Source organism: Bradyrhizobium sp. ORS 375 (genome assembly GCF_000239775.1).
Lineage (GTDB): Bacteria > Pseudomonadota > Alphaproteobacteria > Rhizobiales > Xanthobacteraceae > Bradyrhizobium.
Genome location: NZ_CAFI01000439.1, coordinates 1 through 56,087, shown reverse-complemented (window position 1 = coordinate 56,087; position 56,087 = coordinate 1). Strand labels below are relative to the sequence as shown.

Annotated in this window: 56 protein-coding genes and 1 pseudogene (1 of these 57 running past the window's edge); 36 read left to right on the top strand and 21 right to left on the bottom strand. The window is 63.8% G+C overall.

The window, feature by feature from the left end:
- The 8 genes in view from BRAO375_RS29115 to BRAO375_RS29080 are tightly spaced (at most 51 nt apart) and all read right to left on the bottom strand, a layout consistent with a single transcriptional unit that may run on beyond the window.
- A protein-coding gene (locus BRAO375_RS29115) for an amino acid ABC transporter permease (RefSeq protein ID WP_009031017.1) crosses the window boundary here: on the bottom strand, positions 1–440 show its 5' portion. It extends 217 nt beyond the left edge of the window; the window shows 440 of its 657 coding nt (coding positions 1–440); its start codon is at positions 438–440; the stop codon falls past the left edge of the window.
- A 10-nt stretch (positions 441–450) separates the two neighbouring features.
- Positions 451–1,119, bottom strand: a complete 669-nt coding sequence (locus tag BRAO375_RS29110) for an amino acid ABC transporter permease (RefSeq protein ID WP_009031016.1) — start codon at positions 1,117–1,119, stop codon at positions 451–453.
- A 51-nt stretch (positions 1,120–1,170) separates the two neighbouring features.
- A complete protein-coding gene (locus tag BRAO375_RS29105) occupies positions 1,171–2,034 on the bottom strand; it encodes a shikimate dehydrogenase (RefSeq protein WP_009031015.1) in 864 nt (287 codons plus the stop codon).
- A gap of 13 nt (positions 2,035–2,047) precedes the next feature.
- Positions 2,048–2,875 (bottom strand): shikimate dehydrogenase, encoded by an 828-nt coding sequence (aroE, locus tag BRAO375_RS29100; protein ID WP_009031014.1) that lies wholly within the window; start codon positions 2,873–2,875, stop codon positions 2,048–2,050.
- 3 nt (positions 2,876–2,878) lie between these two features.
- A complete protein-coding gene (locus BRAO375_RS29095) occupies positions 2,879–4,105 on the bottom strand; it encodes a CaiB/BaiF CoA transferase family protein (protein ID WP_009031013.1) in 1,227 nt (408 codons plus the stop codon).
- On the bottom strand, positions 4,102–4,572 hold the full coding sequence (locus tag BRAO375_RS29090) for a MaoC family dehydratase (RefSeq protein WP_009031012.1): 471 nt from the start codon (positions 4,570–4,572) through the stop codon (positions 4,102–4,104). Before BRAO375_RS29090 ends, BRAO375_RS29095 begins: the two co-directional genes overlap by 4 nt.
- Positions 4,573–4,591: 19 nt before the next feature.
- Entirely contained in the window at positions 4,592–4,978 is a 387-nt protein-coding gene (locus BRAO375_RS29085; protein WP_009031011.1) for a VOC family protein, read from the bottom strand.
- A 4-nt stretch (positions 4,979–4,982) separates the two neighbouring features.
- On the bottom strand, positions 4,983–5,927 hold the full coding sequence (locus BRAO375_RS29080; RefSeq protein ID WP_035642874.1) for a ketopantoate reductase family protein: 945 nt from the start codon (positions 5,925–5,927) through the stop codon (positions 4,983–4,985).
- A gap of 103 nt (positions 5,928–6,030) precedes the next feature.
- On the opposite strand from BRAO375_RS29080, the gene BRAO375_RS29075 reads away from it, so the two are divergent.
- The 18 genes from BRAO375_RS29075 (at position 6,031) to BRAO375_RS28990 (ending at position 23,712) form a co-directional block, all read left to right on the top strand.
- Complete coding sequence (locus BRAO375_RS29075; protein ID WP_009031009.1) at positions 6,031–7,002, top strand: LysR family transcriptional regulator; 972 nt, start codon at positions 6,031–6,033, stop codon at positions 7,000–7,002.
- 883 nt (positions 7,003–7,885) lie between these two features.
- A complete protein-coding gene (locus tag BRAO375_RS29070) occupies positions 7,886–9,385 on the top strand; it encodes an AfsR/SARP family transcriptional regulator (protein ID WP_009031007.1) in 1,500 nt (499 codons plus the stop codon).
- Positions 9,386–9,578: 193 nt separating this feature from the next.
- On the top strand, positions 9,579–10,835 hold the full coding sequence (locus BRAO375_RS29065; protein ID WP_009031006.1) for a cytochrome P450: 1,257 nt from the start codon (positions 9,579–9,581) through the stop codon (positions 10,833–10,835).
- Between the two features lie 84 nt (positions 10,836–10,919).
- Entirely contained in the window at positions 10,920–11,999 is a 1,080-nt protein-coding gene (locus BRAO375_RS29060) for a PEP/pyruvate-binding domain-containing protein (protein ID WP_009031005.1), read from the top strand.
- 43 nt (positions 12,000–12,042) lie between these two features.
- Positions 12,043–13,851, top strand: coding sequence for a PEP-utilizing enzyme (locus tag BRAO375_RS29055; RefSeq protein ID WP_009031004.1), 1,809 nt, complete (start codon positions 12,043–12,045; stop codon positions 13,849–13,851).
- A gap of 56 nt (positions 13,852–13,907) precedes the next feature.
- Positions 13,908–14,510 carry an HD domain-containing protein gene (locus BRAO375_RS29050; protein ID WP_009031003.1) on the top strand — a complete coding sequence of 201 codons (603 nt, stop codon included), beginning with the start codon at positions 13,908–13,910 and terminating at the stop codon, positions 14,508–14,510.
- Between the two features lie 17 nt (positions 14,511–14,527).
- Positions 14,528–15,973 (top strand): aldehyde dehydrogenase family protein, encoded by a 1,446-nt coding sequence (locus BRAO375_RS29045; protein ID WP_009031002.1) that lies wholly within the window; start codon positions 14,528–14,530, stop codon positions 15,971–15,973.
- Positions 15,970–16,587, top strand: coding sequence for an HD domain-containing protein (locus BRAO375_RS29040; protein WP_009031001.1), 618 nt, complete (start codon positions 15,970–15,972; stop codon positions 16,585–16,587). Before BRAO375_RS29045 ends, BRAO375_RS29040 begins: the two co-directional genes overlap by 4 nt.
- Entirely contained in the window at positions 16,584–17,345 is a 762-nt protein-coding gene (locus BRAO375_RS29035) for an SDR family NAD(P)-dependent oxidoreductase (protein WP_009031000.1), read from the top strand. Before BRAO375_RS29040 ends, BRAO375_RS29035 begins: the two co-directional genes overlap by 4 nt.
- Before the next feature lie 14 nt (positions 17,346–17,359).
- Positions 17,360–17,683: a 2Fe-2S iron-sulfur cluster-binding protein gene (locus BRAO375_RS29030; protein WP_009030999.1), complete on the top strand. Its 324-nt coding sequence runs from the start codon at positions 17,360–17,362 to the stop codon at positions 17,681–17,683.
- 415 nt (positions 17,684–18,098) lie between these two features.
- Entirely contained in the window at positions 18,099–19,583 is a 1,485-nt protein-coding gene (locus BRAO375_RS29025; RefSeq protein ID WP_009030998.1) for an aromatic/alkene/methane monooxygenase hydroxylase/oxygenase subunit alpha, read from the top strand.
- Positions 19,584–19,700: 117 nt separating this feature from the next.
- Positions 19,701–19,946 carry a toluene-4-monooxygenase system B family protein gene (locus tag BRAO375_RS29020; RefSeq protein WP_009030997.1) on the top strand — a complete coding sequence of 82 codons (246 nt, stop codon included), beginning with the start codon at positions 19,701–19,703 and terminating at the stop codon, positions 19,944–19,946.
- Positions 19,939–20,319: a monooxygenase system ferredoxin subunit gene (locus tag BRAO375_RS29015; RefSeq protein ID WP_035642870.1), complete on the top strand. Its 381-nt coding sequence runs from the start codon at positions 19,939–19,941 to the stop codon at positions 20,317–20,319. The genes BRAO375_RS29020 and BRAO375_RS29015 overlap by 8 nt, the downstream gene beginning before the upstream one ends.
- 10 nt (positions 20,320–20,329) lie before the next feature.
- Positions 20,330–20,632, top strand: a complete 303-nt coding sequence (locus BRAO375_RS29010; protein WP_009030995.1) for an MmoB/DmpM family protein — start codon at positions 20,330–20,332, stop codon at positions 20,630–20,632.
- 18 nt (positions 20,633–20,650) lie between these two features.
- On the top strand, positions 20,651–21,676 hold the full coding sequence (locus BRAO375_RS29005) for a ferritin family protein (RefSeq protein ID WP_009030994.1): 1,026 nt from the start codon (positions 20,651–20,653) through the stop codon (positions 21,674–21,676).
- Positions 21,677–21,731: 55 nt separating this feature from the next.
- Positions 21,732–22,721: a 2Fe-2S iron-sulfur cluster-binding protein gene (locus BRAO375_RS29000; protein WP_009030993.1), complete on the top strand. Its 990-nt coding sequence runs from the start codon at positions 21,732–21,734 to the stop codon at positions 22,719–22,721.
- 34 nt (positions 22,722–22,755) lie between these two features.
- Positions 22,756–23,259, top strand: a complete 504-nt coding sequence (locus tag BRAO375_RS28995; RefSeq protein WP_009030992.1) for a luciferase domain-containing protein — start codon at positions 22,756–22,758, stop codon at positions 23,257–23,259.
- 3 nt (positions 23,260–23,262) lie between these two features.
- Positions 23,263–23,712: a 2Fe-2S iron-sulfur cluster binding domain-containing protein gene (locus BRAO375_RS28990; RefSeq protein ID WP_009030991.1), complete on the top strand. Its 450-nt coding sequence runs from the start codon at positions 23,263–23,265 to the stop codon at positions 23,710–23,712.
- 127 nt (positions 23,713–23,839) lie between these two features.
- Here the strand turns inward: BRAO375_RS28990 and BRAO375_RS28985 are convergent, their stop codons facing one another.
- From BRAO375_RS28985 to BRAO375_RS28960, 6 genes are all read right to left on the bottom strand, one after another.
- Positions 23,840–25,030, bottom strand: a complete 1,191-nt coding sequence (locus BRAO375_RS28985) for a M24 family metallopeptidase (protein ID WP_009030990.1) — start codon at positions 25,028–25,030, stop codon at positions 23,840–23,842.
- Positions 25,027–25,998: a D-2-hydroxyacid dehydrogenase gene (locus tag BRAO375_RS28980; protein WP_009030989.1), complete on the bottom strand. Its 972-nt coding sequence runs from the start codon at positions 25,996–25,998 to the stop codon at positions 25,027–25,029. The genes BRAO375_RS28985 and BRAO375_RS28980 overlap by 4 nt, the downstream gene beginning before the upstream one ends.
- Positions 25,991–27,295, bottom strand: coding sequence for a TRAP transporter large permease (locus tag BRAO375_RS28975; protein WP_035642865.1), 1,305 nt, complete (start codon positions 27,293–27,295; stop codon positions 25,991–25,993). Before BRAO375_RS28975 ends, BRAO375_RS28980 begins: the two co-directional genes overlap by 8 nt.
- Entirely contained in the window at positions 27,292–27,813 is a 522-nt protein-coding gene (locus BRAO375_RS28970) for a TRAP transporter small permease (protein ID WP_009030987.1), read from the bottom strand. The genes BRAO375_RS28975 and BRAO375_RS28970 overlap by 4 nt, the downstream gene beginning before the upstream one ends.
- Before the next feature lie 59 nt (positions 27,814–27,872).
- Positions 27,873–28,832, bottom strand: coding sequence for a TRAP transporter substrate-binding protein (locus tag BRAO375_RS28965; protein ID WP_035642862.1), 960 nt, complete (start codon positions 28,830–28,832; stop codon positions 27,873–27,875).
- Between the two features lie 205 nt (positions 28,833–29,037).
- A complete protein-coding gene (locus BRAO375_RS28960) occupies positions 29,038–29,871 on the bottom strand; it encodes an IclR family transcriptional regulator (RefSeq protein WP_083842567.1) in 834 nt (277 codons plus the stop codon).
- Positions 29,872–30,103: 232 nt separating this feature from the next.
- Here BRAO375_RS28960 and BRAO375_RS28955 point away from each other — a divergent pair, with 232 nt between their 5' ends.
- The 12 genes from BRAO375_RS28955 (at position 30,104) to BRAO375_RS28900 (ending at position 41,510) form a co-directional block, all read left to right on the top strand.
- Complete coding sequence (locus BRAO375_RS28955; protein ID WP_009030984.1) at positions 30,104–30,943, top strand: cyclase family protein; 840 nt, start codon at positions 30,104–30,106, stop codon at positions 30,941–30,943.
- Complete coding sequence (locus BRAO375_RS28950; protein WP_009030983.1) at positions 30,943–31,293, top strand: cupin domain-containing protein; 351 nt, start codon at positions 30,943–30,945, stop codon at positions 31,291–31,293. The genes BRAO375_RS28955 and BRAO375_RS28950 overlap by 1 nt, the downstream gene beginning before the upstream one ends.
- On the top strand, positions 31,290–32,099 hold the full coding sequence (locus BRAO375_RS28945; protein ID WP_009030982.1) for an SDR family NAD(P)-dependent oxidoreductase: 810 nt from the start codon (positions 31,290–31,292) through the stop codon (positions 32,097–32,099). The genes BRAO375_RS28950 and BRAO375_RS28945 overlap by 4 nt, the downstream gene beginning before the upstream one ends.
- A gap of 35 nt (positions 32,100–32,134) precedes the next feature.
- Positions 32,135–33,079 (top strand): 3-hydroxyacyl-CoA dehydrogenase family protein, encoded by a 945-nt coding sequence (locus BRAO375_RS28940; RefSeq protein ID WP_009030981.1) that lies wholly within the window; start codon positions 32,135–32,137, stop codon positions 33,077–33,079.
- A 55-nt stretch (positions 33,080–33,134) separates the two neighbouring features.
- Positions 33,135–33,974 (top strand): beta-keto acid cleavage family enzyme, encoded by an 840-nt coding sequence (locus BRAO375_RS28935; protein ID WP_009030980.1) that lies wholly within the window; start codon positions 33,135–33,137, stop codon positions 33,972–33,974.
- Positions 33,975–34,044: 70 nt separating this feature from the next.
- The gene (locus tag BRAO375_RS28930) at positions 34,045–34,707 is read left to right on the top strand and encodes a DAPG hydrolase family protein (protein WP_009030979.1); all 663 of its coding nucleotides are present in this window, start codon (positions 34,045–34,047) and stop codon (positions 34,705–34,707) included.
- An 83-nt stretch (positions 34,708–34,790) separates the two neighbouring features.
- Entirely contained in the window at positions 34,791–36,020 is a 1,230-nt protein-coding gene (locus BRAO375_RS28925; protein ID WP_009030978.1) for an amino acid ABC transporter substrate-binding protein, read from the top strand.
- A 64-nt stretch (positions 36,021–36,084) separates the two neighbouring features.
- Positions 36,085–36,957 carry a branched-chain amino acid ABC transporter permease gene (locus tag BRAO375_RS28920; RefSeq protein ID WP_009030977.1) on the top strand — a complete coding sequence of 291 codons (873 nt, stop codon included), beginning with the start codon at positions 36,085–36,087 and terminating at the stop codon, positions 36,955–36,957.
- On the top strand, positions 36,954–37,934 hold the full coding sequence (locus tag BRAO375_RS28915) for a branched-chain amino acid ABC transporter permease (RefSeq protein WP_009030976.1): 981 nt from the start codon (positions 36,954–36,956) through the stop codon (positions 37,932–37,934). The genes BRAO375_RS28920 and BRAO375_RS28915 overlap by 4 nt, the downstream gene beginning before the upstream one ends.
- The gene (locus tag BRAO375_RS28910) at positions 37,931–39,451 is read left to right on the top strand and encodes an ATP-binding cassette domain-containing protein (protein ID WP_009030975.1); all 1,521 of its coding nucleotides are present in this window, start codon (positions 37,931–37,933) and stop codon (positions 39,449–39,451) included. The genes BRAO375_RS28915 and BRAO375_RS28910 overlap by 4 nt, the downstream gene beginning before the upstream one ends.
- 28 nt (positions 39,452–39,479) lie before the next feature.
- Positions 39,480–40,484, top strand: coding sequence for an amidohydrolase family protein (locus BRAO375_RS28905; RefSeq protein WP_009030974.1), 1,005 nt, complete (start codon positions 39,480–39,482; stop codon positions 40,482–40,484).
- Positions 40,485–40,562: 78 nt separating this feature from the next.
- Entirely contained in the window at positions 40,563–41,510 is a 948-nt protein-coding gene (locus tag BRAO375_RS28900) for a LysR family transcriptional regulator (RefSeq protein ID WP_009030973.1), read from the top strand.
- A gap of 55 nt (positions 41,511–41,565) precedes the next feature.
- On the opposite strand, the gene BRAO375_RS28895 is transcribed toward BRAO375_RS28900, so the two are convergent.
- The 5 genes from BRAO375_RS28895 to BRAO375_RS28875 form a co-directional block, all read right to left on the bottom strand.
- Complete coding sequence (locus BRAO375_RS28895) at positions 41,566–42,663, bottom strand: hypothetical protein (protein WP_009030972.1); 1,098 nt, start codon at positions 42,661–42,663, stop codon at positions 41,566–41,568.
- A 287-nt stretch (positions 42,664–42,950) separates the two neighbouring features.
- The gene (locus BRAO375_RS28890; RefSeq protein ID WP_009030971.1) at positions 42,951–43,376 is read right to left on the bottom strand and encodes a GlcG/HbpS family heme-binding protein; all 426 of its coding nucleotides are present in this window, start codon (positions 43,374–43,376) and stop codon (positions 42,951–42,953) included.
- Positions 43,377–43,441: 65 nt separating this feature from the next.
- Positions 43,442–44,623 (bottom strand): MFS transporter, encoded by a 1,182-nt coding sequence (locus BRAO375_RS28885; protein WP_009030970.1) that lies wholly within the window; start codon positions 44,621–44,623, stop codon positions 43,442–43,444.
- A gap of 158 nt (positions 44,624–44,781) precedes the next feature.
- Complete coding sequence (locus tag BRAO375_RS28880) at positions 44,782–45,444, bottom strand: glutathione S-transferase family protein (RefSeq protein ID WP_009030969.1); 663 nt, start codon at positions 45,442–45,444, stop codon at positions 44,782–44,784.
- A 40-nt stretch (positions 45,445–45,484) separates the two neighbouring features.
- Positions 45,485–46,966 carry a carotenoid oxygenase family protein gene (locus tag BRAO375_RS28875; RefSeq protein WP_009030968.1) on the bottom strand — a complete coding sequence of 494 codons (1,482 nt, stop codon included), beginning with the start codon at positions 46,964–46,966 and terminating at the stop codon, positions 45,485–45,487.
- A gap of 542 nt (positions 46,967–47,508) precedes the next feature.
- Between BRAO375_RS28875 and BRAO375_RS28870 the strand changes: the two genes are divergently transcribed.
- From BRAO375_RS28870 to BRAO375_RS28850, 5 genes are all read left to right on the top strand, one after another.
- Positions 47,509–48,954 carry an aldehyde dehydrogenase gene (locus tag BRAO375_RS28870; protein ID WP_201767547.1) on the top strand — a complete coding sequence of 482 codons (1,446 nt, stop codon included), beginning with the start codon at positions 47,509–47,511 and terminating at the stop codon, positions 48,952–48,954.
- Positions 48,955–48,984: 30 nt separating this feature from the next.
- Complete coding sequence (locus BRAO375_RS28865) at positions 48,985–50,568, top strand: phytoene desaturase family protein (RefSeq protein WP_009030966.1); 1,584 nt, start codon at positions 48,985–48,987, stop codon at positions 50,566–50,568.
- A gap of 37 nt (positions 50,569–50,605) precedes the next feature.
- On the top strand, positions 50,606–50,779 hold the full coding sequence (locus BRAO375_RS38240) for a hypothetical protein (RefSeq protein WP_175345388.1): 174 nt from the start codon (positions 50,606–50,608) through the stop codon (positions 50,777–50,779).
- Between the two features lie 14 nt (positions 50,780–50,793).
- Entirely contained in the window at positions 50,794–51,936 is a 1,143-nt protein-coding gene (locus tag BRAO375_RS28855; protein ID WP_201767545.1) for an iron-containing alcohol dehydrogenase, read from the top strand.
- A gap of 105 nt (positions 51,937–52,041) precedes the next feature.
- Complete coding sequence (locus BRAO375_RS28850; RefSeq protein ID WP_175345387.1) at positions 52,042–52,644, top strand: TetR/AcrR family transcriptional regulator; 603 nt, start codon at positions 52,042–52,044, stop codon at positions 52,642–52,644.
- A gap of 156 nt (positions 52,645–52,800) precedes the next feature.
- Here the strand turns inward: BRAO375_RS28850 and BRAO375_RS28845 are convergent, their stop codons facing one another.
- Both BRAO375_RS28845 and BRAO375_RS28840 read right to left on the bottom strand, forming a co-directional pair.
- Positions 52,801–54,237, bottom strand: coding sequence for an NAD-dependent succinate-semialdehyde dehydrogenase (locus tag BRAO375_RS28845; protein ID WP_009030962.1), 1,437 nt, complete (start codon positions 54,235–54,237; stop codon positions 52,801–52,803).
- 104 nt (positions 54,238–54,341) lie between these two features.
- A pseudogene (locus tag BRAO375_RS28840) lies at positions 54,342–54,896 on the bottom strand (branched-chain amino acid ABC transporter permease); the annotation flags it as partial.
- Between BRAO375_RS28840 and BRAO375_RS28835 the strand changes: the two are divergent.
- Positions 54,829–55,518, top strand: coding sequence for an SDR family NAD(P)-dependent oxidoreductase (locus tag BRAO375_RS28835; RefSeq protein ID WP_244423359.1), 690 nt, complete (start codon positions 54,829–54,831; stop codon positions 55,516–55,518). The pseudogene BRAO375_RS28840 and the gene BRAO375_RS28835 sit on opposite strands and share 68 nt — an antisense overlap.
- Positions 55,519–56,087: the final 569 nt, after the last annotated feature.

Below are 56,087 nucleotides of genomic sequence, written 5' to 3'. Positions count from 1 at the left end.
GTGGCCGGCAGCGAGATTCGGATCGCCTGCGGCAGCACGATGTCACGCATGCGGGATGAATAGTGCAGCCCGAGCGCCATCGCTGCCTCGGTCTGGCCGAGCGGCACCGCCTGGATCGCGCCGCGCCAGATCTCGCCAAGAAAGGCCGAGGCATTCACGGTGAAACCGATCGCCACCGCGACGAAAGCGTCGAGCTTCAGCCCGGTCAGCGCCAAGCCGTAATATACAACGAACAGCTGCAGCAGCAGCGGCGTACCCTGGAAGATCCCGATGTAGACGCGGACGATCCATTCCACGCCCTTATGACCACAGGTACGCAGCAATGCGACAGCCAGCCCCGCGGTGCAGCCGCCCACGAACGCAACCAGCGTCAGCAGCATCGTCCATTGCAGCCCGCGCAGCAGGAAGCCGAACTCAGCAAGGCCAAAATGCGGTGCCATGATCTCCTCCTCAGCGTGTCGGATGTGAGAAGAAGCGGTAAGAGATGGCGGCGAAGCCCAGCATCAACAGCCAGGAGATCGCGAGATAGAGAAAGGTCACGGAGAAGTAGACTTCGAAGCTGCGGAACGTGTCGCTTTCGATCCGCTGCGCAACCGAGGTCAATTCGTAGGCCGAAACCGCCGAACAGATCGACGATGTCAGCGTCAGCATGATGAACTGCCCCGTGAGCGAGGGATAGATTGCGCGGAGCGCGGGCTTGAGCACAATGAACCGGAAGACCTGCCCTTTGTGCAGTCCGAGCGCGTAACCAGCCTCCAACTGTCCTCTATGGATGGACTGAACCCCACCGCGGATGATCTCGATGGCGTAGGCGCCACCGTTGACACCGAGTGCGATGATTGCGGTCGCTGTCGGATTGAGCTTCAGTCCGATGAGCGGCAGGGCAAAGAACAGGAAGAAGATCTGCACCAGGAAAGGTGTATTGCGCACGATCTCGACGAAGCCGATCACAACAGCACGCAGCCACGCCGCCTTCGAATCGCGCGCCGCAACGCCGGCGACGCCGATCACCATTGCCAACGTCATTCCGGCCAGCGCCAGGCCCAATGTGCCGACGCATCCCCACAGCAGCGTGGGCATGGCATGCCAGACCACCGAGAAATCGAGCGTGTAGCCCATCGTGCGTTTCCTCTCGGGCGTTGTGCGTACCGCTCGCCCATCGGCCGGGTGTCACCCTCCCAGGGATGCGAAAGTCGTGAAGAAGACGTCTGGATCCGGTGAGATGCCCGTGAACAGGCGGAATGCTTCGGTGCCTTGGAAGATCGCCATGCCGCCGCCGCCGACCGTGCTGCAGCCGAGGCCACGCGCTGCGCGCAGCAATGCGGTCTCCAGCGGGAAGTAGATGATCTCGGCCACCCAGAGACTCGGACGCAGCAAGGCTGTCGGCAACGGTGTCCCTGGATATTTGTCCATGCCGATCGGCGTCGCATTGACAATCCCGTCTGCGGCAGCCACGGCGGCCGCGACATCCTGGCCGACCTTCAGGAGCCCCTTTTCGAATCGCGCTGACAATCCGTCAACGACGCTCCGCGCCTTCGCCAAGTCGACGTCTATGATCGTCAGATCCTGTACGCCGAGCTTCATGAGCGCGAACGCGACTGCTGCGCCCGCGCCGCCGGCGCCGAACTGGACGACGCGGCCAAGCGGAGCACCTTGCATGTTGCGGCGGAAATTCTCGGCGAAGCCGAACCAGTCCGTGTTGTGGCCGGTCGTTCGGCCATTCCTGATGACCACGGTGTTCACCGCGCCAAGGGCTTCTGCATCCGGCGAGAGCTCGTCGAGCAGCGGAAGGATCGCTTGCTTGCAGGGATGGGTCACGTTCAGCCCGTCAAATCCCATTCGCCTTGCTGCCGTGACCAAATCAGGCAAGGCTTCGACACCGAGCTTCAACTCCGCCAGATCGATCTTCTTGTAGATATAGCGGAGACCGGCCGCATCAGCGGCGGCTTCGTGCATCGGCGGGGTGCGCGACGCCGCGATGCCGCTGCCGATCAGACCGACGAGAAAACTGGGTTTGAAATGGACCGCCGACATATCTCGCTGCCCGTCAGGCCAAGGGAACGGTTAGCTTGGTAATCACCTCGGCCGTGCTCGGCCTGACGCCGCGCCACCAGACAAAGGCTTCAGCAGCCTGCTCGACCAGCATGCCGACGCCGTCCGCGAGCTTGGCAACGCCTGCTGCGCGCCCGGCCTTCAGGAAGGGCGTCAATCCCTTGCCGTAGGCGAGGTCGTACGCCAGTTCCGCGCCCCGCAAGACATTGCCTGGAGGTGGCGGCATCTCGCCTCGCAGGCTGGCCGAGGTCGCGTTGACAACGATGTCATAGGCTTCGGCGAGGTCGGCCAGTTCGGCATAGCCGCTGACGATCAAGGGACCACAACCGGCAAACTCTTCAGCCAGCGCCACCGCCTTCGACAGCGTTCGATTGACAAGAACCAGCTCAGCCGGCTCCTGGCGCAGGAACGGCAGCAGTGCACCGCGGGCTGCTCCTCCGGCGCCGAGCATCAGGACACGCCGACCGCTCATTCTCACCCCAAGGTTCACGGTGATGTCGCGCACAAGGCCGACACCATCGAAATTCTCGGCAATGATCCGGTCGCCCTCGAACTTCAGACAGTTCACCGCGCCGGCCCGCTTTGCGCTGTCCGAAAGCTCAGTCGCATAGGCGAAGGCATCGAGCTTGAACGGGGCGGTGATGTTCAGCCCCTTGGCACCCTCGGCGCGAAATTGATCGACCCGTCCGGCAAAGCCTCCAACCGGACCCTCGATCGCTTCGTAGGAGAGGTCCTGTCCAGTTGCCTCGGCGAACGTGCCGTGAATGAAGGGCGACTTGGTGAACCCGATCGGATTGCCGATGACGGCATAGCGGTCAGTCATCGCTCACTCCTTCACTGCGTCTTCGTTGTAGAGAACGCCGTCGCGCACCATCGCATCGACGGTCTCGGCCGAGAATCCGAGCGATGCGGCGATCCGGCGGTTGTCCTGTCCAAGCAGGGGGGCCGGCGTGCGGACCGTGGTGTCACAGTCGGAGAAGCGGAAAGGCAGGTTCGGCAGCGTCACCTTGCCGAGCACCGGATGCTCCTGCACCACCAGCATGCCGCGGGCATGGATCTGCGGATCCATCACGACCTCCTCGATCGTCTGCACCGGAGCCGACGGCACTCCCGCCTGGTCGAGTGCGGCGAGACAGGCGTCTCGAGACGGCTGCGACAGCGTCCAGTTGCGCACGATCTGCATCGCTTCGGCATAATGGGCGTTCCGCGCCGCAGGCCGGGCAAAGCGCTCGTCGGACGCCAACGCCTCCCCGCCGATCAGCGCCGCCAAGCGTCGCCACGCGTCATCGACTTGCGCTGCGATGACCAGGTTGCCGTCCTTGGCCGGAAAGACCCCGTAGACGGTCGAGTCCGGCTGTCCGCTGCCGGTCTGCTTGGGCAGGTCAGTGCCACCGGAGAGGAAGTAGCGCTGAACCGCATAGTCGTGCATCGAGACCATGCAGTCGTACAGCGCCAGATCGATATGCTGGCCGCGTCCGGACGACGCGCGGCCGACCAGCGCGGCGTTGATTGCTGCGACACCATGAATGCCGGTGTACATGTCGGCCAGCGGCATCCGCAGCAGCGGCGGCGCTTCGCCGGGCGTGCCCAACTGCGCCAGGGCGCCGGACATCGCCTCTGCGATCAGGCCAAAACCCGGCCGGTCGGCATAGGGGCCGGTATGGCCATAGGCGGAGACCGAGCAGTAGATCAGCCTCGTATTCCGCGCCGACAGCGCCTTGTAGCCGAGTCCGAGCCGCTCAAGAGCGCCGGGACGGTAGTTCTCGATGAAGACATCGGCCGTGTCGACCAGCTTCATCATCAGGTCCAGACCGCGCTTGTCGCGCAGATCGATGCACAATCCCTGCTTGCCCATGTTCTGCTGCAGGAAGTAGCCGGACTGTCCGTCCTTGAAATAGCCATGGGCGCGGCCCGCATCGCCATCCCTGGGACGCTCGACCTTGACGACCTCCGCGCCCATGGCGGCGAGGCAACGGCCCATGAACGGGCCTGCAAGGAAATGGCTGTAGTCGATGACGCGAACGCCCTTGAGCGGCCGATCTTGTGTGGTCATGCCGGCTCTCCTGCGGCGCTGATCTTCGGGCGCATCGGAATCATCAGCCGGTGCTCGCCCAGTTGCACCACTTCGCCGCGCTGATTGATCAGCTCCGAGGGCAGCACCACGATGCCCCACCCTTCCCGCCTCGTGGCGCGCATCGAACCGACGCGGAACTTCACATGTACGGTGTCGCCGAGCTTGATGGGCAGCTTGAAATCCCACGTCCAGCCCAGTGACATCCCCGGAAGGAACCGGTAGTCGGCGCGGGTCTTCAAGCCGTCGGCGAGCGACAGACCAAATAGCCCGTGCGCGACGCGCGTTCCAAATGGCGTGGTCTTGGCATAGTCCTCGTCGACGTGGACAGGCGTGAAATCACCCGTCAGTTCAGCATAGGCATTCACCATCGCTTCGGTGACCGTCACTGAGGGAGTGATGCATTCGTCACCGACGTTGGCGTCGTCCCAATAGCGCTCCTCGGTCATATCGTATCTCTCTCTGGAGCTAAGCGCGGGGATTGATCGCCAGGGCGGCTTCCACCGCGCCCGCGCTCGCTTGCAGGATTTCGACGTTGAGCCCGCCTGGCAGCTCCAGCCAGTTCGGCCCGGCCGGCAGCGCCGTGGCGCCCCAGGCTGCGGCACGGGCGAGCACGCCGTCGTAGTCGTCGACCATGATGCCGAGATGGGCGAGACGCCCCTCTGGTCCGACAAAATCCGGATCTTCGATCAGTTGCACGCTGCCGAGCACCCACACCTGGCGCGGACGAGCGCCATCGGCGGGTTGCTCATCGCGAATGGCGAGACCCAGCACGTCGCGAAAGAAGCCGACGTGTCGGTCGACGTCCGGCACGCGAATGGCGACGTGCTCGACATAAGCGCGCGGCAGCGACATCGTCTCAGGCCTTTCCGGGATAATCGCTGCGGGCGTACTCGATGCCCTTGATCAGTGCGACGAGAGTGGAGTTGACCGGCGTCGGCACGTGGAGCTTGGCACCCCACCGCACGACGGAACCGTGGATGTAATCGACCTCGGTCAGATTGCCCGACTGCAAGCTCTGCAACATCGACGTCTTGAACTCGGGCGGCAGTCCAGCAGACGCCATCGTCCAGGCACGCCGCGGGTCGGTGATCGAGATCCTCACGCCGGCAGCCTGAGCCACCGCGATGCCCTCCGAAATTGCGGCCAGCGCGCACTCTTCCAGAATCGGGAGCGAATAGAGGCCGCCGTAGGTCAGACCGGTAATGGCAGTCACCCCGCCGCCGGCGACGTTGATAAAGAGCTTGTCCCACATCGTGCCCAGGATGTTGTCGCTGAGCAGCGTGAGAAGGCCGGCATGATTGAAGGTCTCGGAAATTCGCAATGCGCGTTCCGTCACACGTCCGTCGAGTTCGCCGATGATGGTTTCCTTGCCGACCACCCCCGAGCAAACATGACCCGGGCCCAACAGCACGCCGCCGACGTAGGTCTTGCCGGCCATCACCCGGTCACGACCGACCTCCTCCGACAGAATGTCCTCGTGGCCAAGTCCGTTTTGAAGCGACATCACCACCGTCCGCGGCCCGATGATCGGCGCTGCCGCCCGGATGGCATCCCGCGTATGGTAGGATTTGACCAGGACGATGAGGAGGTCCGCCACCGCGCCGACCTCGGCCGCGGAGGTGCAGGCAGTGACCTTCACAACGCTCTCGGCGTCACCTTCGAGCATCCTCAGGCCCGCCGCATTGATCGCGTCGACATGGGCCTCGAACGGATCGATCAGCCAGACCTCGGCCCCGCCCCGCGCCAGCGTGCCGCCGATGGTCGAGCCCAAGGCTCCTGCTCCGATAAAGCAGATCCTCATCCGAACGCTTCTCCCTGGCCGGTCTCGGCGCTGGGTGCGTTGGTATCAGGGCGGCCGACATTACGATATACTATGATCTTTATATCCATTATTGTGAATCGCAATGACGCACCCGGATCGCGCCGACACCAACCTGCTGGACCCGCGCCTGCTCAGGCTGTTCGACGCATTGTTCACCACGGGCAGCGTCACCAAGGCGGCCGAGAAGCTCGGTCAAAGTCAGCCGACGATCTCGATCTGGCTGGCGCGCCTACGAAGGGAATTGGACGATCCGCTCTTCATCCGCTCAGCGGAGGGGATGCTGCCGACCCCGCGCGCCGAGGCGCTCATCGGCACGGCGAGGCAGGCCTTGGAGATGCTGCGTCGTCTCTCAGAGCTTCGCACCGATTTTGATCCGACCACTGCAAAGCGCCGCTTCGCGATCTGTATGACGGATGCAAGCCACGTCACGCTGCTCCCGTCCATTCTCGCTCATGTGCGCCGCGTCGCCCCTGGCGTTCGTATCGAGGCGACGCAGATCGGTCCCGATACCCCCCGGATGCTGCAATCCGGCGAGGCCGATCTTGCACTCGGCTACATCTCGGATCTCGACGCCGGGCACTTCCAGCAGGCGCTCTTTCCGCAGGACTGGGTCTGTTTGGCCAACGCCAAACACGCTCGGATCCGTGATCGCATGACGATAAGGGATTTCAGGCGCGAGGCGCATGTCTTCATTCGGTCAGGCACGGGACATCAGTTGCTCGGGAGCGCGCTGCAGGAGCAGCAGATCGTGCTCGAGGTTGCGCTCGAGCTACCCGGCTTCTTGGGACTGCCGGCAATTGTCGGAACGACCGACCTGATCGCCACCCTTCCAAGGCACATCGGCGAAACGCTGGCGCACTACTACGGTCTGCGCGTGCTCGACTGCCCGCTGGCGATCGCCGGCTTCACGGTCAAGCAATATTGGCACGCCCGCTTCCATCACGACCCGGCAAGCCAATGGTTGCGTGGCCTCTGCGCGGAACTCTTTCAACAGCAGGACGTGCGAGGTCTCCATCGCTCCGCTCTGCCAAAACGAAGGCGACGCAACACCTAAGGACACCCGATGGCAGGCCTACACTTTGCAATCGTGAGCGCCGAGGTGTTTGAGGCGGTCGAGAGGCGACACCCGCCTGGCGGCGTCTGTGTTGAAATTGCAAGCCGTCTCAACTCGCTGATTGGCGCCGAGGCATACCCGAGCAGCGTGAAGAGAGTGTGGGGAAAGCTGGTAGCGGGGGGATGCTACCGCCTTTCCCCACACCAGCCGAACATACGATACTTCATCCAGTCCTTCGCTTGGTTCATTCGGTCACAGCCAGCCTCCGGCTTGGCCGTGCGTCGAGCGACGCCGCGGGCTTGCACGACGATGTTGTCGAGCTTTCGGATGTCCTGCTCGGTCTGCCCCCTGCAGGAAAGTTGATGGGGCGAAGGTGAGATCCGCAACGGCCGTCCGCGAAGCACCAGTGGCGCCCCGCCCAAAGGGTATCGATTGTACCAGTTGGAAGATAGCTGACTTGGTGCGCTTCATGTCCGGATGCGGACAGCGGGCTAGCAAAGACGTTTCGCACACTATCGTGAGACGAGCCCGATATTGCTGTCGCAAGACGGGGATCGGCTGACCTCCAACGGCCTCGGGGGAGTCGTAGCCCTGCCATCGTGAACTATTAGGACTGCAGTTCGCGTCGCCGCCTAAACTGGCTGGCGGCCGGTGCAGGATGGAAACAGAGTCTGTTTGACTTATTCGCTGTCGAACGTGCGGTGTGCATTGACGCGACGAGCAAAAAATCGTTCCGCGCCACAATGCGCTCGAAATCCACGGAGAGAAGCACTTCAGGCTCGTCACGAGCGCTTGCGAACAGGGCCTTGCATGTTTCCAACGGCCACTCTTAGACTGGCTCCAGTCTGCCGCCTCCGATAGGGGTTGTTGCGGGTGGGTACCGATGGCTGAGAACAGTTGTGTCAACCTCGCCCATTTTGCGACGCAACAAAGACTGCTTTTTGCGGACTTCTTCAAGCACTCCCTCGCCGTTGCACGCCCCTCGCGGATCTTCGTGATTGCGGCGGACGCAAAAGCGATCACGATCGCCGAAAGGCTTGCGAGGCGCGTCAACAAGATCCGATGCGTCGAGGGAAAAACCTTCGTCGACATGGCGCTGCTGCGGGTACCGATCTCGTTCCGTGATGTCGCAGCCCAGATCGAGAACTGGGTCTCGTCAACCCGTGATCACGGCCCTGCCATGCTCGTCGTTGACATGAGCTGGGGCCTCGAAACCAACTCCGCGACTGCCAACTTCGAGGGCTGGCCGGCGCTTGCCGAGGCGCTCACCCGGCAGTCCGTGCTCTCGATCGCCTCGCTTTACAACCGCCGGCTGCTGATCGATGAGCAACTGCTCGTCGCTCTCCGCGGCCATCCGCAGATTCTCACCAGCGCCGGACTGGTCAGCAACCCACATTGGCTCCCGTCGCGGCTGCAGACTCGCGGTGCGCTCCGCGAGCAGGTCGATTTCTGGCTTGGCGCGATCGCGCCGGAGCTGCGGATCGGAACGTCGGCGGCCGCGTTGCACGCCGCGGAGGGAGCCGACCCGATGTGGCTGTTGCGCCGATCGGCAGAGGAGCCTGGCGCGGTTCATCTCGACAGCCGCGACCGCTGGAAGATCCGTTGCTTCGGCCGTCTGCGCGTCTATCGCAACGACGGCAGCCAGGTGAACTGGGACCCGCCAGGCGGCGCGACCCGCAAGACCAAGACGCTGTTCGCCTATCTGCTGCAGAAGGGCGGCCATGGCGCCAGCACCGACGAGCTCGCGGACCTGCTCTGGCCCAAAGCCGACGACATCGAGGCGGCGCGCAATCGCCTGTATCACACCGTGCGCTATCTTCGGCTGGCGCTCGGCCAGTCGGAGGGGCGCGACGGCAGCCGCAACTACGTGCGGCGCGAGGGCTCGCGCTACGTGCTGGTGCCGCCGGAGCGCAGCTGGCTCGACATATCGACCTTCGAGCAGCTGTGCCGGCAGTCACAAGGACACATCAAGGCCGGCGCCAGCGACGAGGCGCTGATCTGCCTGCAGGCGGCAGACCGTCTCTACACAGGCGACCTGTTCGAGGACATTCCGGTCGAATATGCCGACGATGGCGAGCGCGACTGGTGCTGGAGCAAGCGCTATTGGCTGCGCGACATGTTCTTCAAGGTGCAGCGCGACGCGGCTCGGATCTATCTCGAACGCAGCGACTACTCGGCCGCCCTGGCGCATTGCCAGAAGGCGCTCGCGATCGACCCGTTGTGCGAGATGGCGCATGCCGAGGCGATGCAGGTTTTCAAGGCGCAAGGACGACGCGAGGCGATCGACCGCCAGTTTAAGCTCTACCTCGACTCGCTCAAGCATTTCGACAATCGGCCGAAAAGCGCCTCGCTCCAGGAGCTGCATCGCCGGCTGACGGCTTGAGCCCCGCACGCTGGCGACGGATCGATTTGCGGCCCTTGCCGGTCAGCCCTCCGCAGGACAGCAACAGCCCGCCAAATTGACATTTTACGTCAATTTTTCATAGAGTTAACGACTAAAGAAAACCCAAAGGCTGCCGCTTAGAGTGAGCCCATAACAAACGGTCGCCGTCAATGGCGACGAATGGGAGGACCACATGCCAGGTTCGGCTGCCCAGCGGGCGCGTTGCCCATATCACGACGCCGCGAAGGATTTCGACCCGTTCGAGATGCGCGATCCGTTCCCATTCTACGAATGGGCACGCGCCGAGGCGCCGGTGTTCTTCTCCGACGAGCTGAAATACTTCGTCGTCGCGCGCCACGCCGACATCAAGGCGGTGTTCGAGGACTGGCGCACCTTCTCCTCGGAGAACGCCCAGGCGCCGCTGCGCCCGATGTGCGACGAGGGCAAACGCATCATGCGCGAGGGCGGCTTCACCGCCTATTCCGGCCTATCGGCCCGCGTGCCGCCCGATCACACCCGTATCCGCAAGCTGGTCCAGGGCTGCTTCGGACCACGCCGATTCAGGGCGATCGAGCCGGAGATCAAGGCCATCGTCAACCAGGCGATCGACGCCTTCGCTGCGCGCGGCCATGCCGACTTCTTCCGGGAGTTCGCCTATGACGTGCCGGCGCTGGTGCTGTTCAAGCTGGTCGGCATTCCCAACATGGACGTGCCGCGCGTGAAATCCTGGGCGGTGAGCCGCGCGCTCCTGACCTGGGGCGATCTCAGCGACGACGAGCAGGTCGTGCACGCCCGCAACATGGTGGACTACTGGAACTACTGCCGCGACCTGGTGCGCCAGCGCCACGACGATCCGACCGACGATCTGCCGGGCGACCTGGTGCGGCTGCAGAAGGAAGGCGCCGAGATCAGCGACGAGGAGATCGCCGGCGTGCTCTACAGCGCGCTGTTCGCCGGCCACGAGACCACGACGACCCTGATGGCCAACGGCATGCGCGAGCTGCTGCAGCGGCGCGAGAACTGGGAAGCGATCCTCGCCGAACCGCAGCTGATTCCGAACGCCGTCGAGGAATCGCTGCGCTTCAGCCCGTCGATCGTAGCGTGGCGAAGGCGCGCGCTGAAGGACGCGGAGATCGGCGGCGTGCCGGTGCCGAAGGGCTCCAACATCCTGCTGCTGATCGGCTCCGCCAACCGCGACGAAAGCGTGTTCTCGGCCCCGACCAGCTTCGACGTCCGGCGCACCGACGCGCGAAGCCATCTGGCGTTCGGCTACGGCATCCACACCTGCGTAGGCCAGCAACTCGCCCGCATCGAGTTCGCCATTGCCTTGGGCGAGCTGACACGTCGACTTCCGAGCCTGCGATTGGCCGCGGACCAGACCATCGACTTCGTTCACAACATCTCGTTTCGCGTGCCGACGGCGCTTCGGATCGAATGGGACGTCGCCTGATACGGCGCGTCCGTCGCTCGAACGCGTGTCACAAGCAATAACAAGTCCGGAGCAGATCCGGACCAAAAGGTGGGGAACAGACGCATGGGCGCCAACGCAGCCGCATCCTTCATCGTGCCGTTCGAAGCCGCGCGCGAGGCCGACTTCCCGCGCATCGGCGGCAAATGCGCCAGCCTCGCCCGTATGATCGCGCAGGGCGTGCGCGTGCCCGCAGGCTTTGCGGTCGCCACCGACGCCTACGCCCTGCATCTGCGCAGCAACGGGCTCGAGGCGACGATCAGCGAGCGGCTGTCGCGGATCGTGCTCGATGATGTCGACGACGAGGAGAAGCTGTCGCACGAGATCCGCGACGCGATCGTCGCCCAGCCGATGCCTGGCCTCGTCGAGCAGTCGATCCGCGAGGCCTATCGCCGGATGTCACCCGACGGCCAGCTGCCGGTCGCGGTGCGCTCCTCCGCGACGGCCGAGGATCTGCCCGATGCCAGCTTCGCCGGCCAGCAGGACACCTATCTCTGGGTGGTCGGCGAGGATGCCGTGGTCGAGAAGGTGAAGGCCTGCTGGGCCAGCCTGTTCAACGCCCGCGCGATCTCCTATCGCGCCGAGAACGGGCTCGGCCAGATCGACGTGCTGATGTCGGTCGGCGTCCAGAAGATGGTCAATGCGTCAGCCGCCGGCGTGGCGATGACGCTCGACCCGATCAACGGCGATCGCACCAAGATCGTGATCGATGCCGCGTTCGGGCTCGGCGAGCCGGTGGTCTCCGGCGAGATCACGCCGGACAATTTCGTGGTCGAGAAGGTGCTGCTGCAGGTGATCAAGCAGCGCATCTCGGAAAAGGATTTCGAGCTGGTCGCCGATCGCGCGGCGCGGCGCACCGTCGAGCGCGTCATCGCGCCGGAGCGGCGTACGCTGCCGTCCCTGACCAACGCCCAGGTCCTTGCCGTCGCCCGGCTCGCCAAGTCGCTCGAGCGCAGCATGGGCTGCCCGCAGGACGTCGAATGGGCGATCGATGCCGATCTGCCGGACGACGAGAATCTGGTCGCGCTGCAGAGCCGGCCCGAGACGGTGTGGAGCCAGAAGAAGAAGCAGACGACGGCCGTCTACGAAACCGGCATTGCCGGCGTGCTGGGGACGCTACTCGCCCCGGTCCAAGCCAAGCGCTGAGCATCACGATAACGAACAACAGAAAGAGCGAGGGGAAACGACCATGACGGCGCACGCGAAATTTCCGAGTCCCTATGACCTGAAGACGCCTGCGGGCGCCGAGGGCTGGGAGAAGCTCTATCCCTACTATCTGCAGTTCCAGAACAGCCTGCGCGACAAGGAGGACGGCAAGTTCTGGTTCTGCGATTCGCAGCACTGGCCTTCCCCGTTCAAGCCGTTCGACGCGGTCACGGTCGAATTCGCCGTCAAATGCCTCGGCCAGTACAACACCCGGCACTATCTGATCCCGCCGGCGAACGGCGTCGAGTACCGCATCCACAACGGTTACTGCTACATGAGCCCGGTCGCGGTGGCGCCCGAGCTGATCGGCGGCCGCGTGCCGCATTTCATGGAGCGCGCCGGCTACTACTTCCAGAACTGGGATCGCCTGCTGGCCAACTGGGACAAGAAGGTCCGCGCCAACATCGCCGATCTCGAGGCCCTCAACTTCGAGCCGCTGCCCGACGCCGTGCCGCTCGACTGGGTCACCGGCGGCGTCGGCCTCGACAACACCTACGCGCTGACCGAGACCTATGACCGGGCGATCCAGCTGCTCTACAAGACCTGGCAGTATCATTTCGAGTTCCTGAATCTCGGCTACGCCGCCTATCTCGACTTCTTCAGCTTCATGAAGGGGCAATTCCCCACCATTCCCGACCAGGCCATCGCCAAGATGGTCCAGGGCGTGGAGGTCGATCTGTTCCGCCCCGACGACGAGCTGAAGAAGCTCGCGAAGCTCGCGGTGAAGCTGGGCGTCACCGATGCGCTGAAGAGCGGACCGGTCGACGAGGCGCTCGCCGCGGTCGGCCGTACGCCGAACGGCGCCGAATGGCTCAAGGCCTGGAAGGATGCGCAGGACCCCTGGTTCAACTTCACCTCGGGCAACGGCTTCTATTCGACCGACAAATACTGGATCGAGCATCTCGACATTCCGCTCGGCTATATCAGGGACTACGTCGTCCGCGTCCAGCGCGGCGAGGAAATCGACCGGCCGACCGAGGCCATCGCCAAGGAGCGCGACCGCATCACCTCTGAATATGCCGAGATGCTCGACGCCGACGCCCGCGCCGCCTTCGAAGGCAAGCTCGGGCTCGCCCGCACCGTGTTCCCCTATGTCGAGAACCACAATTTCTACATCGAGCATTGGTCGATGAGCGTGTTCTGGCGCAAGATGCGCGAGCTCGGCGCGATCTTCCGCGATGCCGGCTTCTGGAAGGACGCCGACGACCTGTTCTATCTCAACCGGCAGGAAGTCCGCGACGCCTTGTTCGACTACGGCAACGGCTGGGCGGTCGGCGCGCCGGCGATCGGCCCGACCTACTGGCCGCCGGAGATCCAGCGGCGCAAGAAGATCCTCGCGGCGCTCGCGACGACTCCGCCACAGCCCGCGCTCAACAATCCGCCAGACGTCATCACCGAGCCGTTCACGATCATGCTCTGGGGCATCACCACCGAAAGCATCGGTCGCTGGCTCGACGGCGCGGCGAATACGACCAAGCTGTCCGGCATGGCCGCCTCGCCAGGCATCGTCGAGGGTCGCGCCCGCGTGGTGCGCTCGGCCGACGAGCTCGGCCAGATCGAGCAGGGCGAGATCCTGGTCGCGCCGGTGACCGCGCCAAGCTGGGCGCCGATCTTCGGCAAGATCAACGCGATCGTCACCGACATCGGCGGCATGATGTCCCACGCCGCGATCGTGTGCCGCGAATATGGCCTGCCCGCCGTCACCGGCACGGGACGCGCCAGCTCCTCGATCAAGAACGGTCAGATGCTGCGCGTCAACGGCTCGACCGGCGAAGTCACCGTTCTGTCCTGACCCCGAACCACGGAAGGCCGGCTATGCCGGCCTTCCCCGCAAGATTGGACATTGCAATGCTCGACAGGCCCGAGATCGGCAGCCGGTATGATCAAGTATGGCGCATCAGCGAGCCGTATATGCGCGCGCGCAAGAACGACGTCCACATTCCGCTGTCCTATGCCTATGCCCGCGAGCTGCTGGCGCATTATCCGGACGCGGACGAGGACATCGTCTCGCTCGCGATCATCCTGCACGATATCGGCTGGTACTCGATCGACATGACCGACATCATCGAGAAAGGCTTCGGCCCCAACATGATGCAGTCCGACGTGCGCTTTCTGCACGAGAGCGAGGGTGTGCGCATGTCGCGCGAGGTACTGGAGCAGGCCGACTGGCCGGAGCCGGTCATCGTCGCGGTCGGCGAGATCATCGACGGCCACGACACCCGCCCCTACCCGCGCTCGCTGAACGACCGGATCGTGCGCGACGCCGACAAGCTGTGGCGCTTCACCACCACCGGCGTCGCGGTCGCCTGCGACTGGTTCAAGATGACGCCGCATCAATATGCCGCCCGCCTGACGACGCAATTCGCTCTGCTCGAGACCGAGGTCGGACGACAGATGGCCGAGGAGGCGCTGGCCAAGACCCGGGCCGCGCTGATGCTCGACCTGATCTGACCGGAGGGCCCGCGGACATGGACATGTTCATCGATGGCCGCTGGGTTGCAGCCCGGAGCGGCGCGACCTTCGACGTGCTCGATCCCGCCACTGGCGAGACGATCGACAGCGTTCCCGATGCCAGTCGGGCCGACGCGGATGCCGCGATCCGATCGGCCGAGAGGGCATTCCAGGCCTGGAAGGCAACGCCGGTCGCGGAGCGCGCACGCCTGCAAAAGGCCGCCGCGCGGCTGATGCGCGAGAACGCCGAGCAGCTCGGCCGCCTGCTGACCCGCGAGCTCGGCCGTCCGCTGGCGGGCACCATCACCGAAATCCAACGCTCGGCCGAATTGCTCGACGTCTATGCCGAGGAAGGCCTGCGCCTGCACGCCGAGATGCCGCTGACCGGCGTTGCCGGCGAGAAGATCATCATCACCCGCGAGCCGGTCGGCGTCGTCATCGCGATCACGCCGTTCAACTATCCAGTCACCCTGCTCTGCTTCAAGCTGGGCGCAGCGCTGATGGCCGGCTGCACGGTCGTCGCCAAACCCGCCGAGGACACGCCGCTGTCGACCCTGCGGCTCGCCGAACTGTTCAAGACGGCAGGTTATCCCGATGGCTGCTTCAACGTCGTGACCGGCCGCGGCCCCGACATCGGCATGCAGCTGATCGAGCATCCGACGCCGCGCAAGATCGCCTTCACCGGCGGCACGCGGGCTGGCAAAGCGATTGCCGCGGCGGCCGCAGGCACGATGAAGCGTATCACACTCGAGCTTGGCGGTCAGTGTCCGGCCATCGTCTGCGCCGACGCGGATGTCGGCGCGGCGGCGGCCGCGATCGCGCGTCACGCCTTCGCCAATTCCGGGCAGTTCTGCTACCGCGTCAATCGCGTCTATGTCGAGCGGGCCGCCTATGCGAGATTCCTCGATGCGCTTACCGACAAGGTCCTGCAGCTCGACGTCGGCAACGGCCTGACCTCGACCTGCGCGCTAGGGCCCCTCGTCAACGAGAAGATCTATCGCAACAGCGAGAGGCAGATTGCCGATGCGCGCTCTCGGGGCGCAAGGCTGCTGACTGGCGGCACCATGCTCACGGGCGGGACCTACGACAAGGGCTGGTTCCTGCCGCCGACGGTTATCGCCGATGCCGATCCTGCCTCTCTCGTGATGACCGAGGAAACCTTCGGGCCGGTGCTTGGTATCGCTCCTTTCGACGACCGCCGGGAGGCGCTGCGGCTGGCGAATGCCACGGTCTATGGCCTCGCCGCCTTCGTGTTCTCCCGCGATCTCGCCACCGGACTCACATTGGCCGAACGCCTCGAAGCCGGCTCGGTCTGGGTCAACGACATTCAGCGCTCCAGCCAGCGCGCGCCGTTCGGCGGCCTCAAGCAAAGCGGCATCGGCCGCGAGAAGGGTCGCTACGGCGTCGAGGACTATCTCGAATACAAGACGATCTATCTCACCTACGACGCGGAGCTGCGATGACGCATTTTCTGCGCGACCAGGATCTGCCGATCTGGCTGGCGGCGCGGCCGTGGCTCGACGTGCGCTCGAACGACGAGCACACCCTGATTTCCTATCGGCTGGGCCAGGCGCTACTGCGGAGCCATCCCGAAGCGAACGCCTCGGTGGTGCTGCCCGCGATCCTGATGCACGACGTCGGCTGGAAGAAATTCCCGCCGGAGCAGCTCGCCGCCGCCGTCGGTCCCAATCCGAAATATCCCGAATTGCAGCGCGCCCACGAGATCGAGGGCGTGAAGATTGCGGCGGAGGCGTTCCAGCGGCTCGCCATTCCCGGACTGCAGATCGAGACCATCCTGGCGATCATCGACGGCCATGACACGCGCAAGGCCGCGATCTCGCTGGAGGACGCGCTGATGAAGGATGCCGACAAGCTGTGGCGCTTCACCGGGCACGGCGTCGCCACGATCGGCGGCTGGTTCGATACGCCGCCGAAGGAGACGCTCGCGATGCTCGAGAGCTTCGTGCTGCCGTCAATGCTGACCGATGCCGGCACCGCCATGGCCCAGGCGCTGCTCGCCGAGGGCATGGCCTTTGCCTACGTGACCGACTTGCTGCATATCGAGGTGTCCGCATGAGCACGATCCAGCTGCACGGCAAGCGCGTCATCGTCACTGGCGCCGCTGGCGGGCTCGGCCGCGGCTTCGCGCTGGCGTTCGCGGCCGCGGGCGCGGAGATCGTGGCCGCCGACATCCGGCTCCGCGGGGTCGAGGAGACCGCACGGCTGATCCGCGACGCCGGCGGCAAGGCGCATGCCGCCGAGGTCGACGTCGCGAGCGAGCCATCCACCGCAGCGCTGGCACAGTTCGCCGCCGCACGCATGGGCGGCGTCGACGTTCTCGTCAACAATGCCGCGATCTATGCCGGGCTGGAGCGCCGCGGCTTCGAGGAGATCCCCGAGGCCGAATGGGACCGCGTCATGCGCGTCAACATCAAGGGCGTGTGGATGATGAGCAAGGCGGCCGCGCCACTGATGCGGCGCGCCGGCGGCGGCGCAATCGTCAACGTCTCGTCGGCGACGGTCATGAGCGGCTCGCCGATGTGGCTGCACTACGTGTCGTCGAAAGGCGCTGTGATCGCGATGACCCGCGCGCTGGCGCGCGAGCTCGGCGACGACAGGATCACCGTCAACGTCATCGCGCCCGGCTTCACGCTCACCGAGGCCAGCCTCGGCCTGATGGAGAATGCCGCCGAATACGGCGTCGCGCGCGGAGCGCTGAAACGCGCAGCCGATGTCGACGACATGGTCGGCGGCGCGCTGTTCTTCGCTTCGCACGCCGCCTCGTTCATCACCGGCCAGACCCTGATCGTCGACGGCGGCCGGCAATTCAATTAGGGACGTGAACACTCATGCCCAGGATCACCTTCATCGAGCCCGATGGCACCGTGCGGACGGTGGATGCCGAGCGCGACGAAAGCGCCATGCAGGCGGCGAAGCGCAACAGCGTCGACGGCATCATCGGTGAATGCGGCGGGTCCTGCATCTGCGCCACCTGCCATTGCCACGTCGACGAGACCTGGCTCGATCGCGTCGGCCCGGCCGGTGAGATCGAGGCCGACGTCCTCGAATTCGAGGCCACGGACGTGCGGCCGGAGAGCCGCCTGGCGTGCCAGATCGCGATCACTGACGCGCTCGACGGACTGAAGCTGCGCGTCGTCGGCCGCAGCCGCTGATCGTCCGGAGGCAGCGCCAGCCTCCTCGTCTCCCCCACACAACCGGCTTATGACGCGCCCCGAGCTGCCCGCTCGAACAGGTCGACGCGTCGGATCGATACGACTGCGTCGATCATCGACGCCACCGGTCCATCATCCCGCATCGCATCATCCCGTGCGCGACGCCGCAGCATCGCTGCGGTCGCCTGCGCTTGAACCGCAGCTTGCGCGTCGCCGATCGCTGCCTCGGGACGACCTAAAGAAAAACCAAAGAACGCGTCCTACACTGGAGCAACTAACATCGAGCGACGACCGATAGTCCCAGGAAAGCAGATCGTACGCCCGACAGCAGCCGCACAAGGTTCGCCCGTTCAAGGGCGGCGCAGCGGCCGCAACGAAGAAGAACGAACGCGACCATAGCTCGGGAGGAGCAACGATGCCAAAGCTGCAGCGGCGGGACTATTACGATATCGCCCGCGACATGAACTGGGCCTTCTCCTATGTCGGCGAGGACGAGGTCTTCCCCGAGGAGCTCTCGAAGAGCTTTGGCATCCATGGCGAGCAATGGTGGGGGTGGGACGAGCCGTACAAGCTGACCTATCGCGAATACGTGCACAACCAGGCGGGCAAGGACGACGGCATCTACTCGATCCGCTCGACGATCGCGCGTTCCAATCTGTACGACAATCTCGACGCCGGCTGGAAGTCGGCGATCAAGGCGCATTACGGCGCGATTCCGGTTCCGGAATATTTCGCCTCGATTGGCGAGGCGCGCATGGCACGGTTCGGCCGCGCCGCCGCCTGGCGCAACATGGCGACGTTCGGGACGCTCGACGAGTGCCGCCACGGCCAGGCACAGATCTACTTCCCCTATTGCCTGCTCGGAAAGGACCCGCAGTTCGACTGGGCGCACAAGGCGATGCACACCAACGAATGGGGCGTGATCGCGGCGCGCAGCCTGTTCGACGACATGTTCACGGCCAACGACGCGGTGTCGACCGCGATCCAGCTGACCTTCACCTTCGAGACCGGCTTCACCAACCTGCAATTCCTCGGCATGGCCTCGGACGCGCTGCATGTCGGCGATATCGAGTTCGGCGCGCTGATCTCCTCGATCCAGACCGACGAGGCGCGGCATTCGCAGCAGGGCGAGCCGACGCTGAAGATCATGATCAACAACGGCAGGAAGGCCGAGGCGCAGAAGATGGTCGACCAGATGTTCTGGCGTTCGTGGAAGCTGTTCGCGCTGCTGACCGGCATCTCCATGGACTACTACACGCCGCTGGAAAGCCGGACGATGTCGTTCAAGGAGTTCATGCAGGACTGGATCTGCCGACAGTTCATGGACCAGTTCAAGGACCTCGGCATGAACGTGCCATGGTACTGGGAGGAGCACTTCCTGCCGGAGCTCGACTGGGTCCATCACGCCTACCACATGGGCGTCTGGTTCTGGCGGCCGACGGTGTGGTGGAATCCGGACGCCGGCGTGTCCGCCGCCGAGCGCGACTGGCTGGAGCAGAAATATCCCGGCTGGAACGACCGCTTCGGCAAGCTGTGGGACGTGATCGGCGACAACGTGCGCACCGGCCAGATCGAGAAGACCTATCCGGCGACCTTGCCGATCGTCTGCAACTGCTGCCACATCCCGATCTGCAGCCCGAGCATCGGCAAGGCACCGCGCATCACGACGCATAACGGCCGCAAGCTGAATTTCTGCTGCGAGGTCTGCGAGTGGGTGTGGAAGAGCCAGCCCGAGCGCTACGACACCCACCTCTCGATCGTCGACCGCTTCCTGGCCGGCCACATCCAGCCGCCAACGCTGGAAGGCGCGCTGCAATACATGGGCATCACGCCCGACGTCGCCGGCAACGACGCCCAGGCGTACGCCTGGAACGGCGCATCCCGCCTCGCGGCGGAGTGATGCCGCCGCTACCCGCTTCCAGCATGGCAAGAGGCGCCGCTCACGAGCGGCGCAGCTGACCGGCACAATCCAAGACAAGCAACCGATCAAGACAAGCAACCAAGATGGGAGGCAAGCGTGGCCCTGTTCCCGCTCCAAGCCAATTTCCGTGGCGACTTCGTTGTCCTGCTGATTCCGGTCGACGACGGCGACGACATGAGCATCGTGGCCGACAAGGTCGCACAGCACGCGGTCGGACTGCGTGTCGCCGAGAAGAGCGCGCCGAAATGCGTCTACTATAACGGCCGCGAGCTGCCCTCATCGATGACGGTCGCGCAATCCGGCATCCAGCCGATGGATTGGATCGAGGTGGCCTATGTCTGACGATGCCAGCGTGACGTGGAGGCAGGTCGCCACCTTGGACGACCTCTGGGAAGGCGACTTCCTCGGCGTGGAGGTCGACGGCGAGGAGGTGATCGTGGTGCATCTGCCAGGGGGCGAGCTGCGCTGCTTCCAGGGCATGTGCCCGCATCAGGAAATCCTGCTGGCCGACGGCAAGGTCGATTTCGAAGCCGGCACCATCACGTGCTCGGCCCATGAGTGGGAGTTCAGCATGGATGACGGCCGCGGCCTCAATCCGCGCGACTGCCGCCTCTTCCGCTACGAGGTGAAGAAGGACGGCGAAGCCATCCTCATCGGCGTGCCCCATGACGGCCGGCTGCGCCGCCTGCGCCACAAGACCGAACAGGACGCATAGGACACCGCCCATGACCACGACAGCAGCACCGAAACTGGTCGGCCCCGTCATCCGCGGCGTCGACGAGGACATCATCGACGCCGTGATCGCGGCGAGCGAGCAGGACAATCCGGACGTCGAGATCGTCGTCGAGGACCGCGGCGGCTACGTCCGCATCCAGGCCGACCGGAATTTCCGCCTGACGCAGAAGAGCATGCAGGCGGCACTGGGCCGGCCGTTCCGGCTCGCCGAGATCGAGCCGAGCCTGGTGTCGTTCGGCGGACGACTCGATTCGATGGACGACGAATGGGTCTGGACCATCCACACAGCATAAGATCCGGGAGGATACGTCATGACCGCAATGACCGCGAAGCCGGCTGCGCGCAAGCAGAAGAAGACCTGGAGCCTGTGGAGCGAGCGCCGGCTGCCGTCGGAATACGAGGCCGTCACCTACAAGTTCCACAGCCATTTCCGCCGCGCTCCGGCGCCGTTCGAGCTGTCGGAAAGCTGGCCGGTCAACCAGTTCTATCTCCGGAACCGCGAGGGCTCGAGGTTCAACCTCGATGATTGGGAGGGCTTTCGCGATCCTCTCACCTACACCTATCGCCGCTACGTTGGGGACCAGAAGGACCGCGAGGTCTATTGCGACAATCTGATCGACGAGTTCGAACGCCAGGACAGCTACCGCAAGCTGCCGGCGGCGTGGCTCGACTTCCTCGGCCAGGCCTATCTGCCGGTGCGTTTCCCCGGACATGCGATGCAGATGAGCGCGGCCTATGTCGCGCAGATGGCGCCGTCGGCCTTCGTCACCAACACCTTCTACTTTCAGATGGGTAACGAGATGCGCCGGGTGCAGCGCCAGGCCTATCTGGCCAAGGCGCTCGCGCTCGATAGCGGCCGCCCGAAGCTCGCCGACAGCGACACGGCGCGGGCGATCTGGACGCAGGCACCACACTGGCAGGGCCTGCGCGAACTGATCGAGAAGCAGCTGATCGCCTATGATTGGGGCGAGGCCTTCGTTTCCCGCAACCTGGTGCTGCGGCCGATCTTCGACCACATCTTCAATCGCGAGATCGCCGAGCTGGCGCGCGCGAACGACGATGACCTGCTGGCGCTGCTCCACGACGACTTCCGCAGCTACGACGAAGCCTATGCGGTCGAGACCACCAAGGCCCTGGTGGCCTACGCCACCGGCAAAGTGCCGGCGCATGCGAATCTGCTGCGGGAGTGGATTGCCAAGTGGCAGCCGCTCGGCGAGCGCGCCGCGCGCGGGCTCAGCGAGGCGCTGTCCGTCGCGCCCGGCGCCCACGATGCGCAGACGATCCACGCGCGCACCATGACCGCCCAGGCCAGGCTGGTTGCGGAGTGCGGCTTGTAGTTGGCAGGTGCGGTGAACGTGCTGCGAAACCGCCAAGCCCGGAAGGATGGCGTTCATGACCCGGCAACTCCGCATCGAGCCCGACGGTGTCGCAGTCGACATCGCCGACCATGACACCATCCTGCAGGCAGCACGACGTTGGGGCGTCGCGCTGGCTTACGAATGCGGCTGGGGCAGCTGTGGGGCATGCAAGGTAACGCTCGTCGACGGCCAAGTCGATCTGATGTTTCCGGGTGCGCCGGCCGTCAATCCGCGCGACGCACGGCGCAACCGCATTCTCGCCTGCCAGTCGCGCGCGATCTCCGACGTCACCATCGCGCGCGGTCCTGGTGAATGGTCCGCGCCGGGGCCGCGATGCGTCGAGCAGCAGGCAACCCTGATAGATGTCGAGGATCTCGCGCCGGAGATTCGCCAGTTCAGCTTCGAGACGTCAGAGCCGATCGCCTTCCGGCCCGGCCAATATGCGATCCTGCATCTCGGCGAGGGCCTGCGGCGCTGCTACTCGATGTGCAACCTGCCCGGCAGCAGGCTCCTGCAGTTCATCGCCAAGCGCTACGATGGCGGCAGAGGCAGCAACGCGCTCGCGGCACTGGCACCCGGCGCGCGCGTCACCATCGAGGCGCCATTCGGCGCCTGCACCCTGCGGCGCCAGCCGGGCCGCAAGGTGTTCGTGGCGGGCGGCACCGGTATCGCGCCGATCCTGGCGATGCTGCACGAGGCGGCCGCGGCGCGTCTCGACTTCGAAGCGCGCGTGGATGTCCTCTACGGCGCGCGCACGCCCACTGATCTCGCCGCCGGTGACATGCTGGCGGCGGCGGTCGCTCGGATTCCCCAGGCGCGCTATCTGCCCGTGGTCGACATCGCGCCGGCAGGCTGGCCGCATGGATCAGGCTTCGTCACCGACGCCATCACAGCGATGGTCGCTGAGCCGGCCGCGGCCGAGTTCTACGTCGCCGGACCTCCGGCCATGGTGAACGCCGTCAAGTCGCTGCTGCGCAGCGCCGGCGTTCCGATCACGCAGGTTCACTATGACAGTTTCGGCTAGGCCAAGGTTGCGCCGGATTCCCGTGGTCTGGGCGATGGCTCCCGGACTGCGCCGCCTCGCGGCGCGGCGCGGCGGCGGCCCGCGACTGGCGCCGACCTGGCCATGCCACCAGCTCGACGACGGCGCGCCCGCCAGTTTCGCCGCGCAGCTTGGCTGCTACGCGCGTACTCTGGCAGGCGTCGACGAAGTCCCCGCGCCGCTGAATGCCGCCGGCCGCGCCTTCGCACTCGACGACGCGCACGCGATGGGCCAGCCGGAGGCGTTCGTGTTCGCTCGGGTCTGGCTGGTCGTGCGCCCCGATGCATCCCTGCATCTCACCCTGCGGCCGCAATGGGCGCAGAAGGTTGCGGCCAAGGGCTGGGGCACGGTGCATCCCTTCGCGCGCTACATGGCCGGCGCCGTGCCGCCGCAGAGCCTGATCATCTACGCGCCGCGCGATGAGAGCGAGCTGGCGATTGCCATGCGCATCATCATGGCGGCGCATTGCTACGCGACCGGCCGCATCGGCGAGGTCGCACTGCCCGACAGCCGGTGGTGACCGATGACGGAGCGTCAGGCCAGGGCCCATGCAGGCGGCGCCACGCAGTTTCGCATCCGGCTCGAGCGGCCGGATGGCATTTACAGCTTCGACGGGGCGGCCGACGAGTATCTGCTTTATGCGATGATCGACGCCGGAATCGGCAGTCCCTACATCTGCGAGCAGGGTTGGTGCATCGCCTGCGCCGCGCGCCTTCTGGCGGGCGACGTCGATCGCTCCGGCGCGCTCACGGTGTATCCCGAGGACGTCGAAGCCGGCTTTGTTCTGCTGTGCTCGACCATGCCCCGTTCAGACCTCGTCCTGCGTCAGGATGAGCGTCAAACCCGCAGAGACATGATGCAGCACCGGATCGAGCACAACCGGCTTGCACGGGCCTATCCGCCCGGCGCCCGCTCCCGGTTCCGCCGCGGACGGGCTGCGGCGCGCATCGACACGCCTGATGACCACTCGTAATGACCTGGTGCACGGCCTTGGTTAAGGGCGCGCGCTCGTGACGTTCGGAAAAGTACCGGTCATAGCCATCTTGGCTTCGTCGACCGATTCGATTGGCTGCCGCCCAAGCGGTCGGCAATGCGAACCGTTATAGCTCGAATATCCTCTTCTCGGTCCGGTGCAGGCATGCCCCAGGTCCTTCGGGGCCGATAATGTAGTTATCGCAGATCACCGCGAAGATCGCTTCGGTCTCATATCCCGGATGCACGGCGAGGTTCATTCCTGAAGCAACCGCCATCGTCTCGTCGCGCCGGATCAGCGGCCGTTCCACCATGTCGTAGCCCTGGCTGTGGGCATAGAGCCTCACCTCCGGCGGCAGGCCGCGCGCGGTCATGTAGTCGTCGTGGGCCGCAGCAATCGACTGCGCCGATATCCCTGGCTTGAGCAGCGACAGCGTATGCTCCTGTGCCGCCTTCACGGCCGCAAAGCCGTCGTACAATTCGGCACTCGCCTTGCCCAGCGCCAAGGTGCGCGCGATCTCGCAAAAGAAGCCGCCGGGACCGTTGACCTCGATCAGCAGCGACAGATGATCGCCCTCTGCCAGGGTGCGGCCCTGGAAGTGCCGACCCATGAACGGCGAGCGGATGCCGATCTTGGCTGACGCGCCCAGGAAGATGCCCTGCTCACTGCCGAGCTGCTGCGCCTTCATCTGCGCGGCCGAGGTGATGTCGATGTCGCGCAGGCCGGGACGAATCACGCGGCAGACATGCGCGAACACCTCGTCCTGCAAGGCGGCGGTGCGGCGGATCAGGCCCTGCTCCTCCTCGCTCTTGATCGCTTTCAGCCCGTCGATATCCGCGGTGACGTCGATGATCTCAATATTTGCAAGTCCGTCGCGCAGAGTATCGCTGAACCCGGCTAGAAATCCGTTGGCATTGGCGAGCCCGACCCGCCGCACATTCCGCGCCAGCAGATCCCTCACAGCGAGATCAGCATCATAGCGCACCGTGTAGTCGATCGACGGAAACGATGGCGTCGTCAGGATGGTGCCGACACCGCGGTGGACCGGGTCCTCGCCCTTGAGCGAACGCCGGCCATCGAAGACCCCCATTTCAATCACGGTCATCAGGTCGTCAGCATAGAACAAGACCGTCCGCGGATAGCCGTTATTGGCGGGAATGTCGGTGAGCCATTTGACGTTTCCGCCGAGCCAATCATTGGTCGCCTGGACGATGACGACATCGATGTCATGCCGCTTCATCGCTACCCGCATCGCCGCCCAGCGCCGGGAGAGCTCCGCGTCGCTGATGCGGACCGGGATTCGTTCTTGCGTGCTCATGCGGCAGCTCCAGCTTCGCCCAATATAATCCGGTTGCGCATCCGCGCATGATCCCCGGCCACGAATGCCCTTACGTTCTCGACGATAAGCGGCAGCAGCTGCTCGTCATAGCAGTCGCTCATGCCGCCGAGATGCGGCGTGATCAGCACGTTGTCCAGCTGCCAGAGGGCGCTGCTGGCAGGCAGCGGTTCAACGTTGAAGACGTCGAGCCCTGCCCCGGCGAACGTCCGCCGCTGCAACCTTTCGATCAGCGCGGCCTCATCCACGACCGGCCCGCGCGCCAGATTGATCAGGAAGCCATGCGATGGCAGCGCGTCGAGCACCGCACCGTCGATCAGGTGCCGCGTCTCCGGCGTAGAGGCTGCAAGGACGATCAGGAAATCCGCCTCTCGCGCTGTGCGCACCAGCTCGCTGCGGGGGCGGATCGCGCCAAATCCACGCGCCTCGTTGCGCGCGTCGCTGATGCCGATCACGCGCATGCCGAATGCCTGGCAGCGCAGCGCGAGCTCCTCGCTGATCGTCCCGATACCGACCAATACGGCGGTCTTTCCGAGCAGAAGCCGCTGTGGCCAGCGCTCCCATGCCGTCCGATGCTGGTTATCGACCATCCGCGGCAATCCCCGTCCCAGCGCCAGCATGTGCATGAACGCCATTTCCGACATCTGTGGCCCGTGGATGCCGCGCGCGGAGGTGACGAGGATGTGGCGAGGCAAGCCAAGCGCCAGCAAGGGATCGACCCCGGTGGTGAAGGCCTGAATCCATTGCAGCTGCGGGGTCGCCGCGACCAGACCGGGCGTAATCGACTGCGCGAGCCCCATGAGTACCTGTGCCGAGGCTGCGTGCGCCAGCACCTCCGACGCGGACTCGCCGGCATGGATGATGACCTCCGGACAGGCCTCGGCGAGACCGGCGGCCAGACGCGGCGTGTCCTGCGTGATAACGACGATCTCGAGCGGACGATCAGCCATACAGGATCCTCGGCAGCCAGAGTGCGAGTTCAGGAAAGATCAGGAGCAGAGCGAGCAGCACGAAGGGCGCGATCAGAAACGGCAGGATGCCGCGATAGATGGCGCCGAGGCTGATGTCAGGCACCTGCGCCTGGATGACGAACAGGTTCATGCCAACCGGCGGATGGATCAGGCCGAGCTCGACCACGATCACCACGATGATCGAGAACCATACGGGATCGTAGCCATACTGCGTGACCAACGGCAGGAACACCGGGACCGTGATCAGGACCATGCCGATGCCTTCGAGAAAGCAGCCGATCACGACATAGGCGACGATGATGATGCCCATCACCGCAAGGCCGGGCAGGTGGAGCGACTGCGCGGCCGTGGCGAGCAGTTGCGGCAATTGCGTCTGGACGACGAAATTTGCGAAATAGGTCGCACCGATGATGATGGCGAACAGCAAGGCCGAGGTCGATACGGCGCCCTCCACCGCCTGAAACAGCTGGGCCGCCGACAGCCTGCGGCCGATCACGCCGAGCAGGATCGCGCCGAATGCACCAAGCGCTGCGGCTTCAGTCGGACTGAAAATGCCGCCATAGATGCCGCCGATGGTCAGCGTGAACAGCAGCACGAATTGCCATGGCTGACGCAGCGCGCCGAGACGCTCGCGCCAACTGACGGGCTTGCCAAGCGGAGCCAGCTTCGGGTTCAGCTTCGCCGCAAGCAGCGCCAGCGCGACATAGGACACGGTGAGGATGATCGCCGGAAACAGCGCGGCTGCGAACAGTTTTGGCACTGACTGTTCGGCGATGGCGCCGTAGATCACCAGGATGATTGATGGCGGGACCAGAATGCCGATCGATCCTCCCGCCGCGATCGCACCCGCGGCAAGACCATCATCATAATCTGCCTTGCGCATCTCCGGCAACGCAATACGCGACATGGTGGCCGCGGTCGCGATCGATGAACCACAGACCGCGCCAAAACAGGCGGACGCCCCGATGGCCGCGACCGCGAGGCCACCGCGCACGCCCGACAGCAGCAGGCGCGCGGCGTTGAACAGATCGGCCGACAGCCGCGTGCTCGAAGCAACGTCCCCCATCAGGATGAACAGCGGAATCACCGACAACGGGTAGGAATTCGCGACGTCGAACGGCGTCGTGCCCAGAGTGGTGAAAGCCGCGGCCCAGCCATTTATGATGGTGTTGCCGGTCAGGCCGACGATGATCAACGCCGCCCAGACCGGAATGCGAAAAAACAGCAGCGCAAACAGCGCGAGAACGCCGATCGCACCGATCCACTGGACGCTCATGCCCCCTCCCCGCCTTCGGCATGAGATATCCTGCGCGAGGTCGGCACAGGTCTCACTAAGGGTCCGAGCGCACATAGCAGCGTGCCGATCAGGCCGACGATCGCAAAAATCCAGAGCACCCAGAGCTGCAGGCCCAGTTCCAGCTTGCGATCGCCGTAATCATAGGCCTGCAGGGCGGGCGCGATCATCGCCGCGGTGACGAGGATGAGGAGCGCAACCGAGATGATGTCCGAGAGGCGCACCAGCACGCGCTCGACACGCAGGCTCACCAAGGAGTCGATGATGTCGATCACGATGTTCTTGCGGGCAAAGAAACTTGCCGACATGCCGTGAAAGACAAAGACGACGAGGCAGGCCTCGACGATGTCATAGGCCCCGCGGATCGGGCGGTTGAAGAGGAAGCGCAGGGTCACGTCGACGCATGTGCTGAGCATCATGATGACCAGTGCGATCATCGCAAGCCGGAGCTGAGTTGTCTTCAGACGTGCGGTGAAGGTCTCGAGAGGCGCGGCGGCCATGCTGATATCCTGTCGCAGGACACTGCCGGACGTCCGGCAGGTGTCAGGTGGCTTCCGCTTCAGGCCGTGTAGGCGTCGAGAAACGCCTTGCCCGGTTTGCCTGCCTTTTCGAGCTCGGCAAGGGCCTTGTCGCGCAGCGGGGCAAGAATCTCCTTCACGCGAGACAGCTCAGCATCGGCGAGTTGCGAAATCTGCACGCCCTTGCCGGTCATGTAGGCACGGCCCGCCTTCTCGCTGGCGTCGAACGCGGCGCCGAAGCGTTCGGCCATTGCCGGCCCCGTGGTCTTGTCGATCAGCTGTTGCAGATCGGCCGGCAACGACTTGAACTTATTTGGGTTCATGGCCACCGCGAAGGTCGCTGTGCTGACGCCCGGCTCCAGCGAGTACTTGATCACGGCGCCCAGATCGAAGCTCTGGCACGCTTCATATGGAAATGTGGCGGCATCGATGATGCCCTTGGAGAGGCTGTCTGCCGTCTCCGCCGGCGGCACCGCGAGCGGCGTTGCACCGAGCAGCGGAATGATCTGCGCGAACTGTTCGCCTGCATAGCGAACCCGCAGGCCCTTGAAATCTTCAAGCTTGGCAACTGGACGCTTGCTGGTGTGGACCATGAGCGGATTGGTCACCGCCATCCACAACACCTTCATGCCCGGATGTTCTGGATAGAGATAGGTCGGCGCCAATTCTGTGAGCCTGCGTGACGTCACGGCGCTGTTGTTGCCCGCCTTTGGCGCCGAATAGGGCAGCGCCACCAGATCCGCCATTGGGAAACGGCCGGGCGTAGCGCCATGGAGACCGACCGCCATGTCCACGACACCGTTGCGCACCAGATCGAACTGGCGGTTGACCGGCCCCAGCTGTGACGCCGGGAAGATATTGAGCGTGAGCTGCCCTTGTGACTGCTCGGCGAGGCTCTCGCCCCATTTTGTCAGCTCGCGGTGGAAGGTGTGGTTGGGCGGCAGATAGTGCGAGACCTTCAGCGCGATGGGCTCTGCCCTTGCGGACCGTGAGCCGACCATCCCAATCGCAGCCCCCGAGATGGCTCCAAGCAGAGCCGAACGACGTGTGATCATGGCGTTTCCCTCCTGGCCTCCTGCGCCCGGAGCTTGTTCGCCCCAGTGCTGCAGCGCGGATGTCTCGATCGGACACCTTCTGTTGCTGTATTGTTATCCGGTTCAGATGTACCGTATCACGGTTGCCACTGCAAGAGCCAGTTCCGACCGCTCAGCGCGACACAATGCCTTCCACCCTCCGCCGGAAGCCGAGCAGCTTTTCGGCAAAGGCGTCGCGGTTTTCGAGAAAGCGCTGGGTCGGCACGGGAATCGATACGGCGACGGGTCGGCCAAAATGATCGATGACGGCCGTGCCGATCGCGCTGATGCCGGCACCGTGCTCTTCGAGATCATAGGCGAGATGGGTGCGGCGGATGTCGTTGAGCTCATCGATCAGGCGCCTGCGGTTCGCCAGCGGAAAGTCGGGATGTTCGGCGAGACTCTTTTCGATCAGTTCCTCGCTTTCTTCAGGCGAAAAGCAGGACAGCACCGCCTTGCCGTTCGCAGTGCAATGCAGCGGGAAGCGCTCGCCGACGGCCGACAGCGCCGTGAGCCGACGCCGGCCCGGCACCTGGTCGACAAACACCACCGAGCCGCCCGATAGAACTGACAGGTCGACGGTTTCGCCGACCTCCTCGCCCAAGGCGAGAAGGTGCGGACGGATTATCTCGCTGGAATTCGCGCCAATGGAAGCCGCGATCCGCAACAGACCCATGCCGATCCTGACCTGTCCAGGCCCGCTGGACGTGACGAAGTCCTCGGCCATCAACGCCGCCACGATCCGTTGCACGGTCGAACGAGCAAGCCCGACCGACTTCGCGATCTGGCCAAGGCTCAAACCGTTCGGATGGCTCTCCAGCGTGCGCAGAATGCTGCCAGCTCGCGCCAGCACTTGAATGCCATTGCCACCACGGTCGTCAGACGGTGGCGGCGCGGAGGCTCTCGTTTTCAACGCCCGCGCTGCGGCTTTCGACATCAGTCTCCTGTCCTCCATTGGATCGATCATGAGATCGGAATCTCATTGCTAACACTTTAGCGCAGCGGGCGATGCCCGACGACGCCGGGGGCGCGGATCACACCGATGCACCTGACCGAGCGACGTAGCCGCCTCGCGTGACTTGTTGTCCATTCCGAATTTCGATTGACGTTTTTCATGATATGGTACATCTGTATCGCAACGTGAGGCAAGCACGATCGCTTGTCTCCAGGAAAAACGGTTTCAGAAGGGAAGGACGCGCATGTCCATCAAGATTCGGGGCATCGATTTTCAGAGCAATACCGACAACGCCATGGGCCTGAGGTTCACCAACCTCTCCCATCGCTGGGGCTTCCAGTGCCCGAACTGGCCCTATTTCGAAGACGTCAAGATCGAGCGCATCCACTACATGGCAAAGTCTGGTGTGCTGTCGCAGCGCATCACGACCTCAATGCATTCAACGACGCATATCGATGCGCCGGCCCATGTGGTGCAGGGCACGCCTTTCATCGACGAAGTGCCGCTGCCGCATTTCTTCGGTTCGGGCCTCGTGGTCTCGCTGCCGAAGAAGAAGTGGGAATCCATCACCGCAGATGATTTGGAAAAGGCCTGTGGCCATGCCATCCGCCCCCACGACGTTCTGATCATCAATACCGGTTGGCACAAGGTCTATGAGGACGGCGACTATTTCGCCTATTGCCCGGGGTTGGTCCCGTCAGCGGCGGATTGGATGGTCGACAAGCAGGTGAAGGTCGTCGGTCACGATACCCAGGCCAATGATCACCCGCTCGCCACCGCAATCGGCCAGCATCGCAATGGCCCGCTGCTGCCGCATCTGAGGGAGGAATATCGTGTCTGGTCGGGAGGTCGCGACTGGACCGAGGACTTCCCGGAATGGGAGCCGGTGCACAACAAGCTGTTCAAGCATGGCATCCTTGGCATCGAGAATGTCGGCGGCGATCTCGACGATGTCACCGGCAAGCGATGCACATTCGCGTTTTTCCCATGGAATTGGGATCGTGGCGACGGCTGCATCATCCGCCTGGTCGCCATCACCGATCCGAACCAGGCTTACCGCATCGAGAAGGGCGAGGCGTTCTGATGCGTGTGAAACGCTTCCATGAAGCCAAGCCCTATGACGCGCCCAACCACCGCGGCGTGGTTGGCTTGCGGCTGCAGGGCTTCGAGCCGGGCGGCCCGACCAACCAATGGGTTGGCCTCTCGCAATTCCTGCCGGGCGGCGGCGCCGGTCCGGACTCGACGCCGTTCGAGAAGGTCTATGTCGTCCTTGCCGGCGAGATGACGATCATGGTCGACGGAAAGGAAACCGTGCTCGGACCTTATGACAGCTGCACCATCGCGCCGAACGAGATTCGCGAGATCGTCAATCGTCGCAATGATGTCTGCACCATGCTGGTCGTCATACCCTATCCGCCGGGTGTGACATCATGAGCGAGAGCGCAAATTTCCTGAAAAATCCCCTGTCTCTGTTCGATATCAGCGGCAAGGTCGCGATCGTAACCGGCGCCTCAGGTGCGTTTGGCGCGCTGGCCGTGCAGGTGCTGGCTGGTGCCGGCGCCAAGGTAGCGGCCGTTGCCGGCAATCTCGAAGCGCTGGAGCAGACGGCCGCCAACGCCAAGGCGCTCGGAGCCGAGACGCTGAGCATCCAGGCGCGCCCAACTGATGAGAAGGTCTGCGACGATATCGTTGCAAAGACCGTCGCGGCGTTCGGCGGCGTCGACATCCTCGTCGTCGCCTCCGGCAAGAACGACGTGTCGAAGATCGTCGACATGGCGGCGGAGCGTTTCCTCGATGTAATGGACGCCAATGTGACGCAGTCCTGGCTGATGGCCAAGGCAGTCGGCAAGCAGATGCTGGCGCAGGGTCGTGGCGGCAAGATCGTGCTGATGTCATCTGCGCGGGGCAAGCTCGGCCATCCCGCCGGCTATTCGGCCTATTGCGCCTCGAAATCGGCGATCGACGGCATCACCCGTGCGCTGGGCTGCGAATGGGGCGACAGCGGTATCACCGTCAATGCGATCGCGCCGACGGTCTTCCGCTCGCCGCTGACGGCCTGGATGTTCGAGGACACCGAGCGAGCGCGCGAGGTCCGCAAGGGTTTCCTCGCCCGCGTCCCCAAGGGGCGACTGGGCGAGCCGCAGGATCTCGCAGGTCCCCTGCTCTTCCTGGTCTCGAAGGCGTCGGATTTCTACACCGGCCATATCCTCGACGCCGACGGCGGCTATACGGCGGGATGATCCCGCCGCCTAGCTCCTAACATCTGGAGAAAGGCATGTTGCAGCGGATTGGCGTCATCGGTGGCGGCACGATGGGGCGCGGGATCGCGGCTTGTTTTGCGCTGCACGGTTTTTCGGTGAATCTGGTCGAACCGTCAGCCGCACAGCGCGCAACCATCAGGTCCGAGGTCGCGGACGGATTTCGCCTTCTGGTGGATGAGAATTTTGTCGATGCGGACACGGCTGTAGCCGCCTCCGATCGTATCGCTCTGTTCGAAGCACTGGCGCCGGCGGTGCAAGACCGCGACTTCATCGTGGAGGCCGCGCCCGAGAAGATGGAGCTGAAGCAGGCGCTGTTAGCAGAGATCGACGCTCTGGCGCCAGCTGACGCCATCTTCGCCACCAATACGTCGAGCCTGCCGCTTGCGCCGATGGTCGCGGCCTTACCGGAGGCGCGACAGGTCCGCACCCTGGTGACGCATTGGTATAACCCGCCGCTGCTGATGCCGCTCGTCGAGATCTCCGCGTTCGGCAACATGCCTTCCGATCTGCTCGAAGAGGTCGTAACCCTGCATCGGCAGATCGGCAAGCGCGTCGCCAAGGTGGCGAAGGACGTCCCCGGCCTGATCGCCAATCGAATTCAGCAGGCGATCGCACGCGAGGTATTCTCGCTGATCGAGCAGGGCGTCGCCGATGCCGCCGACATCGACACCGCGCTGAAATTCGGTCCGGCCTTTCGCTATGCCACGACCGGCCAGCTCGAAGTCGCAGATTTCGGCGGCCTCGATATCTGGCTCACGGTCGGCGACAATCTGCTCGCCGTCATGGATGGTTCAAAACAGGCCAGCCCCCTGCTCCGCCGCAAGGTGGCCGAAGGCAAGCTCGGCGTGAAGAGCGGCGAAGGTTTCTATCGATACGACCCGTCATCAACCTCAACGGTGCGCCGCGCATTTCTCGGCCGGCTGATCACTCAACTGAAGGCATCACGCACCTATCCCTGACGATTGCAGAACGCGCAACAGACGCGGGCCGCCCGTAACAAGAGGACCGACAGCCATGGCCGATACCATCATCACCGTCGCACCTACCGGCGCCTGGCCCACCAAGGAGCATAATCCCGCGGTTCCGCTGACCCCGCGCGAAATCGCCGAGGACGTCTATGAATGCTGGCAGGCCGGCGCAGCCATCGCGCATTTGCATATGCGCGACGACGCCGGCAAGGGCACGATGGACAAGGGCCGCTTCATCGAGACCGTCGGGCGCATCCGCCAACGCTGCGACATCGTGCTGAACCTCACCACGTCCGGCGACCTGAACGCGACAGACGAGACCCGTATGGCGCATCTGATCGAGCTCAAACCCGAGCTCGCTTCTTTCGACGCAGGCTCGATGAATTGGATGCATTCGACGCTTTTCATCAATCATCCGGCCTTCCTCGAGAGGCTTGCTGGCGTCATGAACGAGAACGGCGTCAGGCCGGAGATCGAGGTGTTCGATCCGGGCATGCTCTACAATGCGATCCACTACATGAAGAAAAACGTATTGCGAGGCCCCGGCTATTTTCAGTTCGTACTGGGCGCAGCCGGAGGTATCGCCGCTACGGTGGAGAACCTCGTGTTCCTCAAGAGCCTCTTGCCGCCTCATGCGCAATGGTCGGCGTTCGGCATCGGCGCTGGCCATCTGCCAATCTTGTTCGCGACCCTTTCTCTAGGGGGGCATATCAGGGTCGGCATGGAGGACAACGTCCTCTACGCCAAGGGCCGGCTTGCCAAGAACAATGCTGAATTCGTTGCCCGTGCCGCACGCCTCGTTCGCGAGGCAAACGGGAGCGTTGCAACCGCGTCCAGCGCGCGGGAGATTCTCAACCTTCCGGGGCGACCATCTCACGCCGCGTAACAGCGGCATCTCCGCACTTTGAGACGAATACAATAAGCAAGATCGACGATAACGGCATCGGGAGGAAACGGTGGAATTCGAGGACTGCAATCAGCTGCTTGATCCTGGCTATCTTCCGTTCGAGTCGGGGTACAAGGACCTCGCCGGCGGCAAGAAGCTGGTCGCCGCCTTGACCCGGATGCCGGGCTGCCGTGCCAAGATGGTCCATTGGTGGTTCGGCTGGCTCGGCGGCATTGAACAATACAAGCTCTGGCATCCGCGCGATCATGTCGCCAGCGCCTGGCTCAATCGCGTCGACGGCAACTACATCGGCGCGTCCCACGTAGTCAGCGAATACCTCGCAGGTCCCACAGGCCCCGTCTATGATCTGACCATCGACTTCCATCATCCGCATGAGATCTTCGACGCTGCGCGCTATGACGCCTCCGGCGCGGTCGCGGTGTGCGCGCGGATCGGCGATCAGGACGCGCCCGTCCATGTCGGCCGGATGTGCCACTTCGTACGCGACACCGATTACGGCTGCGAGATGCGCTCGCGGTTCTGGCTCGGCATTCTCGCCGATAAGAAGACACGCGAGCCGGTGCCTGAGCACATCGCGGTCGAAGGGCGCAAGCGTCAGCTCAATGACGATTTTACCCGTCGCCTGCACCAGCATGCCACCGAGGAGATGGGCTATCTCGCCGAGATCCTGCCGGTGCTGTACCGGCGCCATACCGGCGACAACGCGTTCTGACGCAGCTGCGGAACGCTCCGCCCCGACGGAGCGACCATCCATAAAAACGAGGCGAAACGGCCTCACCCATCATGGAGGAAAACATGGCAACTCGCACGTCGCGGGCGGCGTCATCAGCGCCGCTTCCTGTCCTGAAGCGACTTCTTCCCGTCGCTCTGCTCACGATCGCAGTCGCCTGGACATCAACATCGGCCAAGGCAGCAGACGAGATCGTCATCGGCGCGTCGATCCCGCTGAGCGGACCGCTCGCTGGTTTCGGCAGCTTCCAGAAATGGGGCTACAGCCGGGCAGTCGACGAGGTCAACAAGGCCGGCGGCATCACCATCGACGGCAGGAAGATGCCGGTCCGGCTCGTACTGCGTGACGACAAGACCGATCCCAATGTCACAGCGGCCAATACGGAGAGCCTGCTGTCGCGCGATCAGGCGCGAGCCCTGCTCGGCTCCTGCACGCCTGCATTGGTCAATGCCGGCGCGCTGGTCGCCGAACGCAAGAAGATCCCGCTGGTCACCGGCTGCAATCCGCTCGAAGCGTTCAAGTCGGTTCGCAAGTGGAATTACGCCTGGGATCTGTTCTTCCACGAGCCCGAGCTCGCCGCGATTCCGTTCAAGGTGCTGGACGATCTCAAGCTCGAGACCAACAAGAAGGTCGCGATCTTCCACGACAACGGCCCGGACGGCCAAGTCGTCGGCGGCACGCTGTGGCCGCAGATGGCCAAGGCCGCCGGCTACGAGGTCGTGCAGAACGCATCATTCCCAGTCGACAACACCCAGTTCACCTCGCTCGTTGCGGAGGCGAAAGCAAAGGGCGCCGAGGTCGTGCTGGTCGATGCCATCACGCCGCAGGCGGTCTCGATCCGCAAGCAGATTGCCTCGGCAGGCTATGCGCCGAAGCTCCTCGTCATCGAAAAGGGCGCCGAGCCGGTGCAGTTCGCCGAAGCGCTTGGCAAGCTCGCCGACGGCGTGCTGGTCGGCGGCTACTGGGATCCAAGCTTCCCCTATCCCGGTGCCAAGGATCTCGCGACCACGTTCGAAAGCGAGACCAAGCTCACCTTCAGCCAGCACATCGCCGACAGTTATGCGGCGGCACAGATCCTGCTCGACGCGATCGCGTCAGCCGGCTCGCTCGATCCCGAAAAGATCAATGCCGCGGTAGCCAAGACCGACAAGACCTATGTGGTCGGGCCCATCAAGTTCGACGAAAGCCATAACGCCAAGCTGCCGCTGGCGATGCTGCAATGGCAGGGCGGCAAGACGAGCATCGTCTGGCCGGCGGACCGCGCTACTGGAAAGATCCTGTTCCCGGTGCCCTGACCGCAGAACCAAGGCCGGCGCCGGTCGCGCCGGCCTTCACAGATCTCATGCGGAACGAACGCGAATGCCCGGTCTCGATGTGATCGTCAATGCACTGATCTCTGGCCTGCTGCTCGGCGGCATGCTGGCGCTGACGGCGCTCGGCCTCTCGATCATCCTCGGCGTCATGCGTCTGGTGAACCTCGCACATGGCGAATTCCTGGTGGCGGGTGCCTATGCCGGTCTCTTTCTGCTGCAACGAACCGGCATCGATCCGCTTGTTGGACTCCTGCTGATCGGCCTCATTCTCGCGCTGATCGGGTATCCGATCTATCGCTTCCTGCTGGCGCCGCTCGCCGGCAAGGGATCCGAAGCAGCGATGATGACCATGTTCGGTCTCTCGATCATCCTGCAGAACCTGTTCGTACTGCTGTTCAGCGCCGACACCCGCGCGATCGAGCGGGACTACGCCACCATTCCCCTGATGCTCGGCCCAATCAGTGTACCGCAGATCTACGTGATCGGCTTTGCCATCTCGGTCGCGCTGATCATGGCCGTACACGTGTTGATTGCACGTAGCCGGTTCGGCAGCGAGTTGCGCGCCAGTGCCGACCAGCCGCTGGCGGCTGCCATTATCGGAGTCAATGTGAGCCGGGTCCATGCCCTGACCTTCTGTCTCGGCACCGCCTGTGCCGGGATCGGCGGTACGCTGATTGGTGTGGCGCTATCGTTCACGCCGACCAGCGGCGCCACCTATCTGTTGACGGATTTCGCGGTGATCGTGCTCGGCGGGCTCGGCAACGTGCTGGGGACCCTGGTCGGCGGCATCGTGCTCGGGGTACTGCAGAGCGTCGGCGGGCTCACCCTCGGGGACGGCTATCGCGACCTCGTCGGCCTCGTGCTGTTCCTGGCGATGCTGCAGCTCAGGCCGCAGGGCTTCCTCGGGAGCCGCGCATGAGCGTGCTGACAACGTCCGTCCCCGAACGCAGCCTGTTGCTGCATCATCCGTTCGTCCGCGTTGCACTTTCCGGCATCTCCTTCGCGGCGCTGTTGGCGGCGCCTTCGTTTCTTCCGGCCTATTTCGTCGAGATCGGATTCAAGCTGCTGCTCTATATCGTGCTGGCGGAAGCGTGGAATCTGCTCGCCGGCTATTGCGGGCTGGTCTCGCTGGGCAGCTCCTCCTTCTTCGGTCTCGGTGCCTATGTGACGGTCGGGCTGCTCAATCACACCGGCAGCGGCATCGGCTTGGCGCTGGCTGCCTCGGCGCTTGTGGCCATGACGCTGGCGCTTGCGATGTCGCGCGGCCTGTTTCGGCTGCGCGGGCTCTATTTCACCGTAGGGACCCTGGCGCTCGCCGAAGCGCTGCGGCTGCTCGTCGTCAACGTGCCCTGGTTCGGCGGCGCCACCGGCCTGTTCGTCAGCGCCGACTTGCCCGACGTCACAGAGCTGTTCCGGGACGCCGCTCTGCTGCTGGTCGTCGCCTCGCTGGTCATGACCTTGGCTACGGGCTCGCGGTTCTCAGTGTTGCTGCGAGCGGTGCGCGACGACGAGGACGCCGCAAGCCAGGTCGGCGTGCGCGCGTTCCGGGTGAAGCTTGCGGCTTTCATGGTCGCCAGCGCATTGATCGCGATCGCGGGCGGCCTCCAGGCGATCAAGCTCGGCGCCATCGAGCCCTATGGCAGCTTCGGCCTGCAATGGTCGGTCGATCCACTCGCGATCGTGATCATCGGCGGCCTCGGTATGCGCTTCGGCGCCATCGTTGGTGCGATCTTCTTCGTCGCGATCGGCGAGCTGCTCGCCGATTATCCCGAGCTTCATGTCGCGATCACCGGGATCATTCTCATCATCCTGATTCGTTGTGCCCCGCGGGGACTTTGCGGCTTGCTCGAAACCGCGCTTCGGCGCACCGGCCCCACCAAGGTTGCGAGCTCATGAACGCCGCGGACCCGCCTCCCCTGCTCGACGCCGTCGGCCTCGGCAAGCGCTATGGCGGCCTTGTCGCAATCGAAAGCCTCGATATCCGCCTCGACAAGGGCCGCGTGCTCGGCGTCATCGGGCCGAACGGCGCCGGCAAGTCGACCCTGATAGGACTGCTCGGCGGCGCCATTTCCGCAAGCGCAGGACAAATCCATTTCGACGGCCACGACATCACCAGCCTGCCCGCTTCCGAGCGGGCGCGCAGCGGCATTGGCCGGACCTATCAGATTCCCCGCCCCTTCCTCGACATGACCGTTGAAGAAAATCTGGCCGTCGCGCAGTTCTCGCTGTCTCCCTTCGTCGCCTCCGGCACCGCCGCCGCCGAACGGCGCGAGATCCTCGATCGCTGCGGCCTCGGCGATGCTGCCCCCGTCACGGCACGCGATCTGCCGCTGCTGCGGCGCAAGCGCCTCGAAGTCGCCCGCGCCCTTGCGCTCAAGCCCAAACTGTTGCTGCTCGACGAGGTCGGTGCCGGTCTCATTGACAGCGAAGTCAGCGAATTGATCGCCCTGATCCAGTCGCTGAAGGACGCGGAACGCTCGATCATCATCATCGAACATGTGATCCGGATCGTGAAGGAGTGCTGCGATGACCTCATGGTCATCAACTTCGGCAAGGTGCTCGCCAGGGGGCCGACGACCGACGTGCTGGGGAGCGACGAGGTCGCTGCAATCTATCTCGGCACGAGCCATGGCGCCGCGGCCAGGACCTCCACCGCAGTTGCGCCGCGCGCCGATGTCGCTTCGTCGATGGCAAGCACCGAGCCGCTGCTTGCACTTGACGGCGTGTCCGCGGGCTACGGCCAAGCCCGCGTGCTCCACGACCTCAGCCTGTCGGTCATGCAGGGTCAGGTCGTCGGGCTTCTCGGCAGCAACGGTGCTGGCAAGACCACTGTCGCCCATGTCATCAGCCGCGCATTGCCGATCACCGCCGGCCGGATCCGATTTGACGGCGAGGACATCACGCGTTTGCCGGCGCATGCGGTGGCGACACGCGGCCTCGCCCATTGCATGGAGGGACGGCGCATCTTCGGCTCGCTGTCGGTCGAGGAAAATCTGCTGGTCGCTGCACGCCGCGCAGATGCGGCAGAACGGAAGACACGCCTGGAGCGCGTCTACGCCCTGTTTCCGGTGCTCGCCGATCGCCGCAACGCGCCGGGCACCTCGATGTCCGGAGGCCAGCAGCAGGCGTTGGCGATCGGTCGCGCCCTGATGGCCAAGCCGCGGCTCGTCATCTTCGACGAGATCAGCCTGGGTCTCGCGCCGGTCATGATGGATCGCCTATACGCGGCGCTCGCCGAGCTCAAGCGCGAGGGCTTCACCATGCTTGTGGTGGAGCAGGACATCGAGCGCGCGCTCGACCTGGCCGACGTCGCGCATATCATCAACAAGGGACGGATTACCCTATCCGGACCGCCGGCCGTCCTGCGTGCGGACGAGCGGCTGCGTCATCTTTATTTCGGGACTGAAGAGTGAGCGGCCGACGGCCGCAAGGGAGATCGACATGAAGAAGATTGCGGTCGAGGAAGCCTTCGTCACCGCCGAGATCGCCGCGGAATGGAAGAAGGTGCTGGCGCGCTCCGACGTCGAGCCGGGCTTCGCCAAGATGGGCGAAAGCATCCTGGCCGACACGCCCGGCAACGCGCTGCTGCACGGACGCCTGATCGATATCGGCACGGGCCGGATCGCCCATATGGACAAGGTCGGTGTCGACATGCAGGTGCTCTCCTTGACGTCCCCCGGCGTCCAGGTGTTCGCGCCGGATCTCGCGGTACGGCTCGCCGCCGACGCCAACGATGCGCTGGCTGAAGCCGTGCGCGCTACGCCGACAAGGCTGGCCGGACTGGGCGCCATTGCGCCGCAGGATCCGGTTGCTGCTGCACGCGAGATCGAACGGATCAAGGCGCTCGGCCTGCGCGGCCTGATCGTCAATTCCCATACGTTCGGCGAATATCTTGATGCGTCCCGCTACGCCCCGATCTTCGAGGCCATGGAGGCGACCGGCCTGCCGATGTACTTGCACCCGCGGGAACCTGGACCCGGAATGGTCCAGCCGTTCCTCGACTACGGCCTGTATTTCGCCGGCTGGGGCTTTGCGGCGGAGACCGGACTGCACGCCATGCGACTGATCATGTCCGGCACCTTTGCCCGCTATCCGAAGCTCAAGATCATTCTTGGACATATGGGCGAAGGCATCCCGTTCTGGCTGCAGCGCATCGACAACCGCTATCTGCTGCAGGTGAAAATCGGCGCCGTCGAAAAGCTGCCCCGACTTCCGAGCGAATATTTCCTGGACAACTTCGTGATCACCACGGCCGGCGTCACCTCGATGCCCGCACTCCGCCTCTCGATCGACGTGCTCGGCGCTGAACGCATCCTGTTCGCCGCCGATTTCCCTTACGAGGATGACGCCGAAGCCGTTCGCTTCCTCGAGGGAGCTGCGCTCACGCAGCGCGAGCGCGAACTGATTGCACACCAAAACGCCGAGCGCCTGTTTGCGCTGTCCTGAACGGATCGGCCACGCACCTCGGCTGGCCGCCAACCCACGAGACATGTCGCGCGATGCGGCGTCTTCAGCGGAGGGCCTATGCGGTGCCATAGACTGGACCTGAACCTGCTGCTGGTGCTGGACCTGCTGCTCAAGATGAGGAACGTCAGCCGGGTTGCCGAGACGCTCAACCTGACACAGTCGACGATCAGCAGCGCGCTGGCCCGATTACGCAGTCACTTCGATGACGACCTCTTGATTCAATCCGGCCGCGAGATGCTGGCGACGCCGTTCGCCGCTCAGATTGCGGAATCGGTTGATCAGTTCGTCGCGCGCGCACGCACGATCGCGCTGGCCCGCACCGAGTTCACGCCGGAAACCGCAGAGCACGATTTTTCCGTGGTCGCACTGGATTACGTGGCAGGCCTCCTCCTATCCAATCTCATCAGGCGGGTCGCCCATGTGGCCCCTGGCATTTCGATTTCCCAGCTGCCGCTCCCGGAGTCGCGCGAGCGCGCCTCCGTCGCCCAATTCGACGTTTTCATCGGCTCCAACGTTCCCTTCGATACCGCCGTCAATACCAGCGTGCTCTGGGAGGAGCGGTTCGTTCCTGTCGTCTGGGCCGGCAATACGGCAGCGTCGGCCGCTGTCTCGCTGAACGCGATTGCGACCTTCACCCACGTTTCCGTTGCGCTCGACGAGCGATTGAACGTCCGGATCGTCGATCAGTTCTTTCAGACCATGGGGATCAGCCGCACCAAGACGATCCGTCTACAGAGCCTCCTCCTGGTGCCCGAGTTCATCGTCGGGACGCCCTATATGGCGATTCTGCCCTTGCGGCTGGTCCTGTCTCGCGCGCGGCGCCTGCCGCTTCGTATTCTGCGGACTGAATTCGAGCTCCCGACCATCACCGAAAGGCTGCAATGGCCGGTGCATCTCGACAAGGATCCCGCCAACAAGTGGCTGCGTGACATGATCCAGGCGTCGGCGGCCGAGGTGGAGGCACGATGGTCCGTTTCGGAACCTGCCGGCCTCCTCCTGTCCTGAGCAGCGCTGCGCGACCATCGCAGCGCCGCTTCGAGACCTGGCATATGGCAATCAGCTAGAACTTGACGGTGATACCGCTATAGACGGTCTTTTCCGTACAGGAATTCGTGCTTTGGCCAGTCGCGGCGATGGTGCACACCCCAGGCGCCGCGTTGTGATCGAGGCCGAACTTGTTCTGCCAATACCGGTAGGCAACCCAGACGTCCACCAGATGCGAGTATTTGGGACCCATCGCCGCCTTGCTGGCGTCGAACGTCAGCCGGATGGGCTCGCTGTTGAACTCGACCGCGCTTGCGGTGCTGAACCGTCCCGTGCCTGAGAGAGCTGGCAAGCCGTTCGAATCCCCTTTGGTCCCATACCATCCGGCACGGCCACTGATCGAGAAGAATTGCAGTGAAGGAGGCAGGAAGCCGAGGTCCATGTAGTAGTTGGCCTCGACTGCCCATGTGGGCCGATAGCGGATGTTTCCGGTGGCGTTACAGCTAGCGCCCGCAATCTGCCCGCCAGCGAAAGCGGTTCCGCACTGAGTGAATGCGTTGTGGTTGGAGAACTCCCAGGACACCAGGGGCGCTACGTTGAAGTAGCCCTTGTATGGCAGGTCAAACGCAAATTGGAGGCCGGCGACGGCCTGTCGCTTGGCCGGAGCAAGAAAGATGTTGGCCGTCTCCGCGTCCGCGCCGATTTCGAAGGAAACGTTGTGCAACGGCCCGGCGCTGAATGCATTGGTGTTGAAGATCTGATTCCATCCGAAGGTGCTTCGAAACAGGCCATAGAACTCGGTCGCCCCCGCACAATATCCTGCTGTGAAGTTGATCGTGACGCCCGCGTTGATACAGGGTGACGCCGGATCATTGTGACCCGACTTGAGCATCATGATGTTGACGAAGTTGGTACCGTAGGCCCACGCGTCGAAGTGCGTGAACGCATAGACCTGCTTGGCGGTCGTGCTGTTGACGGTCCCATTTGGGCCGGCACTGAACTGACCGGGTGTCGTCCCGCTCGGCATCCACGAGACGGTCGCTCGATTGTCGACCACCAAGAAGAACGGCTGATCCGCCGGCGGCCTCGCCTTGACGGCCAGGTCCGCGGCATTGGCAACGGCGCTCAGCTGAACGATGATGACAGAAGCAAGCAAGTGACAACGATATGCCATGTATCCCCCCTTTGTTGTTGGCGGCTGCGATCCTCTTCGGAACCTTGGCCGACCGGGCTCTCTCAATAACTTGGCGCAAACATCGCAATCTTGGAGAGCAGACGATTCCTAAACAAACAGAATCGATCGATATCAGCTATTGTCGTTCTTGATAGTATCGCTTCGGGGTGTTCCAGCGCGTGTTCGATCGCAGCAGGCGATCGCCTGCGGCGACGCCGCATTCATGACATTCGTTGTCAACGACTTTCGGTTGTGAGCCGAACGAAAGATCGTCGATGGGATTCGGCCTAGATCAGGTTTGCCACAGCACTGAGCGCCACGATCTCGTCCTGCTCACCGGTCCCTCCGCTGGCGCCGATCGCACCGATGATCTTGCCGCCTTCGACAATCGGGACACCGCCAGGCACTGCAACGAGTCCCGGCGCAAGCGTCGTGATATAGACCCGCCCGGCCTCCACAAGATCGAAAAACACCTTTGTCGGCCGTCGAAATCGAGCCGCCGTGCGTGCCTTCTCGATCGCGATCGTCCATGACTGAAGGTGCGTACCGTCCATTCGCTCAAGGTAGACGAGGTCGCCGTTTGGGTCGGTGATTGCAATCGAGAATGTCCAGCCGCGTCGTGTCGCCTCGCTGAATGCCGCTGCTGCCAACTCCTTGGCGTGCGAAAGTGTGATCGGGGCGCCGTAGGCCAGCTGGTGCGTCTGTCCGGACATCAACAAAGATCTGCCTTGTTCTGATTTCGCGAGCGGGAGCGCGCTTGGCACATTCGGTGCGGAGGTCACGCAGAAAGACGCGCGGGCAGATCGGCCGACAGTATACCGGGATCGCTGGTCCGCAAGCGCACGCCCACGAAGCATGCGGCCGCTCCCCACGCCAACATCGCCGCGATGATACCGAGCGCCGGATACCCAAACCCGGTCACAACACTGCCTCCGAGAAACGGCCCGATCGCAGTGCCGATCATCATCATCGCCGGCGTCAGCGCCGCCATGTGACCACGGCGATCAAGCTTTGCGATCAGGCCGAACATGAACACGTGGGAAATCACGACGAGGAACACCGGCGTTGACGCCGCGACCGCATAGACCGCAAACAACGTCGCGTGGGTGATGACCAACGATGCGCAGCCGTGCAGAACCATGCCGCAAGCGGCGACATGGGTCGGCGACAGCCGTCCTTGAAGGAGCCCGGCCAGAACGGGGGCTGCAAGATTGATGAAGGCAGCGACCGCGAGCATGGTCGCTACCGATGCGGCGGGAAAGCCGTGATCGGCGCCGATACGCTCGATGAAGCTGAAGATCGCCGACTGCGCCGAGGTCAGGAGCACGACGCCGACGAAGGCCATCACGCGGATGGCAAGCGGGCTCCGTTCGCGTTCGCCGGTGGGCGCGGGTGCTGCGACCGCCTGCGCGAGCGGAAACGCAACCACACTCAGGCCTGACGCCGTCAGCATCAACGAGCCCAGGACGATGAAGACGGCCGTAAGTCCGCTCGCGACCATCAGGTGCGGGACGATCGCGAAGAACGGAATGCCGAACGCACCGACACCGACATTGACGATTGCGAAGAGGCGATGCGGATTGCCGCTACGGCCGATCGTGCCGTGCACGCACGAGAGCCCTGCCCCTGCGCCCAGGCCAGCAAGGAGGTGCAATGGCGCAAACACGGCGAGCCCGCCGAGTTGGGTCATTGACAGGAAACACCCGGCTGCGACCGCAAAACCAAGGCCGGCCACCAGCCGGCCGTCAACGCGGTCGAAGCGCGGTCCTAAGATCAGATTACTGGCGAGAATCCCGCCGATATAAAGGGTGACAAGAAATCCCGCTTGTTGCGACGTAAAGCCGTGCGACTGCACGAGACCGCCCACCCATAGCGGGAGAGCGACGAGATCTGCGAGCCCGGCCACATGTGATACCAGGAGGACGGTGCGCCCCGACCATGTCTCGCTCGTGGTTTTCATCTTTCCCTCCCGATCGCTTATTGTTTATCTGCATTGATCTCCAAGGGTCACGCATCCGGCCCCGCGAACGCGCCCTATCTTGCAAGTCAGAGCTGGCAAGCCAGGCCGGAACAGCGCCGTGACCACCGCGTTCCACCGGCCCTGTCCGGCATCACGCGTCAAATGAACATCCGTAGCACCTCGAGCGGCGTTTCCGGACGAGGGATCCTGAAGCTGACATCCTTCCAGTCTGCGACCGCAGGGCGCTCCAGACATTCAAGCAACCAACGTCGCATGGCCGGCCACGCCTGAATATCGATTCCGGCGAGCGGAAGAAGCGTCATGACCGATGCGACGTTCAGGTCGGCGACGGTGAAGTGCTCATTCACAAGATGAGCCTGCTTCTGCAGATGAGCGTCGAGGACGCCCCAGGGCCGCGCGAGCTTGCCGAGCGCGATGTCGACCTCAGCCTCACGTCGCGCACTCGCAGGCTCGAACAGAACGCGGTTGGCCGCAGCCAGCAGCAGCGGCTTCTCGATTTCAGTGATGACCCAGAAGCTCCATTGGGTTGCGAGCGCCTCCTCCTCCATCGTGCGCGGCGCGAGCGGGCCGCCGTACTTGCGGGCAAGATAGAGATTGATCGCAAGCGACTCGCACAGCCGCAGGTCGTCGTCCTCGAGCGCAGGAACACGGCCATTGGGGTTGATGGCGAGAAACTCCGGCGTACGCGTGCTGCCATCCTGAAAATTGGCGGGCACGTTCTCCCATTCCAATCCGAGCTCTCTGAGCATCCACGCATTCCGAAGTGCGCGCGAATGCAGCGATCCGTAGAGCTTGATCACTGCCTGATTCCTCCGTCGTGCTGAGATCGGTGGGAGCGCATCATAGCGACCGCTCAAGTACTTTTTGGCTGACCCAGGTACCGTGAAAGCCCTCGTGCACCCGGCACGGGAACTTCACGACGGCAACAGGCCCACGGCTCAGATGCAGAGCATCGAGGATCACCAGGTCGGTCCGGTTCTCGGCTCTTCGACCGACCATTGACAGCAGCCATCCGTCACCTTCGGCTGCGTCGGCGCGTCGGGGAACGAAGTACGGCTCCTCCGGGGACGAGTCGGGCCCGGCGTAGTAGAAATCCAGCGCTCCGGTCCTCTCGTCGAAGTGGCCCAAGCAGGTAAAGGGCGGCCCCTTCGGGCCAAACGGCAGCATGGGTCCCAGCTTCGGATTGTTGGTCCCGAACCAGTAATGCCGGGCGCGGCCCATTGCAAAGCGCGGATCGATCACCGGCATCTCGCCGATATGCGAGATGAACCGCCTGATCTCGACGTGGTCGGCTTCGCTTGCGAGATCCACGATCCAGCGCTCGCCGAATGGCGGCATTTCATGCGCATTGGGATTGTGCAGATCCGGAAACTGACTCAGCCAGCCGGACTCGGTCACGAAATGATCGAGCACCAGCCTGCTGCCGTCTTCCCAGGCGTTGAACGTGTGCGTCTGCATTGCCAGCTTCGGCGCGGTGAACCAGCGAATAGCGTCGACGCCCTGCGCACGCGGAATCACGCCGATATAGGTCTTGCGATGGCTGTCCCAGTGCCAATACGGCTCGCCGCGCTTGACGCGTTCCCAATCGCAAATCATCGGACAGATGACGAAAGCGATGTAGTTTCGCGAGACCAGGAAATCGTGCACCATAGAGCAGTACGGCGCCTTGAAGCGTTCGGTCCGAGTGAAACAGCCTTCGTTGTCGACCCGGTAGAGCTCGATTTCGTCGCTGGCCACGCCCTCGCAATTGTAGGCGAAGGCGATACATTCGCCGGTCAAAGGATCGAACTTCGGGTGAGCCGTGAAGGTCCGGCTCTTCAACTGGCCGCCAAAGTCGCTCTGCCCGCGAGTCTCCAGGGTGAGCGGATCAAGTTCGTACGGCCTGCCGGATTCCTTCAAGGCGTACAGCTTGCCGTGGTGCCACATCACGGATGTGTTTGCCGTGTTGGCGTCCTCGCCCGCAACTTCGGGGGAGTCAGTGAACGAATTGCGGTAGGCACCGAATAACGCTCGCCTGGCTGTCCGCTCCAGCTCGAACTTGCGCGTGCGCACGTAGCGCGTGGTGAGGTCGGCGTGCCCGCGCTCGAACCGCACCATGTGCACCATGCCGTCGCCATTCAGGAAAATGTCGCGGCCGTGCAGCGGCGGATAGGCATGGTCCGCGCTGTTGCGGTAATAGGCGCCTTCGAGTTCGGGAGGAATGGCACCGACCACTTCCAGGTCGTGAACGCTCCCTTCGACCCGAACGGGTGCGGCGTACCCCTGGAAGACGATATCATCCGGAAACCGCAACCCTTCCGCCGGCCGCGCATGTTCGTTCATTTTGATTTCCTTTCACAACGAGATCGAAACGGCGGGATCATGGAAACCGGCGTCGCTCCATGATCGAGCGAGCGATTTCTGATTCACGGCTGGACGTACCGGCCCTCGAATACGGTGGAAACGCTGTGCTGGATTTCGCGAGGCCTATCCGGCCCCCACACAGGAGATAACTCCTGAAGACAACAGCCGAGAGCCCATCCGAGTTGTCAGTCGATTTGGCAGTAACGGCGTCAACATCACCCACGCAAAGCATCCCTCCACAATCATCATTTTTCGGTTTTCCGAATTGACAGTCTATGGATGGCCCCTCCAATCGCAAAACAGATTGTATCGATGAGATGTATCGACGTTGTCGATACATGCCCCGCCTTGCAGTGCGGCGGCCCTCTGCAGTGTCTCCAGATCACAGATCCGGATCGTCATCTTCGCTTCACGCGATGTTCAGTTTGACAGCCAGACAATTTCGAGACTACTCTCAAAAATAATGGACACGGACCCGGTGACTGAACCAGGGCATCCGACGGCTTCGGGAGGAATGCATGATCGAGGCATCATTGATCATCGACGGCGTGGAGCGGCCCGGCGCCGCCGGACGGTTCGAAAGGCGCAGCCCCATCAGCGGCGATCTGGTCACACAATCATCCGCAGCGACGCCCGAACAAGCCGTCGAAGCGGTCGAGTCCTGCGCGGCGGCTTTTCCCACCTGGGCCGCGACCGCCCCCGCCGCCAAGCGCGACATTCTCCTACGAGCCGCCGCATTGCTCGAAGCGCGCACTGACGAGTTCAGGGACGTCATGATCGGCGAGACCGGAGCCTCGAAGCCCTGGTATGTGTTCAACGCGAAACTTGCCGCCGGCATGTTGCGGGAAGCCGCCGGTCTTACCACACAGGTGAAGGGAGAGATCATTCCGAGCAACAAGCCGGGAATGTTCTCGATGGCGGTACGACGCCCCGCTGGCGTGGTGTTGGCGATAGCGCCATGGAACGCACCGGTGATCCTGGCGGTGCGCGCGTTCTGCACGGCCATTGCTTGCGGCAACACGGTCGTTCTCAAGGCCTCCGAGCTTAGTCCCGGGACCCAGTTCAAGCTCGCGCAGGTCATGCACGATGCGGGGCTACCACCGGGCGTCCTCAACTTCATCACTCACAAGCCGCAGGATGCCGGAGCTGTCGCCGAGGCGATGATCGCTCATCCGGCCGTCCGCCGCGTCAACTTCACCGGTTCGACGCGAACGGGCAGGATCGTCGCTGAGACTTGTGCCCGGTATCTGAAGCCGGCACTGCTTGAGCTCGGTGGCAAAGCTCCGATTCTGGTGTTGAGAGATGCTGATATCGACGCCGCGGTCGCAGCGACCGCGTTCGGCGCCTACATGCACCAGGGTCAAATCTGCATGTCGACCGAGCGTGTGGTGGTCGATCATGCCGTCGCCGACGAGTTCGCCGGCAAGCTGGCAGCGAAGGCCAAGACTCTGGTCGCGGGCAATCCGTTGACCAGCGATGTTCCGCTCGGCGGATTGATCTCCGTCCAGTCCGTTCATCGCGTGCAGGCACTGATTGCGGACGCGGTTGGAAAAGGCGCAAAGCTGCTTGCCGGCGGCGAAGCAGACGGCGCGCTGATGAATGCGGCACTGCTCGATCACGTCAGGCCCGGCATGGACATCTACTACGAGGAGTCCTTTGGACCGGTCACGACGATTGTGCGCGTCAATGACGTCGAGGACGCCATCCGTGTCGCCAACGACACCGAATATGGTCTTTCCTCCGCGATCTTCACCAGGGATGTCGGTCTCGCGATGGTGATCGCGCAGCGGCTCGATTTCGGCTGCTGCCATATCAACGGACCGACCATCAACGACGAAGCTCAGATGCCGCTCGGCGGCATGAAGGCAAGCGGATATGGCCGGTTCGGCGGTGCCCCGGGCATCCATGAATTCACCGACGTGCAGTGGATCTCCGTCGAGGATCCCAACCAGCACTATCCGATCTGACCCCTTTGCCGCGATCGCGAGGAACATCCAATGTCCAAGAGCTACGACATCGTGGTCGTCGGGTCCGGCCATAACGGCCTGACGACCGCAGCCTATCTGGCCAAGGCAGGCCTGAGCGTGCTCGTTCTGGAAAAGAATGACTGGCTCGGCGGTGGCGTGGTGACCAAGGAAATCCTGGCGCCCGGCTTCAAGTTCGACCTGCATTCGTCGTTGCACGTCAATATCCAGGCCAATCCGCTGATCAGGAATGACGAGCTGAAGCTTCAATCCAAATACGGCTTGAAATATCTCTATCCGGACGCTGTCTATTCGACGATGTTCGAGGACGGCTCCTCCCTCATCACCTACAAGGATGTTGACCGGACCTGCGACAGCATTGCCAGGATCTCGCCCAGAGACGCCGAGGCGTACCGCCGCTTTGCGGCGATGAGCATGAAGATCGTGCCGATGGTGACGCAGAGCCTGTTCACGCCCGCGCCGCAGCAAGGGCCGTTTTACGCCCTGCTCGACCAGAGCGTGGAGGGACAGGAGATTTTCCGCGCTCTGCAGATGAGCAAGCTCGACATCTGCCGCGAGTGGTTCGAGAGCGACAAGCTGATCATTCATCTGCTCAAGTTCGCCGCGGAGACGCTGACCGCGCCGGAGGACATGGGCACTGGCTTCATCCTCTACACCATGCCGGGGATGGTTCACACCTATCCGATCGGCGTCCCGGTCGGCGGCAGCGGCGCGCTGGTCGACGCATTGGTCGCCTGCCTTGAAGATCATGGCGCGGAGCTTCGGACGGAAGCACCGGTCGAGAAGGTCCTGGTCCAAAACGGCCGCGCCACCTCGGTCCGGCTGGCGTCCGGCGAGGAGATCAACGCGCGTGTTGCCGTCATCGGTCAAATTCATCCTTGGCTGATCGGCGATATGGTTGAGAAAGTGGCCCCGGATGTCGTCGCCCGCGCCAGGCGAGTCAAAACTGGCGCCTTCTCCATCATGCCCCAGCATCTCGCGCTTAACGAACCCCCGAAATACAAGGCCGGCGCGGAGGCCGGCCGGGTGATCCTCGCCAATTATGCACCGCCTACGCTCGAGCGATTCCTGCGCGTCTTCGACAATTATCGCTACGGCGACATGTGGAGCGAAGGATCGACCGACACCATTCTGGCCTCGCATATGCAGTGCCAGTTCGATGAGACCCAATGTCCCCCGGGCAAGGCCGCGATCACCGTCTATGGCTTCGGTCCGTTCGACCTGCGGACCGGCGCGGCATCCTGGGATGAGCGCCAATGGGAAATCGGCGATTGGCTGCTGGAGCGTTACCGCGAATATGCACCCAACGTCACCCATGAGAACATCATCGGCCGCCGGTTCGATACGCCATTGGAAGTGTCACGGCATTCATCGATGTTCCAGAAGGGCGACGTAAGCGGGGCCGGCGAATATCTGCACCAGATCGGGGGCCACCGTCCCAATCCCGAGCTCGCGAAACTGAAGATACCAGGCATCGAGAACCTCTATCTCACGGGAACCGCGATCAACGTCTCGAGCGTCAGCGGCGCAGGCCGCGCGACCGCGATCAGGGCCTGCCAGGATCTGAAGATCAACTTCGACAGCTTGATCGGGTGAGGCGATGCGGATCTTCACACCGGAAGGGACCGAGCTGATGACGATCACCAGCGTCGACGCAACCGAGGACGGGATTGTCATCGGCGGCACGATCATGGGCGCCATGCCGATGAAGGGCGTCGTTCGCGGCGACGAGCTGCGGGCCGGCTACAGGTTTCTGAGCTGGGCTCTCGTTGTGAAAGCATTGCGCATGGTCCTCGGCGGAAAATGATCACCGGATTGCAGATGATCGCATCACTGCAACTTCCCCGCACCGTGTTCGGGGCCGGTGCACTGTCCTGCCTCGACGAGGAGCTCGATCGTCTGGGTATGAGGCGGCCGATGCTGGTGACCGACCAAGGGATCACGACGGTCGGCCTGGTCGATCGCGTCAACGCCGCGCTCAAGCGGAGCCCGGCCGCGGCAATCCTGAACGACGTGACCGAAAACCCCCTGTTCTCGGACGCTGACCGGGGTGCGGCGCTCTACCGGACAAGCCATTGCGATGGCGTGATCGCGCTCGGCGGCGGCTCGGTGATCGACACGGCCAAATACATCGCGCTGCTCGCAACCAACCCTGGCAGCGTAACCAACTATGCCGGCAATCCCACGGCCAAGCCTCGGCGATGCGCCCCGCTTGCAGTGATTCCGACCACTGCCGGGACAGGAAGCGAGGCATCGCCCGATGCCGGCATCCACCCGGACGCCACGACCGCCTCGACGGGAATGAGTTCGCCCGCCATCGTGCCGCATCTTGCGATGCTCGATCCGGAGCTGTCGTTGACGCTGCCGCCCCGGCTCACCGCGGCCACCGGAATCGATGCGATCTCACACTGCGTGGAAGGTTATCTTTCCAGCCGAATGCTACCCTTTGCCGACGCGCTTGCATTGGACGGCATTCGGCGAGCAATGGCGGCCATCCGAGACGCAACCCAGCGCGGCGGTGACCTTCGCGCACGATCGGAGATGATGGCCGCGGCCTATGCAGGCGGCGTAGCCATCAGCATGGGCCTAGGACCGGCGCACGCCATCGCGATCACCTGCGGCGACCAGGGCTTCCATCACGGACTCTTGAGCGGCATTGGCCTGGTCTGCTCGTTGGATTCCGTCAGTCGTCACGCCGCCGATCGGGCCGCGGCCATTGCGGCTGCGATGGGACTTTCCCCCGGTGCATCGCTTTCCGCGGCCATCGCCGTGCTGATGCGGACCTTGAACCTGCCGGCGACCTTGGCCGAACTTGGTTACCGGGGGACCGACGTCTCAGCTTTGGGTTCGCGCGCGCATGCGAGCCCGTTCAACCAGACCGCACGCTACCATCCGTCTGCGGCGGAATATACGGAGATGATTCAGCGTTCATTGGATGGGATGATCGGTGCCACCGCAGCCTGACCGTGCTATTGCCGTGACATGAGCACGCACTCGCCTCGGACGAAGAAGAGCCGTCACTTTCAGGATGCAAGTCAGGACGACACCAAGCGCCTGCGGACGCGAGCGTTGATCCTGGACACGGCTATCGCGGTCATGGCCAAAAACGGAATCGAACGCACGTCCGTCATGGAAGTCGCCGAGCAGGCCGGGCTGTCCAACGGAAGCTTCTATTATCACTTCCGAAACAAGACGGAGCTGGTCGAGGCCGTTGCCGGCGCCGTCGCGGCCGCATTGGTCCGCGAGGTCGACGAGGCGATTTCTGGAATTGAGCAGGGCACCGAGCGCGTTGCGCTCGCAACGATGCTGTTCATCGAACGCGGTCTGCAGGATCCGACATGGGGGCGCCTGATCGTCCACGCACTCTCCGATCTCGGAGAATTTCGTGAGCAGATCTTTGCGGGGATTCGCAAGGATGTCGGCATCGGCATCCGCCAGGGTTATTTCAAGACGGTCGACTCGCCGGCCCTGTATGCGATGCTGTTGGCCATCGTCAGCGCCGCGATGCGCGAAGCATTGGTCAAAAGAGACGACTCGATTCCGGCAATGGCGGCCCAAGCCATCCTGCGGGTGCTTGGCATCGATATCGTGGCGGCCGAGACCGTCGTGACCAATGCGAAAAAGACATTGCGCAAGGGACACGTCTGGAGCCAGCGCCCACAACGAGCCTGACCGCCCATGACGAATGGCAACACATGCCACCAGACACCTTGGCCGCATCCGTGCCCACTACGGTTCATATTTCACTTCCGCGCTTCCGAGGATAATGCGGCTTTGCCGTGGCGATGGGAATGAGCCGCGAGTTGATGTCGCGCGATTTGCTCCCGATCATACGCCAGTCTGCGAGATAAACTTGGTATTGAAGTAACCTTCCATCGCCTCGGTGCCACCTTCCGAACCGTAGCCGGACTCCTTGATTCCACCGAACGGGACTTCAGGCAGCGCGAGGCCGAAGCTGTTGATCGACATCATGCCGGCCTCGACGGCCGCGCCGACTGCGGTTGCTGTCTTCGTCGAGCTGGTGAAAGCATAGGAGGCAAGGCCAAACGGCAGACGGTTGGCCTCCTCGACCACTTCGTCGAAGGTCGAGAAGCGCGAGATCAGGGCCAGGGGCGCGAACGGTTCCTCGTTCATGGCGCGCGCATCCTTCGGCACGTCGCTGACGACGGTCGGGGCGTAGAAATAGCCCTTGTTGCCGACGCGATGCCCACCGGTCTCCAGCCTGGCGCCCTTGCCGACCGCGTCCTGTACCATGCCTTCGATCGCAGCAACGCGGCGCGGGTTGGCGAGCGAACCCATCTTGGACTCCGGATCGAGGCCGTTGCCGACCTTGAACGCCTTAGCGCTGTCCACGAATGTGTCGACGAACTCACGGAATACCTCGTCCTGCACCAACATGCGCGTCGGCGAGATGCAGACCTGTCCGGCGTTGCGATACTTTGCTGCCGCCAGGATCTTTGCGGCCGAAGTGACATCGGCATCCTTGAACACGATTGCCGGCGCGTGGCCGCCGAGCTCCATGGTGGCACGCTTCATGTGCAGGCCGGCGAGCGCGTTAAGCTGCTTGCCGACGCGAGTGGAGCCGGTGAAAGAGATCTTTCGGATCACCGGGTGCGGGATCAGGTATTCTGAAATCTCCGACGGCACGCCATAGACGAGGTTGATGACCCCATCGGGCACGCCCGCATCCGCGAATGCGCGAATGAGCTGCGCCGGCGAGGCCGGCGTCTCCTCCGGCGCCTTGACGATGATCGAGCAGCCGGCGGCGAGGGCGGCCGACAGCTTGCGCACGACCTGATTGATCGGAAAATTCCAGGGTGTGAACGCCGCGACCGGGCCGACCGGCTCCTTCATCGCAAGCTGATAGATGCCGGGCCCGCGCGCCGGGATCAGACGGCCATAGGCGCGCTTGGCTTCCTCGGCAAACCATTCGATGACGTCGGCGGCGGCCATCGCCTCCATCTTGGCCTCGGCCAGGGTCTTGCCCTGCTCCATCGTCAGCAGCGGTGCGATCTCGTCATTGCGCTCGCGCATGATCGCGGCTGCCCTGCGCATGATGCGGCAGCGCTCGAAGGGCGCGACATGGCGCCAGACCCGGTAACCCGCGGCGGCGGCCGCCAGCGCCTCGTCGAGGTCGGCCTTGCCAGCATGGGCGACGGTGCCGATGACCTCTTCGGTGGCTGGATTTCTGATATCGAGAACGTTGCCCGATTGGGCGGGTCGCCATCGACCGCCGATGAAGAGCTGCGTGTTCGAATAGGCCAATGGACTCCCCCTGTCGTTCCGTGTGCCGGCTTCAGGCGGCGCATCCAGGCGTTGGTCAGCGCACCGATCACGTCACGCGCGGTCAGGAAGAGCGAAACGCCGATCACCGGCCCCCAGAAGCTGACGAGGCCGCCGCCAACCAGTGTCATCATCACGACGTAGCCTGATTGGTGCAGGCTCATGACGTCCGGGAATGCGGCGAGTTGTGCCATCGCGAACAAGCCCCCAGCAAGGCCGGACAGTGCCGCCGACAGCGTGAAGACCGAGGCCTTATAGAGCCACACGTTGTATCCGAGATGGGCTGCGCGGACCTCGCTCTGCTTGATGGCGGCGATCACGCGGCCGTAGGGCGAGTGCACCAGACGCCACAGCACGACGACACCGACCGCGAAGACCGCAAGCACAAAATAGTAGAACGCAACATTGTCGGTGAGATCAAACGACACCATGCCGAAATCTGCCGGCAGCCGCCTGATCTTGAGCAGACCATCCTCGCCGCCGGTGACACCGTGTGACTTGATCGACAATGTCCAGAAGATCTGACCGAAGGCGATGGTCATGAAGGCGTAGTAGATGCCGCGCCGGTGGGAGATGAACAGCGCCACCAGAGCGCCCGCGGCTCCCGCCGCGACCGCCGTCGCCGCGGAGATCGGCAACACCTTCGGCGCCCGCACCGTGCGCGCGCTGGGCGACCTCACCCAGGCTGACGACATTTCAAGAGTGGTCGCGGAAACTGAGGCGGCCCTCGGTCCGATCGACATTCTCGTCCACAATGCCGGCGGCGACATCGCGGCCGGAGGCGGCAAACCCGACCCGAACGACGCCGTCGACATCAAGGAGGCTGACGTGCGCGCGGTGCTGGATCGCAACCTGCTCTCGACCATCCTGACCTGCCAGGCCGTCGCGCGCGGCATGATAGAGCGTCGGCGCGGCCGCATCGTCACGCTCGGCTCGGTGGCCGCGTTCAAGGGCCGCACCAACGGCGCGATCTATGCGGTGGCGAAAGCGGGCGTGACGCACCACACGCGCTGTCTCGCCGACCAGCTCCGCCCCTACGACATCACCGTCAACTGCATCGCGCCTGGCGATACGCGCACCGGCCGCTTCCTCGGCACCCGCGCCGTCGACGCGAACCGTCTGGTCGAGACCGGCACACTCGACCGCATCGCCACGGTCGACGAGGTCGCGCGCGTCGTCGAATTCTTCGCCGGTCCGATGGGGGCATTCGTTTCGGGTCAAGTGCTGCGTATCGATGGCGGCACTCAGTGCTGGCCGGCCTGACCCTCTTTGCCACGTCGTCGAAACCAGCTGGAGCTTCCGACTGCGACGGCGAGCACGTTCCAACAAGCGCCCTTACCACGCAACTGCATCAGTTTCGACGCAGCGGACGATGAGCAATTGCCGTCGGACAGTCGACGTCCCGTCAAAGGTTCGTTCATCACTCAAGGTGTGCGTTGCGCCCCGGGGCATTCGTCGCGCGCAGCGCGAATGATGAAGCTGTTCACCTTCCCGCTACGCGCCTGACGAATGCGCCGCGGATGGACGCGGAACTGGGCTCGCGCGCAGCCCCTCGCTCTTTCAATCTCAGCCGCAGGGCCGAAAACAACATTCATCTCACCCCGTCATTCTAAGGCGATACGAAGAGCAATTGGTGGGGCTCGAAAGTGCGCTCGGCAAGGTGTGAGCGCAGGTGACGAGGAGGCTGCCGAAGCAATCCGAGATCTTGTCGAGACGGTGACGGTGTCGAGAGATGACCGACGCCCGGGCGAGGTCTGTGTCGAAACTTACAGGCCGTCTCAACGCGCTGATTGGCGGTGGTGAGGCATACCCAAGCAGACTGAAGGGAGTGT

What these genes read in the sequence shown, in the direction of transcription:
- BRAO375_RS29110 (WP_009031016.1), bottom strand. Translation starts at nt 1,119, where the DNA reads ATGGGCTACACGCTCGATTTCTCGGTGGTCTGGCATGCCATGCCCACG.
- BRAO375_RS29105 (WP_009031015.1), bottom strand. Translation starts at nt 2,034, where the DNA reads ATGTCGGCGGTCCATTTCAAACCCAGTTTTCTCGTCGGTCTGATCGGC.
- aroE (WP_009031014.1), bottom strand. Translation starts at nt 2,875, where the DNA reads ATGACTGACCGCTATGCCGTCATCGGCAATCCGATCGGGTTCACCAAG.
- BRAO375_RS29095 (WP_009031013.1), bottom strand. Translation starts at nt 4,105, where the DNA reads ATGACCACACAAGATCGGCCGCTCAAGGGCGTTCGCGTCATCGACTAC.
- BRAO375_RS29090 (WP_009031012.1), bottom strand. Translation starts at nt 4,572, where the DNA reads ATGACCGAGGAGCGCTATTGGGACGACGCCAACGTCGGTGACGAATGC.
- BRAO375_RS29085 (WP_009031011.1), bottom strand. Translation starts at nt 4,978, where the DNA reads ATGTCGCTGCCGCGCGCTTATGTCGAGCACGTCGCCATTCGCGTGCCG.
- BRAO375_RS29080 (WP_035642874.1), bottom strand. Translation starts at nt 5,927, where the DNA reads ATGAGGATCTGCTTTATCGGAGCAGGAGCCTTGGGCTCGACCATCGGC.
- BRAO375_RS29075 (WP_009031009.1), top strand. Translation starts at nt 6,031, where the DNA reads ATGACGCACCCGGATCGCGCCGACACCAACCTGCTGGACCCGCGCCTG.
- BRAO375_RS29070 (WP_009031007.1), top strand. Translation starts at nt 7,886, where the DNA reads ATGGCTGAGAACAGTTGTGTCAACCTCGCCCATTTTGCGACGCAACAA.
- BRAO375_RS29065 (WP_009031006.1), top strand. Translation starts at nt 9,579, where the DNA reads ATGCCAGGTTCGGCTGCCCAGCGGGCGCGTTGCCCATATCACGACGCC.
- BRAO375_RS29060 (WP_009031005.1), top strand. Translation starts at nt 10,920, where the DNA reads ATGGGCGCCAACGCAGCCGCATCCTTCATCGTGCCGTTCGAAGCCGCG.
- BRAO375_RS29055 (WP_009031004.1), top strand. Translation starts at nt 12,043, where the DNA reads ATGACGGCGCACGCGAAATTTCCGAGTCCCTATGACCTGAAGACGCCT.
- BRAO375_RS29050 (WP_009031003.1), top strand. Translation starts at nt 13,908, where the DNA reads ATGCTCGACAGGCCCGAGATCGGCAGCCGGTATGATCAAGTATGGCGC.
- BRAO375_RS29045 (WP_009031002.1), top strand. Translation starts at nt 14,528, where the DNA reads ATGGACATGTTCATCGATGGCCGCTGGGTTGCAGCCCGGAGCGGCGCG.
- BRAO375_RS29040 (WP_009031001.1), top strand. Translation starts at nt 15,970, where the DNA reads ATGACGCATTTTCTGCGCGACCAGGATCTGCCGATCTGGCTGGCGGCG.
- BRAO375_RS29035 (WP_009031000.1), top strand. Translation starts at nt 16,584, where the DNA reads ATGAGCACGATCCAGCTGCACGGCAAGCGCGTCATCGTCACTGGCGCC.
- BRAO375_RS29030 (WP_009030999.1), top strand. Translation starts at nt 17,360, where the DNA reads ATGCCCAGGATCACCTTCATCGAGCCCGATGGCACCGTGCGGACGGTG.
- BRAO375_RS29025 (WP_009030998.1), top strand. Translation starts at nt 18,099, where the DNA reads ATGCCAAAGCTGCAGCGGCGGGACTATTACGATATCGCCCGCGACATG.
- BRAO375_RS29015 (WP_035642870.1), top strand. Translation starts at nt 19,939, where the DNA reads ATGTCTGACGATGCCAGCGTGACGTGGAGGCAGGTCGCCACCTTGGAC.
- BRAO375_RS29010 (WP_009030995.1), top strand. Translation starts at nt 20,330, where the DNA reads ATGACCACGACAGCAGCACCGAAACTGGTCGGCCCCGTCATCCGCGGC.
- BRAO375_RS29005 (WP_009030994.1), top strand. Translation starts at nt 20,651, where the DNA reads ATGACCGCAATGACCGCGAAGCCGGCTGCGCGCAAGCAGAAGAAGACC.
- BRAO375_RS29000 (WP_009030993.1), top strand. Translation starts at nt 21,732, where the DNA reads ATGACCCGGCAACTCCGCATCGAGCCCGACGGTGTCGCAGTCGACATC.
- BRAO375_RS28995 (WP_009030992.1), top strand. Translation starts at nt 22,756, where the DNA reads ATGGCTCCCGGACTGCGCCGCCTCGCGGCGCGGCGCGGCGGCGGCCCG.
- BRAO375_RS28990 (WP_009030991.1), top strand. Translation starts at nt 23,263, where the DNA reads ATGACGGAGCGTCAGGCCAGGGCCCATGCAGGCGGCGCCACGCAGTTT.
- BRAO375_RS28985 (WP_009030990.1), bottom strand. Translation starts at nt 25,030, where the DNA reads ATGAGCACGCAAGAACGAATCCCGGTCCGCATCAGCGACGCGGAGCTC.
- BRAO375_RS28980 (WP_009030989.1), bottom strand. Translation starts at nt 25,998, where the DNA reads ATGGCTGATCGTCCGCTCGAGATCGTCGTTATCACGCAGGACACGCCG.
- BRAO375_RS28975 (WP_035642865.1), bottom strand. Translation starts at nt 27,295, where the DNA reads ATGAGCGTCCAGTGGATCGGTGCGATCGGCGTTCTCGCGCTGTTTGCG.
- BRAO375_RS28970 (WP_009030987.1), bottom strand. Translation starts at nt 27,813, where the DNA reads ATGGCCGCCGCGCCTCTCGAGACCTTCACCGCACGTCTGAAGACAACT.
- BRAO375_RS28965 (WP_035642862.1), bottom strand. Translation starts at nt 28,832, where the DNA reads ATGGTCGGCTCACGGTCCGCAAGGGCAGAGCCCATCGCGCTGAAGGTC.
- BRAO375_RS28960 (WP_083842567.1), bottom strand. Translation starts at nt 29,871, where the DNA reads ATGATCGATCCAATGGAGGACAGGAGACTGATGTCGAAAGCCGCAGCG.
- BRAO375_RS28955 (WP_009030984.1), top strand. Translation starts at nt 30,104, where the DNA reads ATGTCCATCAAGATTCGGGGCATCGATTTTCAGAGCAATACCGACAAC.
- BRAO375_RS28950 (WP_009030983.1), top strand. Translation starts at nt 30,943, where the DNA reads ATGCGTGTGAAACGCTTCCATGAAGCCAAGCCCTATGACGCGCCCAAC.
- BRAO375_RS28945 (WP_009030982.1), top strand. Translation starts at nt 31,290, where the DNA reads ATGAGCGAGAGCGCAAATTTCCTGAAAAATCCCCTGTCTCTGTTCGAT.
- BRAO375_RS28940 (WP_009030981.1), top strand. Translation starts at nt 32,135, where the DNA reads ATGTTGCAGCGGATTGGCGTCATCGGTGGCGGCACGATGGGGCGCGGG.
- BRAO375_RS28935 (WP_009030980.1), top strand. Translation starts at nt 33,135, where the DNA reads ATGGCCGATACCATCATCACCGTCGCACCTACCGGCGCCTGGCCCACC.
- BRAO375_RS28925 (WP_009030978.1), top strand. Translation starts at nt 34,791, where the DNA reads ATGGCAACTCGCACGTCGCGGGCGGCGTCATCAGCGCCGCTTCCTGTC.
- BRAO375_RS28920 (WP_009030977.1), top strand. Translation starts at nt 36,085, where the DNA reads ATGCCCGGTCTCGATGTGATCGTCAATGCACTGATCTCTGGCCTGCTG.
- BRAO375_RS28915 (WP_009030976.1), top strand. Translation starts at nt 36,954, where the DNA reads ATGAGCGTGCTGACAACGTCCGTCCCCGAACGCAGCCTGTTGCTGCAT.
- BRAO375_RS28910 (WP_009030975.1), top strand. Translation starts at nt 37,931, where the DNA reads ATGAACGCCGCGGACCCGCCTCCCCTGCTCGACGCCGTCGGCCTCGGC.
- BRAO375_RS28905 (WP_009030974.1), top strand. Translation starts at nt 39,480, where the DNA reads ATGAAGAAGATTGCGGTCGAGGAAGCCTTCGTCACCGCCGAGATCGCC.
- BRAO375_RS28900 (WP_009030973.1), top strand. Translation starts at nt 40,563, where the DNA reads ATGCGGTGCCATAGACTGGACCTGAACCTGCTGCTGGTGCTGGACCTG.
- BRAO375_RS28895 (WP_009030972.1), bottom strand. Translation starts at nt 42,663, where the DNA reads ATGGCATATCGTTGTCACTTGCTTGCTTCTGTCATCATCGTTCAGCTG.
- BRAO375_RS28890 (WP_009030971.1), bottom strand. Translation starts at nt 43,376, where the DNA reads ATGTCCGGACAGACGCACCAGCTGGCCTACGGCGCCCCGATCACACTT.
- BRAO375_RS28885 (WP_009030970.1), bottom strand. Translation starts at nt 44,623, where the DNA reads ATGAAAACCACGAGCGAGACATGGTCGGGGCGCACCGTCCTCCTGGTA.
- BRAO375_RS28875 (WP_009030968.1), bottom strand. Translation starts at nt 46,966, where the DNA reads ATGAACGAACATGCGCGGCCGGCGGAAGGGTTGCGGTTTCCGGATGAT.
- BRAO375_RS28865 (WP_009030966.1), top strand. Translation starts at nt 48,985, where the DNA reads ATGTCCAAGAGCTACGACATCGTGGTCGTCGGGTCCGGCCATAACGGC.
- BRAO375_RS38240 (WP_175345388.1), top strand. Translation starts at nt 50,606, where the DNA reads ATGACGATCACCAGCGTCGACGCAACCGAGGACGGGATTGTCATCGGC.
- BRAO375_RS28855 (WP_201767545.1), top strand. Translation starts at nt 50,794, where the DNA reads ATGATCGCATCACTGCAACTTCCCCGCACCGTGTTCGGGGCCGGTGCA.
- BRAO375_RS28835 (WP_244423359.1), top strand. Translation starts at nt 54,829, where the DNA reads ATGAACAGCGCCACCAGAGCGCCCGCGGCTCCCGCCGCGACCGCCGTC.